This window comes from Pseudomonas turukhanskensis (genome assembly GCF_027922365.1).
GTDB classification, from domain to species: Bacteria; Pseudomonadota; Gammaproteobacteria; order Pseudomonadales; family Pseudomonadaceae; genus Aquipseudomonas; species Aquipseudomonas turukhanskensis.
Genome location: NZ_BSFN01000026.1, coordinates 1 through 42,640 on the forward strand (window position 1 = coordinate 1; position 42,640 = coordinate 42,640).

General features: G+C 60.8%; 37 protein-coding genes and 3 pseudogenes. 21 read left to right on the forward strand and 19 right to left on the reverse strand.

What is annotated here, in order from left to right; translation table 11 throughout:
- Positions 1–107: 107 nt before the first annotated feature.
- The 4 genes from PKE98_RS24405 to pqqF form a co-directional block, all read right to left on the reverse strand.
- Positions 108–509 (reverse strand): hypothetical protein, encoded by a 402-nt coding sequence (locus tag PKE98_RS24405; RefSeq protein WP_271198040.1) that lies wholly within the window; start codon positions 507–509, stop codon positions 108–110.
- 155 nt (positions 510–664) lie between these two features.
- Complete coding sequence (locus PKE98_RS24410; RefSeq protein WP_271198041.1) at positions 665–1,837, reverse strand: porin; 1,173 nt, start codon at positions 1,835–1,837, stop codon at positions 665–667.
- A 478-nt stretch (positions 1,838–2,315) separates the two neighbouring features.
- Positions 2,316–4,058 carry a phosphatidylinositol-specific phospholipase C gene (locus PKE98_RS24415; RefSeq protein WP_271198043.1) on the reverse strand — a complete coding sequence of 581 codons (1,743 nt, stop codon included), beginning with the start codon at positions 4,056–4,058 and terminating at the stop codon, positions 2,316–2,318.
- A 156-nt stretch (positions 4,059–4,214) separates the two neighbouring features.
- Entirely contained in the window at positions 4,215–6,785 is a 2,571-nt protein-coding gene (gene pqqF, locus PKE98_RS24420) for a pyrroloquinoline quinone biosynthesis protein PqqF (protein ID WP_271198044.1), read from the reverse strand.
- Between the two features lie 430 nt (positions 6,786–7,215).
- On the opposite strand from pqqF, the pseudogene PKE98_RS27275 reads away from it, so the two are divergent.
- From PKE98_RS27275 to PKE98_RS24430, 3 genes and pseudogenes are all read left to right on the forward strand, one after another.
- Positions 7,216–7,890 (forward strand): annotated as a pseudogene (locus PKE98_RS27275) (PAS domain-containing protein); the annotation flags it as partial.
- A 117-nt stretch (positions 7,891–8,007) separates the two neighbouring features.
- A pseudogene (locus PKE98_RS27280) lies at positions 8,008–8,442 on the forward strand (methyl-accepting chemotaxis protein); the annotation flags it as partial.
- Between the two features lie 414 nt (positions 8,443–8,856).
- Positions 8,857–9,078, forward strand: coding sequence for a hypothetical protein (locus PKE98_RS24430; RefSeq protein ID WP_271198046.1), 222 nt, complete (start codon positions 8,857–8,859; stop codon positions 9,076–9,078).
- Between the two features lie 583 nt (positions 9,079–9,661).
- On the opposite strand, the gene PKE98_RS24435 is transcribed toward PKE98_RS24430, so the two are convergent.
- Positions 9,662–11,146, reverse strand: coding sequence for a helicase HerA-like domain-containing protein (locus PKE98_RS24435; RefSeq protein ID WP_271198047.1), 1,485 nt, complete (start codon positions 11,144–11,146; stop codon positions 9,662–9,664).
- Positions 11,147–11,275: 129 nt separating this feature from the next.
- Between PKE98_RS24435 and PKE98_RS24440 the strand changes: the two genes are divergently transcribed.
- Positions 11,276–13,153, forward strand: coding sequence for a methyl-accepting chemotaxis protein (locus tag PKE98_RS24440; protein WP_271198048.1), 1,878 nt, complete (start codon positions 11,276–11,278; stop codon positions 13,151–13,153).
- 208 nt (positions 13,154–13,361) lie between these two features.
- Entirely contained in the window at positions 13,362–14,282 is a 921-nt protein-coding gene (locus PKE98_RS24445; protein ID WP_271198049.1) for a LysR substrate-binding domain-containing protein, read from the forward strand.
- Positions 14,283–14,290: 8 nt separating this feature from the next.
- Here PKE98_RS24445 and PKE98_RS24450 read toward each other — a convergent pair whose 3' ends face one another.
- Together PKE98_RS24450 and purU are read right to left on the reverse strand one after the other, a co-directional pair.
- Complete coding sequence (locus tag PKE98_RS24450) at positions 14,291–14,464, reverse strand: hypothetical protein (RefSeq protein WP_271198050.1); 174 nt, start codon at positions 14,462–14,464, stop codon at positions 14,291–14,293.
- A gap of 99 nt (positions 14,465–14,563) precedes the next feature.
- A complete protein-coding gene (gene purU, locus PKE98_RS24455; protein ID WP_271198051.1) occupies positions 14,564–15,415 on the reverse strand; it encodes a formyltetrahydrofolate deformylase in 852 nt (283 codons plus the stop codon).
- 307 nt (positions 15,416–15,722) lie between these two features.
- On the opposite strand from purU, the gene mvaT reads away from it, so the two are divergent.
- Entirely contained in the window at positions 15,723–16,097 is a 375-nt protein-coding gene (gene mvaT / locus PKE98_RS24460; RefSeq protein WP_271198052.1) for a histone-like nucleoid-structuring protein MvaT, read from the forward strand.
- A gap of 78 nt (positions 16,098–16,175) precedes the next feature.
- Here mvaT and sbcB read toward each other — a convergent pair whose 3' ends face one another.
- Positions 16,176–17,609: an exodeoxyribonuclease I gene (gene sbcB / locus PKE98_RS24465; protein WP_271198053.1), complete on the reverse strand. Its 1,434-nt coding sequence runs from the start codon at positions 17,607–17,609 to the stop codon at positions 16,176–16,178.
- A 209-nt stretch (positions 17,610–17,818) separates the two neighbouring features.
- Between sbcB and PKE98_RS24470 the strand changes: the two genes are divergently transcribed.
- From PKE98_RS24470 to PKE98_RS24490, 5 genes are all read left to right on the forward strand, one after another.
- A complete protein-coding gene (locus tag PKE98_RS24470) occupies positions 17,819–18,634 on the forward strand; it encodes a DUF975 family protein (protein WP_271198054.1) in 816 nt (271 codons plus the stop codon).
- An 88-nt stretch (positions 18,635–18,722) separates the two neighbouring features.
- On the forward strand, positions 18,723–19,454 hold the full coding sequence (locus tag PKE98_RS24475) for an RDD family protein (protein ID WP_271198055.1): 732 nt from the start codon (positions 18,723–18,725) through the stop codon (positions 19,452–19,454).
- Positions 19,451–20,428 carry a stage II sporulation protein M gene (locus tag PKE98_RS24480; protein ID WP_271198056.1) on the forward strand — a complete coding sequence of 326 codons (978 nt, stop codon included), beginning with the start codon at positions 19,451–19,453 and terminating at the stop codon, positions 20,426–20,428. The genes PKE98_RS24475 and PKE98_RS24480 overlap by 4 nt, the downstream gene beginning before the upstream one ends.
- Positions 20,415–22,004, forward strand: a complete 1,590-nt coding sequence (locus PKE98_RS24485; RefSeq protein WP_271198057.1) for a DUF4129 domain-containing protein — start codon at positions 20,415–20,417, stop codon at positions 22,002–22,004. The genes PKE98_RS24480 and PKE98_RS24485 overlap by 14 nt, the downstream gene beginning before the upstream one ends.
- Positions 22,001–23,266, forward strand: a complete 1,266-nt coding sequence (locus PKE98_RS24490; RefSeq protein ID WP_271198058.1) for a DUF4350 domain-containing protein — start codon at positions 22,001–22,003, stop codon at positions 23,264–23,266. Before PKE98_RS24485 ends, PKE98_RS24490 begins: the two co-directional genes overlap by 4 nt.
- 9 nt (positions 23,267–23,275) lie before the next feature.
- Here PKE98_RS24490 and PKE98_RS24495 read toward each other — a convergent pair whose 3' ends face one another.
- From PKE98_RS24495 to rutA, 7 genes are read right to left on the reverse strand one after another with little or no spacing between them, the layout of a single operon-like run.
- Positions 23,276–24,037, reverse strand: coding sequence for an SDR family NAD(P)-dependent oxidoreductase (locus tag PKE98_RS24495; protein WP_271198059.1), 762 nt, complete (start codon positions 24,035–24,037; stop codon positions 23,276–23,278).
- 19 nt (positions 24,038–24,056) lie between these two features.
- Positions 24,057–24,587, reverse strand: coding sequence for an NADH-dependent FMN reductase RutF (gene rutF / locus PKE98_RS24500; protein WP_271198060.1), 531 nt, complete (start codon positions 24,585–24,587; stop codon positions 24,057–24,059).
- Between the two features lie 29 nt (positions 24,588–24,616).
- Positions 24,617–25,207, reverse strand: a complete 591-nt coding sequence (locus tag PKE98_RS24505; protein WP_271198061.1) for a malonic semialdehyde reductase — start codon at positions 25,205–25,207, stop codon at positions 24,617–24,619.
- The gene (rutD, locus tag PKE98_RS24510) at positions 25,204–26,007 is read right to left on the reverse strand and encodes a pyrimidine utilization protein D (RefSeq protein ID WP_373877915.1); all 804 of its coding nucleotides are present in this window, start codon (positions 26,005–26,007) and stop codon (positions 25,204–25,206) included. Before rutD ends, PKE98_RS24505 begins: the two co-directional genes overlap by 4 nt.
- Positions 26,004–26,396 (reverse strand): pyrimidine utilization protein C, encoded by a 393-nt coding sequence (gene rutC, locus PKE98_RS24515; protein WP_271198062.1) that lies wholly within the window; start codon positions 26,394–26,396, stop codon positions 26,004–26,006. The genes rutD and rutC overlap by 4 nt, the downstream gene beginning before the upstream one ends.
- A 44-nt stretch (positions 26,397–26,440) precedes the next feature.
- On the reverse strand, positions 26,441–27,190 hold the full coding sequence (rutB, locus tag PKE98_RS24520; RefSeq protein WP_271198063.1) for a pyrimidine utilization protein B: 750 nt from the start codon (positions 27,188–27,190) through the stop codon (positions 26,441–26,443).
- A complete protein-coding gene (rutA, locus tag PKE98_RS24525; RefSeq protein ID WP_271198064.1) occupies positions 27,187–28,311 on the reverse strand; it encodes a pyrimidine utilization protein A in 1,125 nt (374 codons plus the stop codon). Before rutA ends, rutB begins: the two co-directional genes overlap by 4 nt.
- A gap of 438 nt (positions 28,312–28,749) precedes the next feature.
- Between rutA and rutR the strand changes: the two genes are divergently transcribed.
- The 8 genes from rutR to PKE98_RS24565 all read left to right on the forward strand — a co-directional run bounded on the left by rutR (position 28,750) and on the right by PKE98_RS24565 (position 37,990).
- Positions 28,750–29,379 carry an HTH-type transcriptional regulator RutR gene (gene rutR, locus PKE98_RS24530; RefSeq protein WP_271198079.1) on the forward strand — a complete coding sequence of 210 codons (630 nt, stop codon included), beginning with the start codon at positions 28,750–28,752 and terminating at the stop codon, positions 29,377–29,379.
- 330 nt (positions 29,380–29,709) lie between these two features.
- The gene (locus PKE98_RS24535; RefSeq protein ID WP_271198065.1) at positions 29,710–30,801 is read left to right on the forward strand and encodes a BMP family ABC transporter substrate-binding protein; all 1,092 of its coding nucleotides are present in this window, start codon (positions 29,710–29,712) and stop codon (positions 30,799–30,801) included.
- Complete coding sequence (locus tag PKE98_RS24540; protein ID WP_271198066.1) at positions 30,798–32,306, forward strand: ABC transporter ATP-binding protein; 1,509 nt, start codon at positions 30,798–30,800, stop codon at positions 32,304–32,306. Before PKE98_RS24535 ends, PKE98_RS24540 begins: the two co-directional genes overlap by 4 nt.
- Entirely contained in the window at positions 32,299–33,414 is a 1,116-nt protein-coding gene (locus tag PKE98_RS24545) for an ABC transporter permease (RefSeq protein WP_271198067.1), read from the forward strand. The genes PKE98_RS24540 and PKE98_RS24545 overlap by 8 nt, the downstream gene beginning before the upstream one ends.
- The gene (locus tag PKE98_RS24550) at positions 33,414–34,340 is read left to right on the forward strand and encodes an ABC transporter permease (RefSeq protein ID WP_271198068.1); all 927 of its coding nucleotides are present in this window, start codon (positions 33,414–33,416) and stop codon (positions 34,338–34,340) included. Before PKE98_RS24545 ends, PKE98_RS24550 begins: the two co-directional genes overlap by 1 nt.
- A 111-nt stretch (positions 34,341–34,451) precedes the next feature.
- The gene (locus PKE98_RS24555) at positions 34,452–35,225 is read left to right on the forward strand and encodes an outer membrane protein OmpK (RefSeq protein WP_271198069.1); all 774 of its coding nucleotides are present in this window, start codon (positions 34,452–34,454) and stop codon (positions 35,223–35,225) included.
- A gap of 244 nt (positions 35,226–35,469) precedes the next feature.
- The gene (locus PKE98_RS24560) at positions 35,470–36,648 is read left to right on the forward strand and encodes an AAA family ATPase (protein ID WP_271198070.1); all 1,179 of its coding nucleotides are present in this window, start codon (positions 35,470–35,472) and stop codon (positions 36,646–36,648) included.
- A 10-nt stretch (positions 36,649–36,658) separates the two neighbouring features.
- Entirely contained in the window at positions 36,659–37,990 is a 1,332-nt protein-coding gene (locus tag PKE98_RS24565) for a DUF58 domain-containing protein (protein ID WP_271198072.1), read from the forward strand.
- Between the two features lie 488 nt (positions 37,991–38,478).
- Here PKE98_RS24565 and PKE98_RS24570 read toward each other — a convergent pair whose 3' ends face one another.
- The 3 genes from PKE98_RS24570 to PKE98_RS24580 form a co-directional block, all read right to left on the reverse strand.
- A complete protein-coding gene (locus PKE98_RS24570; protein WP_271198073.1) occupies positions 38,479–38,835 on the reverse strand; it encodes a PilZ domain-containing protein in 357 nt (118 codons plus the stop codon).
- Positions 38,836–38,895: 60 nt separating this feature from the next.
- Entirely contained in the window at positions 38,896–39,318 is a 423-nt protein-coding gene (locus PKE98_RS24575; protein ID WP_271198074.1) for a DUF4124 domain-containing protein, read from the reverse strand.
- Positions 39,319–39,424: 106 nt separating this feature from the next.
- On the reverse strand, positions 39,425–39,796 hold the full coding sequence (locus tag PKE98_RS24580) for a tetratricopeptide repeat protein (RefSeq protein WP_271198075.1): 372 nt from the start codon (positions 39,794–39,796) through the stop codon (positions 39,425–39,427).
- A gap of 156 nt (positions 39,797–39,952) precedes the next feature.
- Here PKE98_RS24580 and PKE98_RS24585 point away from each other — a divergent pair, with 156 nt between their 5' ends.
- Positions 39,953–40,756, forward strand: a complete 804-nt coding sequence (locus PKE98_RS24585) for a tetratricopeptide repeat protein (RefSeq protein WP_271198076.1) — start codon at positions 39,953–39,955, stop codon at positions 40,754–40,756.
- Positions 40,757–40,860: 104 nt separating this feature from the next.
- Positions 40,861–42,312 carry a pyruvate kinase gene (gene pyk, locus PKE98_RS24590; protein WP_271198077.1) on the forward strand — a complete coding sequence of 484 codons (1,452 nt, stop codon included), beginning with the start codon at positions 40,861–40,863 and terminating at the stop codon, positions 42,310–42,312.
- A gap of 125 nt (positions 42,313–42,437) precedes the next feature.
- Here pyk and PKE98_RS24595 read toward each other — a convergent pair.
- Positions 42,438–42,640, reverse strand: a pseudogene (locus PKE98_RS24595) (IS481 family transposase); the annotation flags it as partial.

Below are 42,640 nucleotides of genomic sequence, written 5' to 3' on the forward strand. Positions count from 1 at the left end.
CACTGCGTCAGATAGACCTGAGACAGCGGGCAACATGATCATCAACCTGTTACCCATGTCTCCCGACAGGTGTTTACCATGTCCCCCGGCTGAACACGGAGCACACCCTACAAAAGCGACGGAGTAGGCCAAAAGAGCAGCGTCAGCAACAACATGCCGCTGTACATGCCGATTTCCAGGGTTTCGCTCAGCGGCTGGATACGTTTGACGGCGCCGTAGATATGCACCAGCACCATCAGCGCGGCCACGGCAGCCAATACTTCGAACGTGGTGGTAATGGCTTCGCCGGTAAGGCCGGCGCGAACCATCAGGGCTTCGACAATCAGGATAAACGCGCCCAGGCAGCGGCCGAAGTACACCGCGAGGTCGGTGTGCTCGGGCAAACGCCAGCCCATCAGGCGTGCCCAGGTGAGCGGCCAGAGGGTGATGGGCAAGGCGAATACCAGGGTGGTGATTGTCGCTAGAACCAGCAGGTAGGTGTGTGCGTGGACAGTCCAGAGTCCCAACATGAGGTCAGTTCCTTGAGGGCAAAAAAAGGCGCAGTGGCGGGGGCCATTGCGCCAAGCACGATGCGGGTGAGGCTTTTGTAGGGTGTGCTATGCACCGTTGCGGTAGCGGGGAGATCGCTTGGTGCCCGGCGCACACTCTACAAAAGCAAAGGCGGTTACCAGGTGAGGGACATGCCTAGCGCCAGGGTGTCGGTGTCTTCCAGATTGCCCGTCCCATCCTTGCCATCAATCTCGAACTGGTTGTACTCGGCAATCAATCTCAGGTTGGCGTTGATGTCGCGGGTGTAGGCGATAGCGCGGGTTTCGTAGTCGGCTTTCACGCCCAGACCGTTGCCGTCGTCTTCGGTTTTGCCGTACGACAGGGCAATGCGATTTTTGCCGAAGCGGTATGAGCCCTGCAGCAGGTAGCCGCTGCTGTCCATATTGCGCAGCGAGGCTTCGCCCAAGTTGTTGGTGAAGAAGGGGTTGATGCCCTTGGCGGTAAAGCCCGACCCCACCAGGGTGAAGTCGGCGATCTTGGCTTGCACGCCATAGCCCAGGCCTTTGGAGGTGACGTCGCTTACGGTGTCGTCGGTGTTCTCGGAGGTTTGGTAGGCGCCATTGATCCAGGAGTAGATCTTCGCCCCGGCCAGGTCGAACTCGTAGGTCACCTCACTCTCGAGCCGCGGGTTTTCCTGGTAGGCCTTGCCGGTTGGGCTGTCGTCGTTGGTGTCGACCGGGTCCATGATGCCGGCCGCCACGCGCAGGCCGTCCATCACTGGCGTGCGGAAGGTGATTTGCGAGGTGGGGAACGGGTACGGGTAGCCGCTGCCGATATTGCCGAACGACACACCGCCGCCGTCCACCAGGCCCAGGGTGTCGCTGACCTGGCCGTAGCCGCCGAGCAACTCGTCGAGCAGGATGTTGGAGCGGGCGAACAGGCCGAAGTCTTTGCCGATCAGCACCTGGCCCCACTCTCCGTCGACGGTTCCGTAGAACTGGCGCACGTCGATGGCGGTGTCGGTGCCGTTGGTTTCGCTGTCGTTGATGGTGACCCAGAACGAGGAGCGCGCACCGAGCTTGAGGTCTTCGACCTGCTTGCTCATGTTGAAGCCGATCCAGTTGGGCAGAAAGCCCATTTTTACCCGCGCCTGGTTGCGGTCGTATTGATCGCCGGGGCGGTCGATGTCGCTGTTCACGTAGAAGGCGTTTACGTAGCCGTCGGCGGAAAAGGTGGTGTCGTCTTTGTCGTACAGCATGATCTCGGCAAAGGCCGGCTGGGCGAGGCCCACAGCCAGGGCCAGAGACAGAAGTGGGCGAGTGGCGATGTTGTTTTTGTTGTGGCGCATGGCGTGCTCCGCTGTGTAGGCGACTGAGGATGCAGTCGTGGCGGGGCGATTATGGAAAGCCAGACCAGCGCGCCCTATGCGGCGTTGGCCGCAGTCGAGCAGTGCTTTGGCCGGGCTTGGTGAGCGTGGAAACAAGTGCTAAACCAGGCTCAAGCCGGTGGGCAGTGCTTTGGAACCGATTCGAAATGCCAAGCAGGTCAGCTAGGGTCACTACCTTGGAAGGACCAGAGCAAGCTGGGGTGATGCATTGTCGGCCGTTGACCGATTACAAAAACACCCAGCCTTCATCGAAGAGCCGGGCGTTTTTGATGGTTACGCGACCGAAGACGATAAATCGCAGCGTTACCCTGGCGCCGCCGTAGCCAAAGCCTTAGCGGTGGCGCAGGGCGAGGCGATAAACCGCCACGCGAGAAGCCACCCAAGGTGTGCGCTGGGTTACTACTGCCAGTGAAATGCCACTTTGCTGAATAACCTGCATCTATTTTTTAGCGCCACCAATAATAATACCGCTACTAAAACCGGCACTAGCACCGGCACCAGTACTTATACCCGTACTCCCACCTACACTTACGCCTTTTGTACCTATACTTCCTCCAGTAGTTACACCTACATTTTGGCCTACACTTTCATTCGAGCCCATAATTACATCTGAGCCTTTGATAATCACCTCCCCGCCCGAACTTGGCGACGAGACATGCGCGCCACTCCCATACCCTTCCCGATCGTAAAAATAAATCATGCCGCCATCATCTGTTGTTGCAATATAGTTCCAAATTTTTCCATCAATGCGGTCGTGTACATTATCCGGAAAGCAGGCTAGCGCTATATCAGCTCCAGCTTCCCACGTAAAAATATCAACCACGTCTGCAGTTCGAACTTTTCGATAGTAGGGCTTGTTCTTATCAAGAAAACCATTTAAGCCGCCAAAATTACCCTGTATTCCAACCTCTGAGCCCCAACCGGTATTTTCGCCGCCCGCGTAAAATGGTCCAAGTTTTTCCCATGACCCGCTATTTCCGCTCTTAGAATAGTACGCGATAGGTAACCGCTCACTGGAAAATCCAAACCTTACGTGACCCACATCGCAGGACATTGTGATGCAGCCTTCTCCAGCACTACATCTATCTGGATCTACGACTCGGTTAGCGGCGATTACCGCCTCGATAAAACCGGCCCCAGGAAAATCAGTAGCGACCACCCCGACGTAACGTCCATTAGGGCGTTGTTCATCAATTACACCCGCCTCATTCTTGCGAGGGTTGGTATTTTTAATATTGGCCTTCTTGATAAGTTCGGTCGCAAGAATGTTGGTTCCCTCAAAAGCAATGGTGCAAAGACTTCCAAGACAATCTACCCGGGGAAAATCCTGCCACTTCCACGACCACCCTGGTGTCGTATACCCCGTGGCCAAGCGTGGAGCACCTGTGCCAGGTGAGGAGTGACCACTAACGACGAAGTACGGAAACGCAATATCGGCACCAGAGAGATAGGTAAGCCTGGCCCGGCCGGCCACTTGCGCCGCGTTGAGCGCGGACTTCTTTTTTTCCCAATGGCTATAAAGATCCCAGTTGGTATTCACCACCCAGCTATCGTCAACATGATAGTTAGAATAAGCAGCTCCGACCGATTCACTCATATACTGAGAATCAAACGCCTCTCGCAATAGAACAATCTTGCCGCGAACATCACCTACCGTTGTCCGTCTGTAGACCGTCCACCCCCGACTATCCGTCCAGATATATGGCTTATTTTGCGGCGCTGTTACATAGTTATTAAGCGCCTGCAAAAACGCTTTCTCATTGTTACTATGCTCCTCCTTGACACGCATCAAGACAAATTCGCTAGGATTTTCTCGAAGAAATGTAATCACTTCATTCAGCACTTCGCCAAACATCTTATTTTGAAACACTTCACCGTGATGAATAGCCAGACTGCCGTTGGTTGGCCGGCCGCGAATATCCAGAAAACGAATACCTGCCTTCAACTGTTGAGGAATGGTCAAGGTTTGAGTTTGAACATAGGGACCACCATACAAACTGGCGGAGTCATGCGTACCCGGAATTGATATCGACAACACCGGATCTTCATTTGCCAGGTTGCGCATCCACGCGTTGCCATTGGGCACATTCAGGTTTCCTCCACCATAATAATACCCGCTATGGGTGTGCGCATTGGTGAGCATTGGAAGTAGGAACAATAGCGAGGCCAGGTACTTTTTCATGAACCAATACCCCAACAAGACATTCGTTTCATTTACACCACTCTATCCAGTCAGAATTTATTTAAGAACTGCGGACAAAGTAGATATAAAAGGAAATGAATAACCAATAAGAGCGCTCTGAGCTTCCCCTGCGGAATTTCCCACGAGATGTAATTGCTACTCAGTCGATTGGGTGTTCCAAGTGCCGCCTGGGCTGGGTGCATTGCCCGCCCCATAAACGCCGCCGGCGGCCTCCAGCAGAAGCTGGAAGTGGACGCGTAAACCATCGGGCTCGATGGCCTCGAGATCTTCAGCGGCGATGAGTGGGCGGGCACTTTGCTGGCTAGCCCAAATCAGGTCAGCGATTGCGGCACAACAGCTGGCCTGATTGCGCAAATACTCCGCCAGGTTGAGGCGCAGCTGTTGCAACTGCTCGTGATCCAGTGTGGCTATTCGTTCACGCTGCGCCAGCAGAAAGGCATCTATGTGCTCGGCTATCTGCGCCACACTGGCATTGGGCGATTGAACGGCAAAAAGCAGTCCCGGCCTGCCAGCGATCTGTCGATAGCCGCAGAACACCGCGTACCCCACCTGTAGCTCGCTACGCAGCCGTTGAAAAAACGGACTCTCCAACCACTGGCCAAGGAGCCGCCAGGCCACCTCGGTCGAGGGCAGGTGATCGGGCAAGAGGTAGAACAGCACCAGCGCTGCCTCGTCACCACTGTTTGGAGACTGCAACCAGAACCGCCCTTGTTGTGCCACGACAGGCGCTTCTTTGGGCGCGTGACCTTGCCCTGGCAACGCCGCAAACTGCTGCTGCAATTGGCCCCGCAACGCGTCGGGGACGCCCACAGCCAGGGCCTGATATCGGGCCTCTGCCCAGCACAGCGCCAGCGCGTTGGGTGTGGGCAACAATTTGTAGCCGTCTACCTGAGGCGCCTGGAACAGCTCCGGCAGCCGCTGCCACAACTGGCGCACCAACGGCTCATTCGCCGCACGCAAGGCGAGTTCGCGGTGCAGGCGCATGCCCTGACCCCAGGCCAGGTTGGGTGGGTGCACCAGCACGTGAGTGAGGTTGGCGAGCAGCGGCGCAAACACGTCGGGGCGGCCATTGAGCTGCAATTGCCAGCCACTGCCCTGCTGCTCGAAGCGCACCTGCACCCCAGCCTGTTCGGCCAGCTGGAGTTGGGCGCGCAGGGCCACTTGCAACACTTCGAACAAGCCATGAGGCGGCGCTTGAGTAAAGCTCCATCGCACGTAAAACGCCGCATCCTGTTCTTGCCCCGGGCTCTGCGGGCCAGGTAGGCAGGTGAGCCCGGCGATGGCGGCTGAGTGTAGCGGTTGCACAACAGGCGAGGACGGCTGCAACAGCGGATTGGCCCCAGGCAGATGCCAGTTCCAGTACTCAACGGCAGCCGGTTGGCGCGGTTGCTCTTGAAGATGCAAGGTAAAACCCAACTGCCGCTGCACGGGCACCGGCGCTGTACTGCTGAACAGCTCCAGCAGGTTGCCTGGCTGCAGTTGGCTCAGCAGCTTGCGCAGCGCCCACAGCGTCTGGCTGTCCAGTTGTCCATCGGCCAGCGGCCTGTCGCTCCAGTAGCGGGCCAGTTGCAGTGGCGAGGCTCGGCCAAGGTGTTGCTGGGCGATGCGGCCGTATTCTTCGCGCCAGGGCTGCCAATCGTCCTGATCACTGAAAAAGCTCAGCCAGTCGAACAAGGCCGCGCGGATGGACGCCCGGTTGTGGGCATTGGCGGTGTCGCTGAGCTGAAAGTCGATGGATAGCAGCGCCTGATCACCATGCTGATACACCTGTCGCACCTGCACCGCGTCACACCAGCCACGCGAGCGCAGGGTGTCCAGCAGGCCGTCTTCAACCTCGTGGCACAGCCAGGTTTGCAGAAAATCTACCGCCTGCGGGTAGCCGGCCGGCAGGCCTTGCAACGCAAAGCACAGGCTCAGTTGCGCCGTGCCCGCCGGCACTTGCAGTTGCAGGGCCTCACAGCGCAGCGGCAACAAGGCCGGGGCGGCACTTTGCAACAGCGCCGGCGCGGCGCGCAGCACGCCCGCGTGTTGTTCGGCCAACTGGCGCAATTGGCTCAGCGGTTGTGGCCCGGCCAGCACCAGTTGCAGTTGGCCGGCCTGGTAGAAGCGCTGGTGGAAATCTTCCAGCGCTACCTGAAACGCAGCGTGCTCGACCTTGAGGGTGTCGCGGTTGCCGGCATGAAACCCCGAGCACGGGTGACCGTAGGCCAGGGCCTGGCCGATGGCGGTGTCGACCAGGGTGTTGCGGTCCTGGCCCCTGGCAACGAACTCGGCATGCACCACCTCGCGTTCGCGCAGTTGCGCCGCGACGTCGAATAAAGGCCGTGCGAGCATGTCGCACAGCCGGGCCAGGCCGTCCTCCAGTTTGTTGGCGGGGGCTTCGAAAAAATAATCGGTGTGCCGCTCTCGGGTGCTGGCGTTTACCTCGCCGGCGCAGGCGCGTACATAGGCCAGCAAGCCGTCCTGAGCGCTGAAGCCCGTGCTACCGAGAAACACCAGGTGCTCCAGAAAATGCGCCAGCCCCGGGTATTGCAGCGGCGCATCATGGCTGCCGGCGGCCACCCTTATAAAGGCCGACGCCCGGCGGGCGTTGGGTAAATGCAACAACCGCACGAGCAAACCGTTGGCCAGCTGCAGTCGCACAGGCTCGCCCTTGGTGGGCTCAAGGCGCTGGGCAAGCGGTTGGGTTCGGTCGTGGGTGAGCATGGGGAATCAACCTGCGGCAGGATGGCTAGCGTCGGGCTTTGCCTCGCACGGGGCAATGCGTCTTTGGCAGTAAAGCGACGTCAAAAATACGCAGGCCTGACCGTATAAAAGCAGATACACGCATTAATGAAGAACAACTGACTCGCATTTTTTTGATAACACCCGGATTTACGGCGGTTTTTAGCGCGTCCGGCTGACACCATCCACCCCGCGCGCCACCGAAACAATTTGTTGCATCCACCGCTTAGCGTTTATTTTTCTTCTACGCTTCAGGAACATTTAGCCGTGCCGACCTATCAAGCAAATGGAATGCACTTCTTTCAAAGGCGGGTTAACGAGCATGTTCAATTCCCAGTTAAAACAGCGATTGGCCCTTCTCGAAGAAGAGGTGGCCCGCACCCGCCAGGTGAAAGAGTCGCTGTATGACGAAATGTTGGTGCTGGAAGTCGATACCGACGGGCGTATCACCTTCGCCAATGACAACTTTCTGAGCGAGATGCTCTACCGGCCCGACCAGGTGGTCGGTCATGCGCTGGACGAGTTTTTCCCGCAGAATTTTCGCAGCGAGGAAAACTACCGGCGCATCAAACACTCGCTGCAAGTTGGCGAGCACCTGCGTGGTGCCTATCGCTTGTTGCGCGGCAATGGCGCTGAAGCGTGGCTGCGCATCATCTGGCAGCCCATGCGCAACAGCAAAGCCCAGTTGATGAGCTTCTCGATGTTCGCCGTCGACCTGACCCGCACCATTGAAACGTCCAAAGAGTACGAGGGCATCATCAATGCGCTGCTGCGCTCCACCGCGGTGATTGAATTCAACCTCAAAGGTGAAGTGCTTACCGCCAATGACCGTTTTCTCGGCGCCATGGGCTACAGCCTTGAGCAGATTAAAGGCAAACACCACGCCATTTTCTGTGAACCACAGGAAGTGAACAGCTCCGGCTATAAAGACTTCTGGGCCAAGCTCAACCGTGGTGAATTCGTGGCCGGGCGCTTTAAACGGGTGGACGCCTACGGTCGGCCCGTGTGGTTGGAAGCCTCTTACAACCCGGTGCATGACGCCCACGACAAGCTGTACAAGGTGGTGAAGTTCGCCACCGTGATCTCCGACCAAGTGAACCAGGAAATCGCCGTGGCCGAGGCCGCCAACATCGCCTACAGCACCTCCCAGCAAACCGACCTGAGCGCCCAGAAAGGCGCGACCGTAGTGCGCCAGACCGTGGACGTGATGCGCCAGATCAGCCTGCAAGTGCAGGACGCGGCCGATGGCATCGAAGCGCTGGACAAGCAGTCTCAGTTAATCAGCTCCATCATCAAAACCATCAGTGGCATTGCCGGGCAGACCAACCTGCTGGCGCTCAACGCCGCCATCGAAGCGGCGCGGGCCGGTGAGCAGGGCCGCGGTTTTGCGGTGGTCGCCGATGAAGTGCGGCTGCTGGCCGGGCGCACCAGCCAGGCGGCGGAAGAGATTGTGGAAGTGGTGCAAAAGAACCAGCAACTGGCGCAGACCGCGGTGGACAGCATGTCCAGCAGCCGGCAGCAGGCTGAGCAAGGGCTGGACCTGGCCAACGAAGCCGGCGCAGTGATTGTGGAAATTCAGGATGGCGCGCAGAAAGTGGTGGATGCCATTGGCCAGTTTGCCAGCCAGTTAAAAGCGTAGGTGACGACGTTCGTGCCATGTGAGGGACTTTTCTCAATGTCTTATATGCAGCATCCGTATTACGCGAGTTGACACTGTTCAATAACCTGAACGACCCACTTTACAGCCCGTGCCCGGCGGGCTGGCAACTTGTTTTGACTAACTATTCAGTTCATCCATAGTTACGTCGATATAACTTTGCCGGATTAACGGTGGATAGATTTACTACTTCGCTTGGCTATAATCGCCCTCGCGACGTAAAAACGTCGGCTACTTGCCTAATTCAAGCGCCCGACATAAGCGCTTGAATTTTTTTAATATTTCCAGAAAACGCAATCAACAAACCGAACGGGGCACGCCCCTTTCCTTCCGGCGCTAATACAGTGATGCCAGCAGGCATCCCGGGCGCCGGGTTCATCAGACTCGAGAAATGACGTGACCAAAGACGAACTGCGCGCCGAACTTGAGCGCCAGGCGCAGCGCTACAAGGACGTTTACGGCGGGGAAGTTGTAACCTACGCCGCCCAGCCGGAACCGGAGCGCAAACCCTGGCGTAAACGGGCCAACTTACGCGATCAAGCGTTTGAGCGGGAGTTGGAAAGGATTGAAAAAGAACATCAGGCTCGAGTGGAATCGGCTAACGAGACGGATGTTTAAGTAGAAAGAAGTTTGTTGTTCTTTTAACCGTTATTTCGCGCCTTACGCGCTTGGCTTTTGTAGGGTGTGCTTTGCGCACCGTTGCGGTTTTTCAGGGGACTGCGTGTTTCTGCTTTACCGCGTGCGCTGAACGTTTTGTTTCGCGCCTTACGCGCGAGTCACTTTTCTCAATCGTCGGAATGCCGAACCACATAAAATTAACCAAAAGCGCTTGCCCCTACCTGGGCCCTACGCTTCGCTCCAGGGGCCGGGCTGAAGGGGCGTGCAGATCAACATTAAAAGCAGATCAAAAGGACAATCAACGGCCCCTCACCCCAACCCTCTCCCGCACGCGGGAGAGGGGGTAGCTCTCGTAGGAGCCAGCTTGCTGGCGAACCCTGGAAAAGGTGATTCGCGACCTGCGTTTGCAGGGTTCGCTAGCAAGCTAGCTCCTACAAGATCAAGCGCGGTGGCTGCCTTACGTCACCCCTCGCCCGCTAGGCCGGCCGGGCAGGCGAGAGGGGCCGGGGGTGAGGGGCTGTTGATCTGGCTTTTGGTCTACCCGCCCCTTGAGCGCAGGCCGAGCGGAGTCGTCGTGGAAGGCCTACCGCCTCTTTTTCCCCATCAAAGACCCCAACAACCCCCTCACCAACTCCCGCCCAATCTGATTGGCCGCCTGCCGCGCCGCGCTTTTCAGCGCCTGCCCAGCCACCCCACCCAACAACTCCCCCGCCATATCGGCAAAACTCCCGCCTGCCTTCGGTGCCACAGGCGGTGCATCCTGCGCTTCACTCGCCGCCGCAGCGCGAGTGGTCAAACGTTCGTAGGCCGACTCCCGGTCCACCGCCTTGTCATACCGCCCAGCCTGCGGCGACTGGCGAATCAATGCAGCACGCTCAGCTTCGTTCAACGGCCCGATACGCGATTGCGGTGGCGCAATCGCCACCCGTTGCACCATGGTCGGCGTGCCCTTCTCTTCCAGGGTGCTCACCAACGCTTCACCAATGCCCAGCTCGGTCAGCACGCTCAAGGTGTCGAAGGCCGGGTTGCTGCGAAACCCGTCGGCCACCGCTCGCAGTGATTTCTGCTCCTTGGCGGTAAACGCCCGTAACCCGTGTTGAATTCGCAGCCCCAGTTGCGCCAGCACCGCGTCCGGCAAGTCGCCAGGTGACTGGGTCACGAAATACACGCCCACTCCCTTGGAACGAATCAGCCGCACTACCTGCTCCAGCCGCTCCTGCAGCGCCTTGGGCGTATCGGCAAACAGCAGGTGCGCTTCGTCGAAGAACAGTGCCAGCAGCGGTTTGTCGGCATCTCCGCGCTCGGGCAGTTGCTCGAACAGTTCGGCCAACAGCCACAATAAAAACGTCGCGTACACCTTCGGCGCTTCATGCACGAGGCGGCTCGCATCGAGCAGGTGGATGCGCCCACGGCCATCGGCACCGGGGTGCAGGATGTCTTCCAGTTGCAGCGCCGGCTCGCCAAACAGGGCATCGGCGCCCTGCTGTTCCAGAACTGCCAGACGCCGCAACACGGCCTGGCTGGACCCACTGGTGAACAGCGCGCTGTCGGCACCCAGCAGTTCGGGGTGGTCTTTGAGGTGGTTGAGCATGGCCTTGAGGTCTTTGAGGTCCAGCAGCAACAGGCCCTCGCGGTCGGCCACTTTGAAGGTGGCGTACAAGGCCGCCTGCTGGCTGTCGGTCAGCTCAAGCAAGTTGCTCAACAGCAGTGGGCCCATTTCACTCAGGGTGGTGCGCAGTGGGTGGCCGCTGACGCCCTGCACGTCCCATAGCGTGACCGGATACGCCTGCGGCCTGTGGTTGAGCCACGGCATGCTGGCGATACGTTCGGCCACCTTGCCCTGGGGCGTGCCGGCGGCGCCGATGCCGCACAGGTCGCCCTTGATGTCGGCGGCGAACACGGCCACGCCGGCGTCGCTGAAGGCTTCCATCAGGTGCTGCAGCGTTACGGTTTTACCGGTGCCGGTGGCGCCGGCAATCAGGCCGTGGCGGTTAGCCAGGCGCAGTGCTTGTGCCACTGGTTGCCCAGCCGAATCGGCGCCGATGAAAAATTCATTCTGCCCTGGCATTTCACTCTCCCGTTTTAAAGCTTTAATGCAGTGTGGCCGACACAACGAAAGACACGGAGCCGAGTCGATCGACACAACGCCTGCTAACCAGCCAAGACTGGTACCAGCGCCCACCGGACGCAAGAAGCCATGACCAATAACCTGAAGTTCAGCCACAAGATTCTGCTTGCGGCTTCATTGGTGGTGATCGCAGCCTTCGCGCTATTCACCCTGTACAACGACTACTTACAACGCAACGCCATTAAAGACGACCTCAACAGTTACCTGCAGGAAATGGGTGAGGTCACGGCGAGCAACATCCAGAATTGGCTGTCGGGGCGAATCGTGCTGGTGGAGAGCACCGCGCAATCGATTGTCAGCAACAGCCAGGCCGATGCGGTGGCCAAGCTGCTGGAGCAGAAGGCGCAAACCTCGACGTTCGATTTCACCTACCTGGGCAGCGCCGACGGCGCCTTTATCATGCGCCCCAGCAGCGAGATGCCGGCCGGCTACGACCCGCGCACCCGCCCCTGGTACAAGGACGCCATGGCGGCCGGCACCACCACCCTCACCGAGCCCTATGTGGATGCGGCCACCGGTGCGCTGATCATTACCATTGCCACGCCGGCCCAGGCTGCGGGCGTGGTGGGCGGTGACCTGAGCCTGACCGCGCTGGTGAAAATCATCAATTCCCTGGACTTTGGCGGCATGGGCTACGCCTTTCTGGTGAGCGCCGACGGCAAGATTCTGGTGCATCCGAACAAAGACCTGGTGATGAAAAACCTCAAGGACCTGTACCCCAACAACACGCCGAGCATCAGCAGCGCCATCAGCGAAAACGAGTTGAACGGTGAAGACCGTATTCTCACCTTCGCCCCGGTAAACGGCTTGCCATCGGTGAAATGGTACGTGGGTGTGTCGGTGGATAAGGGCAAAGCCTATGCAATGCTCACCAAGTTCCGCGCCTCGGCCGTGGTGGTGACAGTGATCGCCGTGGTCGGCATTTTGCTGTTGCTTGGAATGCTGATTCGCGTGCTGCTGCAGCCGCTGCATGTGATGGCCAACGCCATGCGCGATATTGCGCAGGGTGAAGGCGATTTGACCAAGCGTCTGGCGGTGCAGTCCAACGATGAGTTTGGCGACCTGGCCTCTTCGTTCAACCAGTTTGTGGAACGTATTCACAGCTCGATTCGCGAGGTGTCCTCGGCCACCGCACAGGTAAACGAGGTGGCCAAACTGGTGGTCAACGCCTCCAACTCGTCGATGGTCAATTCCGACGAGCAGGCCAACCGCACCAACAGTGTGGCAGCGGCCATTAACGAGCTCGGAGCAGCGGCGCAGGAGATTGCGCGCAATGCGGCCGATGCCTCCATCCAGGCCTCCGATGCCAAGGTGCTGGCCGAAGACGGGCGGCAGGTGGTGGAAAAAACCATCCTCGCCATGAACGAGCTCTCCAGCAAAATCCGCACCTCGTGCGGCAACATCGAGACGCTCAATGGCAAGACCGTGGATATCGGCCAGATTCTCGAAGTGATCAAAAGCATTTCCCAGCAGACCAACCTGCTGGCGCTGAACGCTGCCATCGAGGCTGCGCGCGCCGGTGAAGCCGGGCGTGGGTTTGCGGTGGTGGCAGACGAGGTGCGCAACCTGGCCCACCGCACCCAGGAGTCGGCGCAAGAAATTCAGAAGATGATCGAAGAGCTGCAAGTGGGCTCGCGCGAGTCGGTCACCACCATGACCGAGAGCCAGCGCTACAGCGAGGAAAGTGTGGAAATCGCCAACCGCGCCGGTGAACGGTTGGGCAGCGTCACCCAGCGCATTGGCGAAATCGACGGGATGAACCAGTCGGTGGCGACCGCGACCGAAGAACAGACCTCGGTGGTGGAGTCGCTGAATATGGATATCAGCGAGATCAACATGCTCAACCAGGAAGGGGTGGAAAACTTGCAGGCGACGTTGCGCGCGTGTGGGGATCTGGAGCAGCAGGCGACGCGCTTGAAGCACTTGGTGGATAGCTTCCGCATTTGAATATACGGCGTAGGTTGGGTTGAGCGCAGCGAAGCCCAACGATACGCTGCACCTCACCCCAACACCGTTTCCAGACAGGGCAACCAAGAAACGCCTCGGACGTCTTGTTTGGCTGCGGTGTTGATGCGGACCTTTGCGTATCGTTGGGCTTCGCCTTTGGCTCAACCCAACCTACGTCGCTTCTCTATTTCGGTTGGAACCGACATCAATGAATCGCAATGAACTGCGCAAGGCCGACATCAACCTGATGGTGGTGTTCGAAACCCTGATGCAAGAGCGCAATGTCACCCGCGCGGCGGAAAAGCTGTTCCTCGGCCAACCCACCATCAGCGCCGCACTCAATCGCTTGCGGGCCATGTTCAACGACCCGCTGTTTATCCGCGTGGGCCGGCGCATGGAGCCTACGGCCCGGGCCGAAGAACTCATTCAGCATTTGTCGCCGGCGTTGGACGCGATGTCGGTGGCCCTCAGCCTCACCCATGATTTTGACCCTGCCACCAGCACCATGACCTTTCGCATCGGCCTGTCCGATGACGTGGAGTTCGGCCTGCTGCCGCCGCTGTTGCGCACGTTGCGCCAAGAGGCGCCGAAGGTGGTGTTTGTGGTGCAGCACGTGGACTACTGGCGTATTCCGGACTTGCTCGCCAGCGGCGAAATTACCGTGGGCATCAGCCAGACCCGTGGCCTGCCGGCCAACGCCAAGCGCAAGTTGCTGCGCCATATCCACCCGCGTCTGCTGCGTGCCGATGCCTCGGACAAACCACTGACGCTGGATGAATACTGCGCCCGGCCCCATGTGCTGGTGTCGCACACGGCCAACGTCAGCGGCCTGGTGGATGAGTGGCTTAACGATGTGGGGCGCAAGCGCCATGTGGTGTTGTCGGTGCCGCAATACAGCGCCCTGCCAGCGCTGCTGGCCGGCACCGATCTGCTCGCCAGCCTGCCGGACTATGCCGCCAACGCCATGGCGGCGTCAGGGCAATTGTTTGTGGAGACGATGCCCTTCCCCACGCCGACCCTGGACTTGGCCATGGTGTGGTTGAGCGTCATGGACACCGACCCGGCCGAGCGTTGGCTGCGCTCGCGGCTGGAGGCGTGCATGAGTGATCGAATGGGGATGGCGTATTAAGGAAGATGTTACGAAGTGGGTTTTTCCGGCGCCGGGTGCAACTCTTCCCAGAGCTTGGAGGCGTCCTCGAATGCGGTGCCAGTCTCTTCGTCCATCGCCTCGGGGTCGTAGCGGCTCAGGCAGCCTTCTCCCAGAGTCGGTGGCGGGGTTGATGTAGCGCGGTCCAGTGGGTCATCACTCATTACGCGTACCTCGTTTGCCGGGCGATCCCTGGTGCGCGGATCGCACCCCACAAGAACAACCGCTGCTCCGTAGGGTGTGCTCCGCGCACCAGCGGCTGATCAGTCGAACACTACCGTCTTGTTGTTGTGCACCAACACACGGTCTTCCAAGTGATAGCGCAAGCCGCGCGCCAACACCATTTTTTCCACGTCTTTGCCCAGGCGTACCAGCTCTTCGATGCTGTCGCGGTGGCTGATGCGCACCACGTCTTGCTCGATGATCGGGCCGGCGTCGAGTTCTTCGGTGACGTAGTGCGAGGTGGCACCAATCAGTTTCACGCCGCGCAGCGATGCCTGGTGATACGGCTTGGCACCAATAAAGGACGGCAGAAAGCTGTGGTGGATGTTGATCACGCGCTGGGCGAATTCCTGGCACAGGTCCGGCGGCAGAATTTGCATGTAGCGCGCCAGCACCACCACGTCGGCACCGGCTTCACGCACCAGACGGGTGACTTCGGCAAAGGCCGGCGCTTTGTCCAGCGGGTTCACCGGTACATGGTGGAAGGGAATGCCATGCCACTCGACCATGCTGCGCAGGTCGTTGTGGTTGGAAATTACGCAGGGAATGTCGCAGTCCAGTTCATCGCTGTGCCAGCGGTGCAGCAAGTCGGCCAGGCAATGGGATTCGCGGCTGGCCATCAGCACCACGCGTTTTTTCTGCTCGGAGTCGGTGATGCGCCATTCCATGGAAAACTGCTTGGCGATAGGCGCGAACGCCTGACGGAAACCGTCGATATCGAATGGCAGAGAGTCGGCACGGATTTCATGGCGCATGAAGAACCAGCCATTGTGGTTATCCGAGTGGTGGCTCGCTTCAGTGATCCAACCGTTATAGGTCGCCAGAAAGTTACTGACCTTGGCAACGATACCGACGCCGTCGGGGCAGGCGATTACCAAGCGAAAAGTGCGCATGCGGAAACTCCAGAAACTCACAAAGGCCGCCATTCTAGCGACAGCGCGGAAAAACTTCAGCAGCCGCGCTTGGCCGAGTGCCAGCGACGCCTGGGCAAAGCCTTGCTTAGTGCAGGGGTTTAAATGTCCGACAGGCTTTTAATGGGCAGAGCGAAGTTATTTAATCGCCGCCACGAGCTGTAACAGAACACGCGCAATAGTGATGAAACTAATTCAGCTAAAACTATTCAAACATGTTTACTTGCATAAAGTGCGTGACTATTATTACCAACACTAACCCCAGACCACAGATTTCAAGGTGTCGCCCATGTCCCTGATCAATGAATATCGCGCTACAGAAGAAGCCATCAAAGAACTGCAAGAGCGCCTGAAAAACCTCTCGCAAGATGACAAGCTGAAAAAAGAACTGGAATTCGAAGGCAAACTGCGCACCTTGATGGGCGAATACCAGAAGTCGCTGCGTGACATCGTTGCCATGCTCGACCCGGAAGCCAAATCGAGCAAAAGCCCGCGCGCTGCTAAAGCCACTGGCACCAAGCGCGCTCGTAAAGTTAAGCAATACAAGAACCCGAACACCGGTGAAGTCATCGAAACCAAAGGTGGCAACCACAAAACTCTGAAAGAGTGGAAAGCCAAGTGGGGCGCCGCCGCCGTTGAAGGCTGGGCAACTCTGCTGGACTGATCACTAGGTCCGCTTTCGCTGCAATAAAAAACGCCGGTTTTTACCGGCGTTTTTTATTGCCTGAGTTTTCACCCGCGATCATTGCAGTTCATAGCGCTGGCGCAGGCTGGCTGCATAGTCGCGCCACTGCTGCAAAATAATTAGCTGGGAGGCGTTGGCGCCGGCCCAGGCTTGCTGCAAGGCGCTGTCGAAGTCGGCCAGGGTATTAGGCGCGCCCCATTCTGGCGCAGACAGGCGTTGCTGACAGAATAATCGCCATTGCTGTTGTTCGGCCTCTGACAGGGTGTGTGGAAAGTTTCGCGCGCGGTAGCGAAATAATAATTCGGGCAAGCGTGCGTCATCGAACGGCCATTGCTCGCGCGCCAATCGCTCGGGCTCGGCATTACGTACTTGTTCACACAAACGCCGATCGCGGTCGCCAATAAAGCCGTCATATAACTGTTGTTCGGGATCTTCGCTGGGGCTGAAGTCCTCGCTGGCATACAGGGTTTGCAGTTTGGCCTGCCAAGTTGCCTGACTGCCCACTAGCTGTGCAGCACGGCTTTCAATCTCGGTCATATTCAGTTGCAAGCGCTGTTTATCTTCTTCACGCAGTACACCCATCGGCGCCACCACCGGGCAACGATTGATGTGCACAAGTTTCAATGGCACCGGCAACTGCCCTTCGGCCAATTGCTCACGACGGGTGTAAAGCAATGCGCGCAAGTTCTCGGCATCAAGATCCAACAAGGGGCTCGGGTCTTGTTGCAAGTCACAGACAATCAATGCGTTGCGATTACGTGGGTGCCAGGCCAACGGCAATACCACCGCCAGATAATTACGCGCCGCCGAGAAACGCCCGGATATATGCACCAAGGGTTGCAACAAGCGAACTTGGTCGAGCACCTTCTGTTTGCTGCGCAGTTGATAGAGGTAGTCGTACAGTTTCGGTTGCTGGTCGCGCACTAACTTGGCCAGGCCAATGGTGGCGCGCACATCGGACAGTGCGTCGTGAGCCTGACCATGGTCGATGCCATTGGCGGCCGTCAGGCGTTCGAGTTTGAGGCTGACGCGGCCCTCCTCTTGCGGCCAGTTGATCCCGTCAGGGCGCAGGGCATAGGCGGTGCGCACCACGTCAATCAGGTCCCAGCGCGTATTGCCGCCCTGCCACTCGCGGGCATAGGGGTCGAAGAAGTTGCGGTACAGGCTGTAACGGGTGACTTCATCGTCAAAGCGCAGGCTGTTGTAGCCGGCGCTGCACGTGGCCGGCGTGGCCATTTCGGCGTGCACGCGGGTCATGAAGTCAGCTTCGTCCAGGCCCTGGGTCGCCAGGCGCTGCGGGGTAATGCCGGTAATCAGGCAGGCCATGGGGTGCGGCAGGATATCGTCGCTGGGCCGGCAGTAGAGGTTTACCGGCGCGCCGACTTCATTCAGCGCTTCGTCGGTGCGAATGCCGGCCACCTGCAACGGCCGGTCACTGCGCGGGTCGATGCCGGTGGTTTCATAGTCGTACCAGAAGATGCTTGCGCTCACGGCGGTTCCTTATATACGGCGTCGATAAAAGCCGGCGGCAGTCTAGCACTGGGGAAATGGGCGGCTCATTACCGAGGGTATTGCGAGAAGATTAACCGTCAAAGCCAAGAACCTTGATCCGCCGCACAGCCCGCGCAGGCCGTGGTTGTCGGGAGACTGGCCGGTCGCTAGCATGCTGCTACTGGGAAATTACTCACAAGGACGTAAAAATGACCGACTCCATTGTCTCCAATCCCTACGCCGTACCCGCCAGCAACCTGCAGGCCCTCCCCGACGCCGCCGGCGTACCTACCCTCGAAGAAGCCCTGAGCCGCCGTTACGACTTTGGCATCAGCGATCTGCTGGGCGAAGCCTGGACCCGCACCAAGGGCACCAAAGGCATCATCATCGGTGGCTTCGTGGTGTTTTACGCCGCACTGTTTGCGGTCATGAATGTGCTCGGCATCCTGCTCACCATTTTTGGCGTGGCCGGTATTGCCGGCATGGGCCTGCTTGGTGGCGCGGACGACGGCTCGCTGGCCCTGGGTGCCATGGCAGCCTTCTTCTTCGGTTCGATGCTGGTGGGTTTTCTCGCCACCGCCATGGTTTATCCGTTCCTGGCCGGTATCAATATGGTGGGCATCCGTGCCGCCGCCGGGCAGCCGGTGCGTTTCGGTGAAGTGTTCGCGCACTTCGGTCGCACGGTTCCGGTGATCATCACCGCGCTGCTGATGACCTTGCTGGTAGTCGTGGGCTACATGTTGTTTGTAGTGCCCGGCATCTACCTTAGCGTGGCGTACATTCTGGCCATTCCGCTGGTGGTCGAACGTGGCCTGTCGCCATGGCAAGCGCTGGAAGCATCGCGCAAAGCCATCAACCAGCACTGGTTCAAAGTGTTCGGCCTCTTCCTGCTGCTGGGCGTGCTGATGTCGCTGAGCATGATTCCTTTGGGTATCGGCCTGCTGTGGACCATCCCCTTGATGGTGGTTTCGCTCGGCGTGCTGTACCGCACCATCTTCGGCGTCCGCCCGGTGGCAACCAACTGAGTCGAACCGAACCGGGCCATTTGTGTGGCCCGGTTGCTTCCCAGCCTGCTGCTCGATAGCATCGGGCTTTCCTCGACGCAGTGCGCCAATGCCCCACTCCCCCGCCCCTGCTATCCAGACAACACCGGTGCCTGGCACCCTGCTGGATACCCGCTTTCATGTGGAAACCCCGGAAGGTATCGACCTGGTGATGCGCCCTGCCGGCTTGCTGGTGCGCGCCCTGGCATTTGCCATCGACCTGGCGATTCGCGGGCTGATTCTGGGCGTGGGGTTTTTCCTGCTTAGCCTGCTTGGGCAACTCGGCATGGGCCTGGGCGCCATCATGTTTTTCCTGGTGAACTGGTGGTACATGGTGCTCTTCGAGGTGCTCAACCAGGGGCGTTCGCCGGGCAAGCAGTACATGGGCCTGCGGGTGGTGCATGACGACGGCACGCCAATTGGCTGGGCGGCTTCGCTGACGCGCAACTTGCTGCGGTTTGTCGATGTGCTGCCCTTTGCCTATGCCTTCGGCATTCTCAGTTGCCTGTACAGCGGCACCTTCAAACGCCTGGGCGATCTGGCCGCCGGCAGCCTGGTGGTGTACCGCGACACAGCGTTGCAACGCCCGCCGCTGGTGGCTGCCGAACCGCTGCGCGCGCCCTTCCCGTTAAGCCTCAATGAACAGCGCGCGTTGATGGGTTTCAGTGAACGGCAAGCCGAACTGTCGGCCGCGCGGCGCCAGGAACTGGCGGCCATTCTCGCCGAGCCGTTGCAGGTGCCGGCTGACCAGGCCGAACACCAGCTCAACCGCATTGCCAGTGGTTTGCGGGGGCCGGTATGAAACAGAGCCTGTTCGAAACCCGCCATCAAGCCGACTGGCAGCGCTTTACCAGCCTGCTCGATGCCCTGGAGCGCGGCAAAGCCGACCGCCAGGCCAGCCAGACATTTGCCGGCGAGTACCGCCGCCTGTGCCATCACCTGGCCCTGGCCCAGGAGCGCGGTTACAGCAGCCACCTGATCGATCAGCTGCAACTGTTGGCCATGCGCGGCCATCAGCAGTTCTACCGCCACCGCAGCCACCTGGGCGCGCAGATCATTGCCTTTGTGCTCGGCGGCTTCGCCCGGCTGGTGCGTGAGGAATGGCGCACGGTGTTGCTGGCGACCTTGATGTTTTTCGGCAGCCTGATTCTGATGGGCGTGCTGGTGTATGTGTTTCCCGACCTAATCTACAGCGTGATGGCCCCCGATCAGGTTTCCGACATGGAGCGCATGTACGACCCCGAAGCGCGGCGCATCGGCCGCAGTGAACGCGACGCCGGTGACGACTGGATGATGTTCGGCTACTACATCATGAACAACATCGGCATCTCCTTTCAGACCTTTGCCAGTGGGTTGCTGTTTGGTTTGGGCAGCCTGTTTTTCCTGCTTTTCAACGGCCTGACCATCGGCGCCGTGGCCGGCCATCTGACACAAGTGGGTTACACCGAAACCTTCTGGTCGTTTGTGATTGGCCATGGCGCCTTCGAACTCACCGGCATCGTGTTCTCTGGCGCGGCCGGCCTGAAGATGGGCTGGGCGCTGCTGGCGCCGGGCCGTTTTACCCGTGCCGAAGCCTTGCGCCTGGCTGCCGGGCGCGCCGTGCAGCTGGTGGCCGGGGTGATTCTGTTTTTGCTGATCGCCGCGTTTATCGAGGCGTACTGGTCGTCGATGACCTTCACCACGCCGCTGGTGAAATACATCGTGGGTGCCGGGTTGTGGACCTTCGTGTTGAGCTATTTCGTGTTTGCCGGCCGGGGTGCCCATGCGCCTGACTGATGCCAGCGTAGCGATTCGCCCGCGCAGCAATTGGGAAGCCATCGACCTCGGCGTGCTGCTGGCGCGCCAACACCTGCGCCTGCTGTTCTGCAGTTGGTTGGTGATTACCGTGCCGGTGTTTGTGTTGCTCACTGCGGTGTTGTGGCAATTCCCCAGCCTGTCGATATTTCTGTTCTGGTTGCTCAAACCGGCCTTCGACCGCCTGCCGCTGCACGTGCTGTCCCAGGCCTTGTTTGGCAATGTGCCAAGCGTGAAGCAGGCCGTCAAAGCCTGGCCACGTCTGCTCAAACCCCAACTAGTAAAAAGCCTGACCTGGCGCCGCCTGAGCCTGACCCGCAGCTTCGACTTGCCGGTCATGCAACTCGAAGGCCTGAACGGCGAGGCCCGCAGCAAGCGCCTGGTGGTGCTTGGCCAGCGCAGCACCGGCGCTGCCACGTGGCTGACGGTGCTCGGCGTGCATGTGGAAAGCGCCTTGGTACTGGGCCTGAGCGCGCTGTTTTACCTGCTGCTGCCGCAACAGATGAAAACCGACTGGGACTGGCAAAGCCTGATCAACCCGCAAGCCGGGCAATGGCTGTGGCTGGAGCACTTGTCCAACGCCGGCTACGTGCTGGTACTGGCGGTGTGGGAACCCATTTACGTCGCCTGCGGCTTCACCCTTTACCTGAACCGGCGCACCACGCTGGAAAGCTGGGACATCGAACTGACCTTCCGCCGCCTGCGCCAACGCCTGACCGGCATCGCCTATGTGTTGGTACTCGGCTTTGCTGCCTTGCTGCTGCAAATGCCCAACGCGGCCTGGGCCGCCGACAAACCCGAGCCCGTCGGCAGCTGCCCGATACCTTTTGACGACCCCGTCGGCCCGAGCAAGGACCGCCTGCTGAACCAGTCCCTGACCAGCAAGGCCGCACAAGCCAGTATCGACAAGATTCTCGACCAGCCGCCCTTCGAAAACCGCGAGACGGTGACCCGTTGGCGCTTCGGTGAAGACAGCAAAAAAGCAGAGAAAAAGAAAGACAGCAGTTCTGACTCGGCGCTGGTCGATGGCCTGAAAAAACTGATCGAGGCCTGGCAGGGCTTGAAGTGGGTGGCTGTGGTGGTCGAGGTCGTGCTCTGGGGCGCCGTGATTGCCCTGGTTGCGCTGTTGATCTGGCGTTACCGCGAGTGGCTGACCATCTTTACCGGGCGCCTGTCGCTGCCCAAACGGCAGAAACGCGAAGTGCCGAGCATGTTGTTCGGCCTGGACGTGGCCCCCGAAAGCCTGCCCGAAGACGTCGCCAGCGCAGTCGAACGCCTATGGGCTGAACAGCCGCGCGAAGCCCTCGGCCTGCTGTACCGCGCCCTGCTCAGCCGCCTGTTGCACGACTACCACCTGCCGCTCAAAGGCTCGCACACCGAAGGCGAAGTGCAGCAGTTGGTGCTCAACCTTGAACACAATGACCTGAGCCGCTTTACCCAGGTGCTCACGCGCCACTGGCAAAACCTTGCCTATGGCCATCAGGCGCCGCCGGACAGCCTCAAACGCGGGCTATGTGAAGGCTGGCGGCGGTTGTTCCAGACGGGAGCGCAGGCATGACCAGGCGCACCGCGTTCGCCCTCGGGGCGGTACTTTTCCTGCTGCTGGGTTTGACGGCCGTGTATGTGCTGAGCCAAGTCACCCCGTACCAGAAAGAAATCAAACACGGCCCCTCGCCGGAAGTGGGCGCCGACCCGTACCTGGCGGCCGAAAGCTTTCTCAAGGAACGCAACATCAGCGTGCAGCGTGCCGACAACGTGCATGTGCTGAGCACCTTGCCCAGCCAGGGCCACACCCTGTTGCTGCTGGCCAGCCGCGAAAACATGACGCCACGCCAGACCGAAAACGTGCTGGCCTGGACCGCCAAGGGCGGGCATGTACTGGTGGTCGCCGAGTCGTTGTGGGACGAAGAAGAAGGCAAAAGCGACGACCTGCTGCTCGACAAACTGGGCATTCACCAATTGCTTACCGAAGACCTCGACAAGGACACCGACGCCAAGGCCGAAGGCGATGAGGACAGTGAGCAAAGCGAAGAAAGCGACGAACCCAGCGATGAATCGGCTGCCGAAACACCGGTGCCCGGAGAAGAGCACAGCGATGCAGACCTCGACCGTTATCCGTCGCTGACCAAGCTGTATCTGGAAAACGAAGAAGCGCCGGCGTACGTCAACTTCGATACCGACTACCACCTGTTCGACGCCAAGAACCAGGCCCAGGCCTGGGCCAACAGTGCCGACTCCACCCATATGCTGCAGCTGAACTACGGCGACGGCCTGGTGACAGTACTGACCGACACCTGGATCTGGCAGAACGACGGAATTGCCGATTACGACAACGCCTGGCTGCTCTGGTACCTGACCCAGGACAGCAAAGTCACCCTGCTCTACCGCGCCGACCGCGACGACCTGCTCACCCTGCTGTGGCGCAACTTCCCGGAAGCACTGGCCGCCCTGGCGCTGCTGATCGTACTGGTGCTGTGGGCCAATGGCCGCCGCCAGGGGCCGTTGCTGGCACCGGCCAACCTGGCCCGTCGGCAACTGCAAGAGCACCTGCGCGCCAGCGCTGACTTCCTGCGCCGCACCAGCGGCCCACAGAGTTTGCTGCAAGGTTTGCAACGGGATATCCAGCGCCAGGCACGGCGCCGACACCCCGGTTTTGAACGCCTGGATATTGCCACGCAGTGGCAAATCCTTGGCCGCCTCAGTCGCTTACCTAGCAGTGCCATTAGCCAAGCCATGCGCCCGCTGCCAACACAGCGAATGTCCGCCACCGAATTCACCCGTCAGGTCGCCCACCTGCAAACCCTCAGGAATGCCTTGTAAGCCTCGTCTCTAGGCGTCGCGATCGATGGCGTATGCCGCCCAGGCCTGACGTGTGGGCACCACTTCCAGGCGGTTGATATTGATGTGATCGGGCAGGTTGCAGACGTAGAAAATCTGCTCGGCAACGTCTTCGGCAGTCAGGGGCGTGGTGCTGCCGTACAGGGCGTCCGAAGCGGCCTGGTTACCGTGGGTGCGCACCAGGGTGAACTCGGTTTCGGCAATGCCGGGGGCGATATCAGTCACCCGCACGCCGCTGGCGATCAGGTCGCAGCGCAGGTTGTAGCTGAACTGCTGGACGAAGGCCTTGCTCGCGCCATACACGTGACCGCCCGGGTACGGCCACGCGCCTGCCACCGAACCGATATTGACGATGCTCGCGCCCTGGCCGGTTTCCAGCAGGCTGGGCAGCAGCGCATGGGTGACGTTGACCAGACCGGTAATATTGGTGTCGATCATGGTGTGCCAGTCGGGCAAGGCCACGGTTTGCGCCGGCTGCGGCGCGAGTGCCAGGCCGGCGTTGTTGATCAGCGCGCGAATGCGTTGAAAGCCGGGCGGCAAGGTGGCGACGGCTTGTTGCACGGCGTCGGCGTCACGCACATCCAGCTGGACGACGTGCACCGGCACCTGCGCGCTCAGTTCATCCTGCAGCGCCAACAGCCGCTCCAGGCGCCGCCCTGTGATAATCAGCGTCCAGCCGGCTGCGGCAAAACGCCGGGCCGTAGCGCGGCCGAAACCGGACGTGGCGCCGGTGATAAAAACAACGTGGCTCATGACATCCTCATCGGCGCGTTCAGCAGCTGGCCTGCAGCTCGTGATACTGGCGATTGAAATAAATCAGGCTGTGCGCCTGTGCGCTGCTGTGGATGGCCAGCACGTCACAGATCAGCACGTCGTGAGTGCCGACTTCGGTGATCTGCCGCAGGCGGCAATCGAAGGACACGCTGGCCTGTTCCATTACCGGCGAGCCGGACACGCCGGTCTGCCAGCTAGCGGCGGCGAAGCGCTCAGCCATCGAGGTCTTGCCGCCGAACAGATTGGAAATGTCCTGATGGCCGGCGCCCAGCACGTTGACGCACAGCACCGCGTTGCGCTTGAAAGTTTCGTACACCGAGGCGCTGCGGTTCAGGCACACCAGCAGGCTCGGCGGCTCATCGCTGACGCTGCACACCGCCGAGGCGGTAAAGCCCGCGCGGCCCGCCGGGCCGTCGGTGGTGATGATATTGACGGCAGCGCCGAGGCGCGCCATGGCACTGCGAAAGTCGGCTTTGCTGGGGGCATCGGCCGCCGGGGGGCAGAACGTTTGGGCAAGGTTGCTGGACATGATCGTTCACCGCATTTTTCGGGTTGGTTTCAGAGCAGTTGGCAGGCGTCTTCAAAGGCCAGGCGCGGCAAGCGGCCGAAGAGTTTCTCCGGGTTGCCGTAGCCGAGGTTGACGATGAAGTTGGCGGTCCAGGTGCTACCGGCGAAGAACTCGGCGTTGACCTGGCGGGTGTCGAAGCCGGACAGCGCGCCCACGTCCAGCCCCAGCGCGCGGGCGGCCATGATCAGGTACGCGCCCTGCAGCGAGCCATTGCGAAAGGCGGTTTCGTGCGCGGCCTCGGGGCTGTGGGTAAACCAGCTCTTGGCGTCGGCATGCGGAAACAGTGCGGGCAGGTGCTCGTAGAACGCCGTGTCCCAGGCAACGATCACGCTGACCGGCGCCGTCATGGTCTTTTCCAGGTTGCCCTTGGACAGCGCTGGCGCCAGGCGCTCCTTGGCGGCTGGCGTGCGCAGAAATACAAACCGTGCAGGCGAGCAGTTGGCCGAGGTAGGCGCCATTTTCATCAGGTCGTACAGCTGGCGCAGTACATCGTCAGCGATGGGCTGGTCGGTCCAGCCGTTGTGGCTGCGGGCGGCGCTGAACAGGCTGGCCAGCGCGGCATCATGCAGGGGTTGGCTCATGGTTCAAGTACCTGTGACTGAGCGGCAAGAAAGGTCAGCAAGCGCGCATTGAACGCACTGGCGGCAGTAATGTTGTGGGCATGGGCGCCATGGTCGACGCTGTGCAACTGCGCGTTGGGCAAGCCCTCGGCGAGCTGCTGCGAGCAGGTCCAGGGCACCAGCACGTCGTCCTTGGCCACCGACACCAGCGTGGCCACGCCGATCTCGGCGAGCCGCGCGCTGATATCGAAGCGCCGCAGCGCGGCAATGCGCGCCTTCATGGTGGCGGCGCCTGGGAAGTGCGCGGCGGCGTGGTCGACCTCGGCCTGCACCTGCTCGGCATGGGCTGCACACCAGCTGGCGGGGTAGAGAAAAATCGGCTGCGCCTCGACATAGGCGCGCGGGCCGACGGCGTCGAGCAGCGCCAGGCGCGCCTCGAAGCAGCGCGCCGAATGTGGGTTGGGTGCAGCCCAGGCGTTGATCAGGGTCAGGCTGCGCACGCGCTCGGGGAAATCGAGCGCCAGCTGCAAGCCGGCCAGCCCACCGAGCGCATGGCCGATCAGGTGGCAGGCGCGGGTGTGCGTGGCCTCCAGCACCTCGCCAATATCGGCGGCCATGTCAGCAATGCTGTAGTGCGCCGGCAGCGCCTCACGGCTGCGGCCGGTGCCGCGCTGGTCATAGGCGATGACCTTGTAGCCCGCCTCGACCAGCACCGGAATCAGCCCCGTCCAGTAGCCCGCCGACCCGCCGAGCCCGGACGACAGCAGCACCGCCTGCCCACCGGCAGGCCCGTGAACCTCGTGGTACAGGGCGCTGTTCACTGCGCTTTGCCGACGTGCGCAACGCTGGCGATTTCCACCAGCGCATCGGGTTTCACCAGGCCGGTCTGCACGCAGTAGCGGGCCGGTTTTTCGCCTGGGAAGAACTCGGCGTACACGCCGTTGATGGCGGCGTAGTCGTCCCAGTTTTTCAGGAACACGTGGTTGAAGGTGACGTCGTCCATGGTGCCGCCGGCGGCCTCGACCACGCCCTTGATAATGGTCAGCACGTGGCGGGTTTGTGCAGCGGCATCGCCGACGTGCACTACGTTGTTTTCGCTGTCGAACGGCAGCGTGCCGGATACATACAAAATGCCGTCGGCCAGGGTGCCCGGCACGTAAGGGGCCAGCGGTTTGCCGGTACCGGCGGGAATGATCACTTGTTTAGGCATGGCGGTTCTCTCGTTGTGAGTGGGTAGAAAAATCCGTACGACGCTTAGTGCGCCGAAACGCTGCTGACGAACTGCTGCACCGTGGACACCCAGCCGAAGAAGCTTTCCACGTTGTAAACCGTGCTGGCCTGAATGCGCTCGCCGCCCAGTTCGTGGGTGGCGTCTTCGAGCATCACGCCGAAGTATTCGAGGTGGAACGCGTCGCGCAGTGTGCTCTCCACGCAAACGTTGGTGGCGATACCGGTAAACACCAGATTGCGGATGCCGCGTGCGCGCAGGGTGCTGTCCAGGGCGCTGTTGAAGAAGCCGCTGTAGCGCGACTTGGGCACCACGATGTCGCCCGGCTGCGGGGCCAGTTCGTCGACGATCTGGTAGTCCCAGCCGCCCTTGGCGAGAAAGCGGCCCTGCAGTTCGGGGAACTTGCGCATGGTTTTCAGGGCGTTGGATTTGTACCAGTTCGGCGAGCCCGGGCCGCCGGCTTCGACGTAGTCGCTGTCCCAGCCGTTCTGCAGATAAACCACGCAGATGCCTGCAGCACGCGCCGCGCGAATCGCGTCGCCGACCTTGGCGATGACGCCCTGGGCGCCGGAAATATCAAAGCCGGCCGAGTCGACATAACCGCCGAGCGAGGCATAGGCATTTTGCATGTCGACCACGATCAAGGCCGTGTTGGAGGCGTGCAGGTACAGCGGCTCCGGGCGCGCCGGCAACACAATGGCCGCACCGGCGCCGGGCACTTGGGCAATGCCGGCCGGGGTGGTTGAGGTCAGGGTGACGTTTTTTTCCGCGCTCATGATGCCGCCCCCACCGCCGCCTGCACGGCGCCAACCTGGGTCGGCACCGGCGTGGCGACCTCGACCCGGCTGTTCATCAACGGCTGGATGCGCTGGCCGAATGCTTCGACACCTTCAACAAAGTTGTCGAAGGTCAGCAGTACGCCTTCGGTGCCTTCCACTTCGGCCACTTCATCGAGCATGCGCGCGACGCTGGCATAGGAACCGACCAGGGTGCCCATGTTGATATTCACTGCCGAGGTCGGGTCGGCCATTTGCCGCACATTGGTGTCGGCGCCGGAGGTTTTATCCACCGCACCCTGCACGCCCAGCCAGGCCACGGCTTCTTCATCGACGCCGGCTTTGTAGTGGTCCCACTTGGCGCGGGCGGCCTCGTCGGTTTCGTCGGCGATCACCATCATCAGCACAAAGGTGCTGACGTCACGGCCGGTCACCTGGGTTGCCTCAATCAGTTTTTGTGCAGCCGGAGCAAAGGCTTTTGGCGTATTCACACCTTTGCCAAAGCAGAAGTTGTAGTCGGCATGCTGCGCCGAAAAGGCCATGCCGGCATCGCTTTGCCCGGCGCAGATAACCTTGATGTCGGCCTGCGGCTGCGGGCTGAGGCGGCAGTCGTCCATATGGAAATGCGCGCCTTGGAAATCGGACTTGCCGGTGCCCCAGAGGTCACGCAGCACCTGGATGTATTCGGACAAGTAGTCGTAGCGGTTGGAGAAGAATTCGTCGCCGGGCCACATGCCCATCTGCGAATACTCGGGCCGCTGCCAGCCGGTGACCAGGTTGACGCCGAAGCGGCCATTGGCAATCGAATCAATGGTGGAGGTCATTCGCGCCACGATGGCAGGCGGCATTACCAGCGAAGCAGCGGTGGCGAACAATTGGATACGGCTGGTGACTGCCGCCAGCCCCGCCATCAGCGTGAAGGACTCTAGGTTGTGGTCCCAGAATTCGGTTTTACCGCCGAAACCGCGCAGCTTGATCATCGACAGGGCAAAGTCGAAACCATAGTGCTCGGCCGCCAGGGTGATCTGCTTGTTCAGTTCGAATGTCGGCTTGTACTGCGGCGCGTTTTGCGAAATCAGCCAGCCGTTGTTGCCAATAGGGATAAAGATACCAACCTTCATAACCGTCTCCATTCGTCTCGGGCATCCACCTGGATGCGTGTCGAACGAAGCGTTTGCATGCGTCATGCCAGTTATTTTTTATGGTTACTTTTCAAATACTTATTTAATTATTCGGATTTGTTTCAGACCAAATGGTCTGTTTTGAACCATTTGATTCTTCAAACATGCCCGATTGTGATGCGCCAACGAGCCGGCTTGGGGCATTTATCACCTCAGGCACGTGCAGGCGCATCGGTGTACGCGCCCCCGTCCTGCGTCCACGGCCAAGCCTGATACACTCGCCTATCGATTCGTTTGGCGGCTCAGTTAGTGAAAAGTAAATCCATCGAAGACGTGGCAGGCCCTGGCAAGCCAGCGAAGAAAAAAGCACCAGCCAAGAAACTCGGCGCCAAGGCCGACAAGCCTGCGGCCGGCGTCAAGGCCAAGGTGGCGCGCACCATGAGCGCGAAATCGGAACAGCGCCGTGAGCTGCAAATAAAGAACAAGCGTGAGTCGATCATTCAGGCTGCCCTTGGCCTGTTTTCGCAGTTCGGCATGCACGGCACCAGCCTGGATCAGGTGGCAGTGGCGGCGGATGTCTCCAAGACCAACCTGCTTTATTACTTCTCCAGCAAGGAAGAGCTGTACACCAATGTGCTGCAGCATCTGCTGGAGATCTGGCTACTGCCGCTGGGTGACTTCGATGCCGAGCAGCAGCCGCTGGATGTGATTGGCCGCTACATTCGCGCCAAGCTGGAACTGTCGCGTGATCACCCCGCCGAGTCGAAGCTGTTCTGCATGGAAATCATGCAAGGGGCGCCCCTGATAAAAGCCCAACTGCAACAACAACTGCAGCCGCTGGTGGCCAACAAGGTGGCGGTGATTCAGCAGTGGATTGATGCCGGTAGCCTGGCACCACTCGATCCCTATCACCTGATCTTTTCGATTTGGAGCATCACCCAGCATTACGCCGACTTCAGTACCCAGGTGCAGGCCATCACCGGGAAAACCCTGGCTGATCCGGTGTTCTTTGACCACGTGTTGTGCAACCTGCAGAACCTGATCTGCGAAGGTGTGCGCCCGCGCTGATAGCGGGTTTTCTGCTTTGCGGCAATCGCGGCTGAAGCCGCTCCTACCGAAGGTGCAATCTCGTAGGAGCAGCTTCAGCCGCGATGCTTTTGACCTCCCCGAAACGCCTCCCGCCCCACCCCGCCCGTTTCCCGTGCGCGACGCACAAACTAAGTGCTCTAGATCAGACCATTTGATCCGTTTTTGTGTTAGGCAAACCACAACCCACTGTAAATAAACGCTTTATTTTTATGGCACGGAAGCTGCTATCGCCATTGCCATGCTGAGCCCATGGCCAGCGGGATCAGCCTCGTGCTGTCGATCATTCGCCTACCAACAGGAAAACTACGTATGTTCAGGAATGTTTTGCAGGGGACTGTGTGTGCGGCTGTTCTGCTGGGTGCCGTCGGCAATGCGCAGGCCGAAGGGCTGACGCTCAAGGCGCCGGCGAAGATCGCCATGGTGTACATCAGCCCACGCAACGATGGCGGCTGGACCCAGGCGTTTGATGAAGCACGGCAAAAACTGGAAACCGAGCTCGATCAGAAAATTCAGTTCGTCGAAAGCGTGCCGGAAAACGCTGCGGCAATTACCCCGGTAGTGGATCGCCTGATTGCCCGCGGCGCCAACGTGATCATCGGCACGGCGTTTGGCTACTCCGATACATTCCTGGAATTGGCCAAAAAATACCCTGATGTCGCCTTTCTCAATGGCTCGGGTACAACCAACGCCGCTAACCTCGAATCCTTTTACGGCCGCACCTACGAAAGCCAATACCTGTGTGGCATGGCGGCCGCTGCTGCGTCCAAGTCCGGCAAGCTGGGTTTCGTCGCAGCCAACCCCTTTGGCCAGGTGAATTGGACCATCAACGCCTTCGAACTGGGCGCTCAGCAAATCAACCCTGAAGCGACCGTTAATGTGGTGTACACCGGCGCCTGGAATGACCCGGTAAAAGAACGCGCCGCCACCATGGCCCTGATCGACAACGGTGCCGATGTGATCGGTCAGCACGTTGACAGCCCGACCCCGCAGTTGGTGGCCCAGGAGCGCGGTGTGCATGGCACCGGTTACCACCGCGACCTCAGCGAGTTCGCCCCCAAAGCCACTGTGTGTTCATCGATGTGGGTGTGGGACCGCTTCCTGGCGCCGGAGCTGAAGAAAGTCATCGCCGGTAACTGGCAGCCCTCGGCCACCGGCGCCCTGCTGTCGATGCAGGAAGGCGGTACCGACATCAGCCTGACCAAAGACCCGATCATTTCCGCCGCCAACCGCGCAAAAATCGAGGCCGAGCGTGCCCAGTTGCTGGCCGGAAAAAAAATTCTCTACAGCGGCCCGCTCAGCGACCGTGACGGCAAAGAACGCATCGCCGCCGGCCAGGTCATGCCGGATGCCGATCTGTGGAAAATGGACTGGTTCGTCAAAGGCGTGAAGACCCAGCAATGAAACAGGTCAACGCCCTGCAACTGAGCGGCATCAACAAGTCGTTCGACGGTTTCCAGGCGCTCACGGACGCGCACTTCACCGCCTGCTGGGGCGAAGTGCACGCCCTGCTGGGCGAGAACGGCGCCGGCAAGTCGTCGCTGATGAACATTGCCGCCGGCCTGTACGCGCCGGAGACCGGCAGCCTAATGGTCGATGACAACCTGGTGCGGCTCAGCGGCCCGCGGGACGCCAGCCGCTACCAGATCGGCATGGTGCATCAGCATTTCAAGCTGGTGAAACCCTTCACCGTGGCGCAGAACATTCTGCTCGGCCTGCCCGCGGAACCGGGCAGTTACCGCACGCGCTTGCAGGCGCTGGAGCAGCAGATCAGTGCTAAAGCGCAGGAGCTGGGTTTTGTCCTCGACCCGCGTCAGCCCGTGGAGCAGTTGTCGATTGCCGAACAGCAACGCGTGGAAATCCTCAAGGTGCTGCTGGCCGGTGCGCGCATTCTGATTCTCGACGAACCGACAGCGGTGCTCACCGATCAGGAAGCCGAACGCCTGCTCAGCACGGTGCAGACGTTCGCCCAGCAAGGCGCTGCCGTGGTGCTGGTGACGCACAAGATGGCCGACGTCAAACGCTTCGCCGACCGCGTTACGGTGATGCGTGGCGGCAAAACCATCCAGACCCTCAATCCACAACACGTCAGCGTTGATGAGCTGGTGCGCCTGACTGTCGGTGAATCAGCCCAGGCCGGCTACACACCCGGCCCGCCGGCCGGGCCGCTACGGCTGCAGGTACGCGAGCTGCGCAGCCCGACCGGCAGCGGACCGCTGGCGGGGGTGAATCTCAGCCTGCACGCGGGGCAGATTTATGGCATCGCCGGGGTGGGCGGCAATGGTCAGGGCGAGTTGGCCAATGCGCTGATGGGCCTGCCGCAGCCAACCGAGGGCGAGATTCACCTGGAGAGCTTCGGCGACCTGCGCGGCGCCAGCGCGGAGCAGCGCCGCGAGCTGCGCATTGCCTGCATTCCGGCCGACCGTTACGGCGCCGCCCTGGCGGGCTCGCTGAGCGTGGTCGAAAACTTTGCCATCGGCCAGGTGCATGGCGGGCGCTATGGCTCGTTCTGGCGCCTGCTCGGCACACGTATGCGCAGCGATGCAGCGGCCGCGGTGCAAGCATTCGACGTACAGGGCGTACGCTCGCTGGAGCAGAACGCGGCGCTGCTCTCCGGCGGCAACGCACAAAAACTGGTGATTGCCCGCGAGTTCAGCCGCGACCCGCAACTGGTGGTGGTGCACAGCCCGAGCCGCGGCCTGGATGTGCGTGCGACGCAAGCCGTGCATGCGCGCCTGCGTGCCGCCCGCGACTCCGGCGCCGCGGTGCTGGTGATCAGCGAAGACCTCGACGAAGTCCTGACCCTGGCCGACCGCATCGGTGTGATGAACAGCGGACGCATCGTCGCCGAATTCGAGCACCCGGCCGACCGCCAGGCAATTGGTAAAGCAATGGTGAGCCATGACTGACACAACCCTGCCTCAGCCCACGGTCAGCACGCGGCAACCGCTGTTCGGCCGGCGTTACACCCTCGAAACCCGGCAGCAGATGGCCATGCACTGGCAGGCGCTGGTGATCGGCCTGGCGCTGCTGTTCGGCCTGGCGATCTGCGCGCTGATTCTGGTCGGCGCCGGCGTGCCGGCGCAGGAGCTGCTTAACGAGTTTGTCGTGCAGACCCTGTTCGATGCACAGAACCTGCGAGCCGTATTGTTTCAGGCGGCGCCGATGATCATGGTCGGCCTGGCCGGTTGCATGGCCTTTCGCGCCCGCTTCTGGAACCTGGGCCTGGAAGGCCAGATGATCTGGGGCGCCATCGGTGCCACGGCAATTTCGCTGTTCGATATTGGCCCGCATGCCCTGCGCCTGCCGCTGATGATGCTCACGGCAATGCTCTGCGCCATGCTCTGGACCTTGACCCCTGTGCTTTTGAAGCTGCACCTCAAGGTCAATGAAATCATCTCCACGCTGATGCTCAATTACATCGCCGCCAACTTCCTCCTGCACCTGGTGTACGGCAGTTGGAAAGACCCGCGCGACAACTTCCCCTACTCACCGCCGCTGCAAAGCTTCGAGCGCCTGCCGGATTTCCTCGCCGGCTATAACGTGGCCATTCTCATGGCCCTGGTGATCACCGCCATCACCTTGTGGTTCGTCGGCATTTCGCGGGCGGGGCTGTACCTGCGTTTCGTCGATGCCAACCCACGGGTGGCAGGTGCGGTTGGCGTGCCAGTGCGCAAGATGATCGTCGCCACGGTACTGCTGTCCGGCGCCCTGGCCGGGCTCGCCGGTTTTGTGGTGACCGCTGGCCAGGAAGGCCGACTGACCCAATCGTTCTATCAGGGCTACGGTTTCTCCGGAATTCTGATCGCCTTTCTGGCACGCAATAACCCGGTGGCGGCCACGGTGGTCGCCCTGCTGATTGCCTTGCTGTTTGTCGCCGGGCGCAACTTGCAGGTTTTCTACCAAATCCCCTTTTCGATGGTGCAGCTGATCCAGGCGATTCTGGTGATTTGCGTGGCCTCCTCGGACTTTTTCATTCGCCATCGCATGCGGCGTATTCAGGCGGGAGACTGCTGATGGACCTGTTGACTCACTGGCTTGGCAACGCACCGGATTTCGCCGTGCCCTTCGCCCTGGCGGCGCTGGGGCTGATTCTCACCGAGCGTGCCGGGGTACTGGCGCTCGGCGCCGAAGGCTTGATGCTGGTCGGTGCGCTGGCCGGCATCGGTATGCAATTGGGCGTCGGCGTAGCCGGGGTTTCGCTGCTGGTGGCGATGGTGGCTGCCGGGGCGGTGTCGCTGCTGTTTGCGCTGATGGTGCTGGTACTGCGCATTAACCAGGTGATCGCAGGCCTGGCGCTGGTGTTCTTCTGTCAGGGCCTGACCGGGCTGGCAGGCACGGTGTTCGGCTGGACCAACCGGCCGGTCAGCGGCCTGAACACAGTCGAGCTGTGGCCGCTGTCGGAACTGCCGCTGGTGGGCAAGATTTTCGTGCAGAACCCGCTGGTGTACCTGACCGTGCTGATCTTCATTGCCGTGGTCTGGTTTCTGTACCGCACGCAAACCGGCCTGCGCCTGCGCGCCGTTGGCGAGAACCCGCAAGCGGCCGATGCCGCCGGCATTCCTGTGCTCACCTACCGTCTGGCAGCGATTGTTGCCGGGGCGGCGCTGATCGGTCTGGCCGGTGCCTATATCGCCGTGCTGAGCACCAAGATGTGGATTGCCGACATGACGGGCGGGCGCGGCTGGATTGCCGTGTCGCTGGTGATCTTTGCGCGCTGGTCGCCGTGGCGGGCGCTGGCCGGCGCCTTGCTGTTCGGCGCCATCGAAGCACTGATTCCGCAACTGGCCGCCACCGGTGTGCGTTTGCCGCAGTACTTCGTGCTGATGACACCTTATGCGGTGACCCTGCTGGTGATGATCTGGGTGGCGCTTGGCAGTCGCGAATCGGCCAGCCAACCCGGCGCCCTCGGCGAACCCTTTATCCGCGAACAACGGCGGTAACCGTGTCACTACAACTCCAATAACAGCCTTACCCACACTCTTTAGCCACCGCCTAAAAACAACACACACAACAACTCATAACCCTTCACACGCTATTCGGGAGCACCCTCAATGAAGCGCAGCACCATTTCCCTGATGTTGGCAGGCGGTATGCTCGTGGCCGGGCAGAGCATGGCCGACGACCTGCTACTGTGGCAGGACAACAGCCTGACCTACCTCAACGGCATCGACTTCAAGGTCGACCCGCCCAAGCAGCAGACCGTAACCTTCGAGCACGCCAGCGGCTGGAGTTTTGGCGACCTGTTCGTGTTCGTCGATGGCATCAAATTCAACACCGACGCCACCAACAATGTCGGCGATGGCCACACCTACTACGGCGAGATCAGCCCACGCCTGTCGTTCGGCAAAGTCACCGGCACCGACCTCTCCTTCGGCCCGATCAAGGATGTACTGCTGGCAGCCACCTACGAGTTCGGCGAAGACGACAACGAAAGCTACCTGCTCGGCCCGGCCGTCGACTTGAACATTCCCGGCTTCGACTACTTCCAGATCAACACCTACTACCGCGAAACCGACGGCAAACGTGACGGGAGCGGCGTCTGGCAGGTGACACCGGTGTGGAGCTACACCGTGCCGGTCGGCAATTCAGACGTGGTTATCGACGGTTTCATGGACTGGGTGGTGGACAACGACGACAGCTACCACGCCAACCTGCACTTCAACCCGCAGATCAAATACGACCTGGCCAAGGGTTTGGGGCTGGGCAAGAAGTTTTACGTGGGCGTGGAGTACGACTACTGGAGCGACAAGTACGGCATCCAGGACACCCAGGCCTTCACCACCAATCAGAGCGCCATCAGCCTGTTGCTAAAGGCGCACTTCTAAGCACACCAGCCCGTCACCCCGACGGGCTTTTTTTGCGCTACTGCATGTGGTTGCAAAACGGGCAGCAATCGACACATTGGCATTGGACGAAAACCGGGTGCTTGCGGCTAAGATGGGCGACCTCAAGGTGGTCCATCTGGCTGTACGCAAGCCGAGAGGGTAGATTGATGCCGCCCCGGTTGGCAGTCCTCTCGTTCTGCACAGCAGAAATCTCAAAAAGTCAGATCAGGTCAATTGTTGATTTATGGAAGATAAAACGCCTGTAACCGTTAACAAGTCTGCGGACAGCACCAACGAATTGTCGCCCGCTCAGCCCGTCAGCCCCGCCGACACTGCCCCTGCCACCGAATTGGAATTAGACCCGCAAGCCCTGGCGGCCGCCCCTGCGCCAGCTCCGGCTGCGGCCATCGTTGAGGCCCTGACGCCCCCGCCCGCGCCCGCCCCGGCCGCTGCACCGGCCAACAGCCAGCGCCAACGCGCCACGCAACTGGCCCAGGCCCTGCGCCAGGAATTGCAGAAAGCCCTGATCGGCCAGACCGCCGTGATCGACGACGTACTCACGGCCCTGCTCGCCGGCGGCCACGTGCTGCTCGAAGGCGTGCCGGGGCTGGGTAAAACCCTGCTGGTGCGTGCTTTGGCGCGCTGCTTCGGCGGCGAGTTTGCGCGCATTCAGTTCACCCCCGACCTGATGCCCAGCGACGTCACCGGCCACGCCGTGTACGACCTGCAGTCCGAGCAATTCAAACTGCGCAAGGGCCCGGTGTTCACCAACCTGCTGCTGGCAGACGAAATCAACCGCGCCCCGGCCAAAACCCAGGCCGCGCTGCTGGAGGTGATGCAAGAGCGCCAGGTCACCCTGGAAGGTCGCGCCTTGCCGGTGGCCCAGCCGTTTATGGTGCTGGCCACACAAAACCCGATCGAGCAGGAAGGCACCTACCCGCTGCCCGAAGCCGAGCTCGACCGCTTTATGCTGAAACTGCGCATGGACTACCCGCAGATCGACGAAGAGCTGAGCATGGTTCGTCAGGTCAGCCGCTCCTCGCGCGCCGACATGCTCGACGTGGTGCCCTTGCGCCCGCTGCTGCAAGCCAAGGACGTGCTGGCGCTGCAGAAAATCGCCAGTGAACTGGCCCTCGACGAACAGGTGCTGGACTACGCCGTACGCCTGGCGCGCACCACCCGCAGCTGGCCGGGGCTGGCCATCGGCGCCGGACCGCGTGCCTCCATCGCCCTGGTACGTGGCGGGCGTGCCCGTGCACTGCTGCGTGGCGGCGACTTCGTGACCCCCGACGACATCAAAGGCTGCGCCCTGGCCGTGCTGCGCCACCGCGTGCGCCTGTCGCCGGAGCTGGATATCGAAGGGCTGTCGGTGGACCAGGTGCTGCAACAGATGCTCGATCAGGTGGCAGCACCGCGTCTATGAAGCTTGCCCAATGAAACCGACGCGTCTGCTGTTACTGCTGGTTGGCGGCCTGCTAAGCCTGGCCGTAGTGCTGGGCATTGTGCATGCGCTGGCCGTGCACGTGCCCGCCACCCTGCACACCCTGTGGTGGGCGGGGTTGTTTGCCTTGGCGGTAGTAAGCGCACTGGATGTGCTGTGGCTGCGGCAATTGCCTTCGCCGCAGATCAGCCGCAGCCTGCCCGGCAACCTGTCGCTGGGGCGTTGGGGCGAAGTGCAGTTGCTCGCCCAGCATGGCTTCAAACACCGCCAGCAACTGGACGTGTTCGACCATGTGCCAGTCGGTATGGACGTCGACTTTCTGCCCCAGCGCATCGAACTGCGCCCTGGCGAGCAGACCCAGTTCAGCTACCGCGTTCGGCCCCTGGTACGCGGCCACTTCAGCTTCGACCGCTGCGAACTGGGAATGCCCAGCCCGCTGCGTTTATGGCAAGGCCGGCGCTACCTTGAACTGCCCGGCGCCACCCGCGTCTACCCCGACTTTGCCCGCCTGTACGACGCCAGCCTCAAAGGTGTGGACGACTGGCTCGGCCAGCTCGGGGTGCGGCAACAACAACGCCGCGGCCTGGGCCAGGAATTTCAGCAACTGCGCGAATTCCGCGATGGCGACACGCTGCGGCAAATCGACTGGAAAGCCACCGCGCGCAAACGCACCCCCATTGCCCGCGAATACCAGGACGAACGCGACCAGCAGATCATCTTCCTGCTCGACTGCGGCCGCCGCATGCGCAGCCAGGACGGCGACCTCTCGCACTTCGACCACGCCCTAAACGCCTGCCTGCTGCTCAGCTACGTCGCCCTGCGCCAAGGCGACGCCGTGGGCCTGGCCACCTTCGCCAGCGACCAGCCGCGTTTTCTCGCACCGGTCAAAGGCCAGGCGCACCTGAACGTGCTGCTCAACACCGTGTACGACCTGAAAAGCACCCAACGCCCTGCCGACTACGCCGCCGCCATCGACAGCCTGCTCGCCCGCCAACGCCGTCGGGCGCTGGTGGTAATCGTCAGCAACCTGCGCGACGAAGACGACGAAGAACTGCTGGCCGCCGCCAAACGCCTGGGCCGCCACCACCGCGTACTGATCACCAGCCTGCGCGAAGAAGTGCTCGACCGGGTACGCCACGAACCCGTGCACACCTACGAAGAAGCGCTGGCCTACTGCGGAACAGTGGACTACCTCAACGCCCGCGCCGGGCTGCATGAACGATTGGTCGCGCATGGGGTGCCGGTGCTGGATGCGCGGCCGAGTCAACTCGGGCCAGAGCTGGTCGAGCGGTATCTCGCGTGGAAAAAAGCAGGCGTGTTCTAGTGGTGACAACCGATCGACGAGTCGTCGGCCTGGCGGCGTTGCGTCCTCGCGTTTAATGCTCACGTACAAAAGTACGCTGCGCTTAAACGCTGCGGGGCGCCTTGCCAGACCTTAGCCTCGGCGATCTCGATTTACGTGATGCCAGTAAAGAGCCAAAGCTCTACAGCACAGAGCTTTCGATCTTGATCCGGCATGTGATTTTGCTTTGGATTTTGATCTGCCCGCCCCTTGAGCGCCAGGTCGAGTGGAGTCGTTGCGTAAGGGGTCGTAGCGGCCGGGAGCCGCGAAGAGGGATGGGGCCATGGATGGCCCTCAGCCCGGCCCCTGGAGCGACGACGAAGCGAGGGAAGTCGGAGCGCAGCGCAGACCCAAGGTGGGGGCTAGACCTTTTGGTTTCTTTTGGGGCAATGCCAAAAGAAACTCGCGCGTAAGGCGCGAAACAAAACGCTCACCAGACTCGGTAATGAAGAAGAAAAACGATCGCCGTACTAAACCGGAGTAGCTAACGTCTGAAACGTAAAGTACTGACGCAAAGCATCAACCATCTCCACATACTCCGCCGGCGGCGCCACCAGAGAAAACCCCGAATCCCAGCCCCCCGGCGTCACATCCTCCCGGCACCACTGGCAGGTGGCGGAGAAATTGATCACCCGCAGCCCACCGGGCCCAGGAATCTTCAAACACATCTCAAACCGCGCGCCCACCAACATCGGCAACTCGCTGATCAGCATCAAGCCATCCAGCGACACATTGCCAATATGGCCCATCGGCTTGTCGGTTATACGGTTGAAGACATTCAGGTAATACGGCAACTGATGTCGATCGATTCGGCGTTCACTTCGCATGATGGCAAATCGCTACGGGCGGCCTTTGAGTATGGTCTCAGGATCGCGGTTGAGCCAGCCTTAGTCGCAGTCTTGAGCGATTTGCTGGCTGATTTGGCGACGAGCGGCGTCAAGCTCCTGGTCCGAGTAATACACCCGCTCGCCCTTGGCATCGAGCGAATAGTAAGAAGGCCCGGCAGCAATCTGCCCCAACTGATGGCGCAAACGCCTGCAGAGTTGTTGCTGCTGCGCATACGCCTTGCTCTCGCGCTGTTGGGCTACGGCCTCTTCGTCGCGACGGGCTTTATAGAAATTGTCGGTGCGTTGCTGACGCTGGCGGGTGGCCTCGTCACTTTCGATCACTTGGGGTTTGACCGTCACCGGCGTGGCGCCTGCTACCGAACGCTGGTCGAAATGAACCTGTCCCTGGGCATCGGTCCATTTGTAGATTTCTGCCATCGCCATCCCCGGCAACAACAGCGTGCATAACAGCACAGCGCGCATGGCTTTCCTCCTTGAATCAAGCCCGATACCCGGCACACCGCCAGGCCGGGCTATCTTCGCCAAATGCTCAGGACTTGCCAAGAACACAATGCCATCACCTAACCACTTACAGCGGCGCAGCCGACACCTTCGCCGGTTCGTTTACCTTGTGGCCAAGCTGCTGCAAGGTGTCCAGGCGCGCGCGGGCGCGGTAGGCATACTCGCTCGACGGGTAGCGGCCAATGATGAATTGGTAGGTCTGGGCTGCATCGATGTACAGGTTCTCGCGCTCCAGGCACTGGCCGCGCAACAACGAGATTTCCGGCTGCACATAGCTGCGTGAGCGACTTCTACGCTCGGCCTGCGACAGCTCCAGCATGGCCTTGTCGCAATTGCCGGCGTTGTACTGCTCGTAAGCGTTGTCCAGGTGGTAGTCCAGCGAGGCGCTGTTGCACCCCGCGACACTCAGCGCGCCAACCAAAATAAGCAAAATTCGCATAGGCATATCCTCCAATACGGAGTGTATCGACAGCCGCTGAAAAAACTGCAGAGCCAATGTGCAGCATATCCTCCGATTGGAACTGCGCCAGCGCCCTTGGTCCTGCGCCGTGGCGTGACTAGACTCCGGCAACAACTATAAGAACAAGGAACGTCCATGCCCGCCCGCCTGCTACTGCCACTGTTGTGCTGTTTTTCCCTCGCTGCCTGCGCGCCGACCACGCCGCTGTTTCTGGCCCAAGTGGGCACCCAGGGCGTGGCCGAATCCAAGGAGATGAAAAGCAACCGCATGCTGGCTGCCATCGAGGATGAAGGCGACCTGCTGACTTACAGCGCAATGGCCATTCGCGACGGCACCAGCGCGACGGCCGAAACCACCTATATGAAGGGTTACCAGGACCAGCAGTTAAGTGACGAGGTGCGGGCCATTTCCCTGTACCAGATCGGCCTCGTATACATGAGCCGCTTCAATGATCAGCGCGACGACACCAAGGCGCTCAACACCTTTTACAAAGTGCACAACGAATTTGCCCAGACCCGCGCGGCTGCCCGCAGCCAGCAGCGCATCGAGCTGATCAACCAGCGCGCCAACGAGCCCTTGCAGCAAACCGCTCGCGAGCTGTTGGCCAACTGGAAACCAAGCCAGACCCTGGACCTCGATAAAGCCAGCCTCGACCCGGACCTGACCTTGCTGTCGCGCCGCGCCGTGCTCAAAGACCGCGTGCCGGACGCCGAAGAGTTGTACGGCGTGGCGCTCAAAGATCCGGCCGTGGAGGCTTCCATCAAGGAAGAAGCGCTGTACCAGGTGGCGCTGATGTACCTGGCCGCCGACAACCCGCACCCCAGCCGCGACAAGGCCATCGAGTACCTGCGCCAGTTGCTGGCGCAATACCCCAACAGTGAACTGCGCGAGAAGACGGCGCGACATCTGGATACCGCGCTGAACACCATCACCCCTTGAGCGCAGCACCATAAACCCGAGGTGAAGGTAGTGCAGCGGAACAATGACTACAGCGCACGGGCATAGTAGCCTCGGCTTCTGCTCGCCCTTTGGAGTCTTTTCGCATGACCTTTCGCCGCACCAAAATCGTCGCCACCCTCGGCCCTGCCAGCAACTCGCCTGAGGTTCTGGAACAACTGATTCTCGCCGGCGTCGATGTATGCCGCCTGAACTTCTCCCACGGCACCCCCGACGAACACAAAGCGCGCGCCAACCTGGTTCGTGAAATCGCCGCCAAGCACGGTCGCTTCGTGGCCCTGCTGGGCGACCTGCAAGGTCCGAAAATCCGCATTGCCAAGTTCACCGACAAGCGCATCGAGCTCAAAGAAGGCGACAGCTTCCGCTTCTCGGTCACCCATCCGCGTGATGCCGGCAACCAGGACGTGGTCGGCATCGACTACCCGGACCTGATCAAAGACTGCAAAACCGGTGACGAGCTGCTGCTCGACGACGGCCGCGTGGTAATGCTGGTGGAAGCCACCACCGCCGACGAACTGCACTGCCGCGTTCTGGTCGGCGGCCCGCTGTCGGACCACAAAGGCATCAACCGCCGCGGTGGCGGCCTGACCGCGCCGGCGCTGACCGCCAAAGACAAAGCCGATATCAAGCTGGCTGCCGAAATGGAGCTGGACTACCTGGCCGTGTCCTTCCCGCGTGACGCGGCCGACATGGAACTGGCCCGTCGCCTGCGCGATGAAGCCGGTGGTACGGCCTGGCTGGTGGCCAAGATCGAGCGCGCCGAAGCCGTGGCCGATGACGAAACCCTCGACGGCCTGATCCGCGCCAGTGATGCGGTGATGGTGGCCCGAGGCGACCTCGGCGTGGAAATCGGCGATGCCGAGCTGGTGGGCATTCAGAAAAAAATCATTCTGCACGCACGTCGCCTGAACAAAGCGGTGATCACCGCCACGCAGATGATGGAGTCGATGATCAGCAGTCCGATGCCGACCCGTGCCGAAGTTTCAGACGTGGCAAACGCCGCGCTGGACTTCACCGACGCGGTGATGCTCTCGGCCGAAAGCGCCGCCGGCCTGTACCCGGTCGAAGCCGTGAAGGCCATGGCACGCGTGTGCGTGGGTGCGGAAAAACACCCCACCAACAAACGCTCTAGCCACCGCCTGGGCCACACCTTTACCCGTTGCGATGAAAGCGTGGCCCTGGCGGCCATGTACACCGCCAACCACTTTCCGGGTGTGAAAGCGATTATTGCGTTGACCGAAAGCGGCTACAGCCCGCTGATCATGTCGCGCATCCGTTCCCAAGTGCCGATCTTTGCCTTCACCCCGCACCGCGAAACCCAGGCTCGCGTGGCCATGTTCCGTGGCGTGTACACCGTACCGTTCGACCCGGCGGCGCTGCCGGCGAACAAGGTCAGCGAGGCGGCGATTGAAGAGCTGGTGAAACGCGGCGTGGTACAGCCGGGGGATTGGGTGATTCTGACCAAGGGCGATAGCTACCACACCACCGGCGGCACCAACTCCATGAAGATCCTGCATGTAGGCGAACCCCAGGTCTGACGCTTGCTCTTGTAGGGTGTGCTATGCGCACCAAGCGATCTTGCCGAGATCGCAACGGTGCGCGGAGTGTTCAGCCGGGGGACATGGTAAACACCTGTCGGGAGACATGGGTAACAGGTTGATGATCATGTTGCCCGTTGTCTCAGGTCTATCTGACGCAGTGCTTTGTTGATGAAAACAACATCGTAGACGCCATCTTCGGCAGTGGCGCGGATGGCGACTTTTTCCCCATGTAAACCGCCGCTCACGAACACGTTCAGTCCTTTGAAATACACCTGCCCTGTCTGGCGTACTTTCACCACGTGATCGCCCGGTTCGTATTCGATTG

Coding starts and splice junctions, on each gene's coding strand:
- PKE98_RS24405 (WP_271198040.1), bottom strand. CDS start 509: ATGTTGGGACTCTGGACTGTCCACGCACACACCTACCTGCTGGTTCTA.
- PKE98_RS24410 (WP_271198041.1), bottom strand. CDS start 1,837: ATGCGCCACAACAAAAACAACATCGCCACTCGCCCACTTCTGTCTCTG.
- PKE98_RS24415 (WP_271198043.1), bottom strand. CDS start 4,058: ATGAAAAAGTACCTGGCCTCGCTATTGTTCCTACTTCCAATGCTCACC.
- pqqF (WP_271198044.1), bottom strand. CDS start 6,785: ATGCTCACCCACGACCGAACCCAACCGCTTGCCCAGCGCCTTGAGCCC.
- PKE98_RS24435 (WP_271198047.1), bottom strand. CDS start 11,146: ATGCCAGGGCAGAATGAATTTTTCATCGGCGCCGATTCGGCTGGGCAA.
- PKE98_RS24440 (WP_271198048.1), top strand. CDS start 11,276: ATGACCAATAACCTGAAGTTCAGCCACAAGATTCTGCTTGCGGCTTCA.
- PKE98_RS24445 (WP_271198049.1), top strand. CDS start 13,362: ATGAATCGCAATGAACTGCGCAAGGCCGACATCAACCTGATGGTGGTG.
- PKE98_RS24450 (WP_271198050.1), bottom strand. CDS start 14,464: ATGAGTGATGACCCACTGGACCGCGCTACATCAACCCCGCCACCGACT.
- purU (WP_271198051.1), bottom strand. CDS start 15,415: ATGCGCACTTTTCGCTTGGTAATCGCCTGCCCCGACGGCGTCGGTATC.
- mvaT (WP_271198052.1), top strand. CDS start 15,723: ATGTCCCTGATCAATGAATATCGCGCTACAGAAGAAGCCATCAAAGAA.
- PKE98_RS24470 (WP_271198054.1), top strand. CDS start 17,819: ATGACCGACTCCATTGTCTCCAATCCCTACGCCGTACCCGCCAGCAAC.
- PKE98_RS24475 (WP_271198055.1), top strand. CDS start 18,723: ATGCCCCACTCCCCCGCCCCTGCTATCCAGACAACACCGGTGCCTGGC.
- PKE98_RS24480 (WP_271198056.1), top strand. CDS start 19,451: ATGAAACAGAGCCTGTTCGAAACCCGCCATCAAGCCGACTGGCAGCGC.
- PKE98_RS24485 (WP_271198057.1), top strand. CDS start 20,415: ATGCGCCTGACTGATGCCAGCGTAGCGATTCGCCCGCGCAGCAATTGG.
- PKE98_RS24490 (WP_271198058.1), top strand. CDS start 22,001: ATGACCAGGCGCACCGCGTTCGCCCTCGGGGCGGTACTTTTCCTGCTG.
- PKE98_RS24495 (WP_271198059.1), bottom strand. CDS start 24,037: ATGAGCCACGTTGTTTTTATCACCGGCGCCACGTCCGGTTTCGGCCGC.
- rutF (WP_271198060.1), bottom strand. CDS start 24,587: ATGTCCAGCAACCTTGCCCAAACGTTCTGCCCCCCGGCGGCCGATGCC.
- PKE98_RS24505 (WP_271198061.1), bottom strand. CDS start 25,207: ATGAGCCAACCCCTGCATGATGCCGCGCTGGCCAGCCTGTTCAGCGCC.
- rutC (WP_271198062.1), bottom strand. CDS start 26,396: ATGCCTAAACAAGTGATCATTCCCGCCGGTACCGGCAAACCGCTGGCC.
- rutB (WP_271198063.1), bottom strand. CDS start 27,190: ATGAGCGCGGAAAAAAACGTCACCCTGACCTCAACCACCCCGGCCGGC.
- rutA (WP_271198064.1), bottom strand. CDS start 28,311: ATGAAGGTTGGTATCTTTATCCCTATTGGCAACAACGGCTGGCTGATT.
- rutR (WP_271198079.1), top strand. CDS start 28,750: ATGAGCGCGAAATCGGAACAGCGCCGTGAGCTGCAAATAAAGAACAAG.
- PKE98_RS24535 (WP_271198065.1), top strand. CDS start 29,710: ATGTTCAGGAATGTTTTGCAGGGGACTGTGTGTGCGGCTGTTCTGCTG.
- PKE98_RS24540 (WP_271198066.1), top strand. CDS start 30,798: ATGAAACAGGTCAACGCCCTGCAACTGAGCGGCATCAACAAGTCGTTC.
- PKE98_RS24545 (WP_271198067.1), top strand. CDS start 32,299: ATGACTGACACAACCCTGCCTCAGCCCACGGTCAGCACGCGGCAACCG.
- PKE98_RS24550 (WP_271198068.1), top strand. CDS start 33,414: ATGGACCTGTTGACTCACTGGCTTGGCAACGCACCGGATTTCGCCGTG.
- PKE98_RS24555 (WP_271198069.1), top strand. CDS start 34,452: ATGAAGCGCAGCACCATTTCCCTGATGTTGGCAGGCGGTATGCTCGTG.
- PKE98_RS24560 (WP_271198070.1), top strand. CDS start 35,470: ATGGAAGATAAAACGCCTGTAACCGTTAACAAGTCTGCGGACAGCACC.
- PKE98_RS24565 (WP_271198072.1), top strand. CDS start 36,659: ATGAAACCGACGCGTCTGCTGTTACTGCTGGTTGGCGGCCTGCTAAGC.
- PKE98_RS24570 (WP_271198073.1), bottom strand. CDS start 38,835: ATGCGAAGTGAACGCCGAATCGATCGACATCAGTTGCCGTATTACCTG.
- PKE98_RS24575 (WP_271198074.1), bottom strand. CDS start 39,318: ATGCGCGCTGTGCTGTTATGCACGCTGTTGTTGCCGGGGATGGCGATG.
- PKE98_RS24580 (WP_271198075.1), bottom strand. CDS start 39,796: ATGCGAATTTTGCTTATTTTGGTTGGCGCGCTGAGTGTCGCGGGGTGC.
- PKE98_RS24585 (WP_271198076.1), top strand. CDS start 39,953: ATGCCCGCCCGCCTGCTACTGCCACTGTTGTGCTGTTTTTCCCTCGCT.
- pyk (WP_271198077.1), top strand. CDS start 40,861: ATGACCTTTCGCCGCACCAAAATCGTCGCCACCCTCGGCCCTGCCAGC.